Annotated in this window: 56 protein-coding genes and 1 tRNA gene (2 of these 57 only partly in view); 24 read left to right on the top strand and 33 right to left on the bottom strand. The window is 66.1% G+C overall.

From position 1 onward, the window contains the following. The 3 genes in view from ACTPOI_RS14725 to ACTPOI_RS14715 are tightly spaced (each overlapping or abutting the next) and all read right to left on the bottom strand, a layout consistent with a single transcriptional unit that may run on beyond the window. Positions 1-772, bottom strand: partial view of a COX15/CtaA family protein gene (locus ACTPOI_RS14725; protein WP_440110062.1) — the 5' portion only. The gene continues 410 nt to the left of window position 1, outside the view; only the first 772 of its 1182 coding nucleotides appear in the window; the start codon lies at positions 770-772; its stop codon lies beyond the left edge, outside the window. After that, complete coding sequence (locus ACTPOI_RS14720) at positions 769-1512, bottom strand: hypothetical protein (protein ID WP_440110060.1); 744 nt, start codon at positions 1510-1512, stop codon at positions 769-771. The genes ACTPOI_RS14725 and ACTPOI_RS14720 overlap by 4 nt, the downstream gene beginning before the upstream one ends. Further along, positions 1454-2278, bottom strand: coding sequence for an SURF1 family protein (locus tag ACTPOI_RS14715; RefSeq protein ID WP_440110058.1), 825 nt, complete (start codon positions 2276-2278; stop codon positions 1454-1456). The genes ACTPOI_RS14720 and ACTPOI_RS14715 overlap by 59 nt, the downstream gene beginning before the upstream one ends. Positions 2279-2293: 15 nt before the next feature. Here ACTPOI_RS14715 and ACTPOI_RS14710 point away from each other — a divergent pair, with 15 nt between their 5' ends. Next, positions 2294-2515, top strand: a complete 222-nt coding sequence (locus ACTPOI_RS14710) for a twin transmembrane helix small protein (RefSeq protein WP_069104958.1) — start codon at positions 2294-2296, stop codon at positions 2513-2515. Positions 2516-2613: 98 nt separating this feature from the next. Here the strand turns inward: ACTPOI_RS14710 and ACTPOI_RS14705 are convergent, their stop codons facing one another. The 8 genes from ACTPOI_RS14705 to ACTPOI_RS14670 form a co-directional block, all read right to left on the bottom strand. Further along, entirely contained in the window at positions 2614-3495 is an 882-nt protein-coding gene (locus tag ACTPOI_RS14705; protein ID WP_291517742.1) for a cytochrome c oxidase subunit 3, read from the bottom strand. A 73-nt stretch (positions 3496-3568) separates the two neighbouring features. Then, on the bottom strand, positions 3569-3793 hold the full coding sequence (locus tag ACTPOI_RS14700; protein ID WP_440110055.1) for a DUF2970 domain-containing protein: 225 nt from the start codon (positions 3791-3793) through the stop codon (positions 3569-3571). Then, positions 3790-4449 carry a cytochrome c oxidase assembly protein gene (locus ACTPOI_RS14695; RefSeq protein ID WP_440110052.1) on the bottom strand — a complete coding sequence of 220 codons (660 nt, stop codon included), beginning with the start codon at positions 4447-4449 and terminating at the stop codon, positions 3790-3792. Before ACTPOI_RS14695 ends, ACTPOI_RS14700 begins: the two co-directional genes overlap by 4 nt. Before the next feature lie 16 nt (positions 4450-4465). Beyond that, complete coding sequence (locus ACTPOI_RS14690) at positions 4466-4576, bottom strand: cytochrome oxidase small assembly protein (protein ID WP_231940594.1); 111 nt, start codon at positions 4574-4576, stop codon at positions 4466-4468. Between the two features lie 15 nt (positions 4577-4591). Continuing rightward, positions 4592-6226, bottom strand: coding sequence for a cytochrome c oxidase subunit I (ctaD, locus tag ACTPOI_RS14685; RefSeq protein WP_440110050.1), 1635 nt, complete (start codon positions 6224-6226; stop codon positions 4592-4594). Positions 6227-6256: 30 nt separating this feature from the next. After that, on the bottom strand, positions 6257-7426 hold the full coding sequence (gene coxB / locus ACTPOI_RS14680) for a cytochrome c oxidase subunit II (RefSeq protein WP_440110048.1): 1170 nt from the start codon (positions 7424-7426) through the stop codon (positions 6257-6259). Between the two features lie 58 nt (positions 7427-7484). Continuing rightward, positions 7485-7961 (bottom strand): DUF2244 domain-containing protein, encoded by a 477-nt coding sequence (locus ACTPOI_RS14675; RefSeq protein ID WP_440110046.1) that lies wholly within the window; start codon positions 7959-7961, stop codon positions 7485-7487. Between the two features lie 425 nt (positions 7962-8386). Continuing rightward, positions 8387-9289 (bottom strand): class I SAM-dependent methyltransferase, encoded by a 903-nt coding sequence (locus ACTPOI_RS14670; RefSeq protein WP_440110044.1) that lies wholly within the window; start codon positions 9287-9289, stop codon positions 8387-8389. 37 nt (positions 9290-9326) lie between these two features. On the opposite strand from ACTPOI_RS14670, the gene ACTPOI_RS14665 reads away from it, so the two are divergent. Together ACTPOI_RS14665 and ACTPOI_RS14660 are read left to right on the top strand one after the other, a co-directional pair. Further along, complete coding sequence (locus ACTPOI_RS14665) at positions 9327-10049, top strand: phosphoribosyltransferase family protein (RefSeq protein ID WP_440110042.1); 723 nt, start codon at positions 9327-9329, stop codon at positions 10047-10049. Positions 10050-10188: 139 nt separating this feature from the next. Then, a complete protein-coding gene (locus ACTPOI_RS14660; RefSeq protein WP_440110040.1) occupies positions 10189-10716 on the top strand; it encodes a tRNA (cytidine(34)-2'-O)-methyltransferase in 528 nt (175 codons plus the stop codon). Positions 10717-10730: 14 nt separating this feature from the next. On the opposite strand, the gene ACTPOI_RS14655 is transcribed toward ACTPOI_RS14660, so the two are convergent. From ACTPOI_RS14655 to ACTPOI_RS14640, 4 genes are all read right to left on the bottom strand, one after another. Beyond that, positions 10731-11666: a LysR family transcriptional regulator gene (locus ACTPOI_RS14655; RefSeq protein WP_440110038.1), complete on the bottom strand. Its 936-nt coding sequence runs from the start codon at positions 11664-11666 to the stop codon at positions 10731-10733. A gap of 35 nt (positions 11667-11701) precedes the next feature. Continuing rightward, the gene (locus ACTPOI_RS14650) at positions 11702-12166 is read right to left on the bottom strand and encodes a MaoC family dehydratase (protein WP_440110036.1); all 465 of its coding nucleotides are present in this window, start codon (positions 12164-12166) and stop codon (positions 11702-11704) included. Between the two features lie 110 nt (positions 12167-12276). Then, complete coding sequence (locus ACTPOI_RS14645; RefSeq protein ID WP_440110034.1) at positions 12277-12894, bottom strand: nucleotide-binding protein; 618 nt, start codon at positions 12892-12894, stop codon at positions 12277-12279. A gap of 103 nt (positions 12895-12997) precedes the next feature. Next, positions 12998-13636, bottom strand: a complete 639-nt coding sequence (locus ACTPOI_RS14640) for a LysE family translocator (protein ID WP_440110032.1) — start codon at positions 13634-13636, stop codon at positions 12998-13000. A gap of 154 nt (positions 13637-13790) precedes the next feature. Here ACTPOI_RS14640 and kefC point away from each other — a divergent pair, with 154 nt between their 5' ends. The 7 genes from kefC (at position 13791) to ACTPOI_RS14605 (ending at position 19987) form a co-directional block, all read left to right on the top strand. Next, positions 13791-15749 carry a glutathione-regulated potassium-efflux system protein KefC gene (gene kefC, locus ACTPOI_RS14635; RefSeq protein WP_440110030.1) on the top strand — a complete coding sequence of 653 codons (1959 nt, stop codon included), beginning with the start codon at positions 13791-13793 and terminating at the stop codon, positions 15747-15749. A gap of 98 nt (positions 15750-15847) precedes the next feature. Beyond that, complete coding sequence (locus ACTPOI_RS14630) at positions 15848-16492, top strand: trimeric intracellular cation channel family protein (RefSeq protein ID WP_440110028.1); 645 nt, start codon at positions 15848-15850, stop codon at positions 16490-16492. A gap of 141 nt (positions 16493-16633) precedes the next feature. Continuing rightward, the gene (locus ACTPOI_RS14625) at positions 16634-17326 is read left to right on the top strand and encodes a transglutaminase-like domain-containing protein (RefSeq protein ID WP_440110026.1); all 693 of its coding nucleotides are present in this window, start codon (positions 16634-16636) and stop codon (positions 17324-17326) included. Then, on the top strand, positions 17326-17793 hold the full coding sequence (locus ACTPOI_RS14620) for a PaaI family thioesterase (protein ID WP_440110024.1): 468 nt from the start codon (positions 17326-17328) through the stop codon (positions 17791-17793). Before ACTPOI_RS14625 ends, ACTPOI_RS14620 begins: the two co-directional genes overlap by 1 nt. Before the next feature lie 202 nt (positions 17794-17995). Then, positions 17996-18655, top strand: coding sequence for a helix-turn-helix transcriptional regulator (locus tag ACTPOI_RS14615; RefSeq protein ID WP_440110022.1), 660 nt, complete (start codon positions 17996-17998; stop codon positions 18653-18655). Continuing rightward, complete coding sequence (locus ACTPOI_RS14610) at positions 18652-18885, top strand: hypothetical protein (RefSeq protein WP_440110020.1); 234 nt, start codon at positions 18652-18654, stop codon at positions 18883-18885. Before ACTPOI_RS14615 ends, ACTPOI_RS14610 begins: the two co-directional genes overlap by 4 nt. 145 nt (positions 18886-19030) lie before the next feature. Further along, positions 19031-19987 carry a type II toxin-antitoxin system HipA family toxin gene (locus tag ACTPOI_RS14605; protein ID WP_440110018.1) on the top strand — a complete coding sequence of 319 codons (957 nt, stop codon included), beginning with the start codon at positions 19031-19033 and terminating at the stop codon, positions 19985-19987. A 41-nt stretch (positions 19988-20028) separates the two neighbouring features. Here ACTPOI_RS14605 and ACTPOI_RS14600 read toward each other — a convergent pair whose 3' ends face one another. Continuing rightward, positions 20029-20916: a LysR family transcriptional regulator gene (locus ACTPOI_RS14600; protein WP_440110016.1), complete on the bottom strand. Its 888-nt coding sequence runs from the start codon at positions 20914-20916 to the stop codon at positions 20029-20031. Positions 20917-21030: 114 nt separating this feature from the next. On the opposite strand from ACTPOI_RS14600, the gene ACTPOI_RS14595 reads away from it, so the two are divergent. Then, positions 21031-21633 carry a short chain dehydrogenase gene (locus tag ACTPOI_RS14595; protein ID WP_440110014.1) on the top strand — a complete coding sequence of 201 codons (603 nt, stop codon included), beginning with the start codon at positions 21031-21033 and terminating at the stop codon, positions 21631-21633. A gap of 86 nt (positions 21634-21719) precedes the next feature. Here ACTPOI_RS14595 and ACTPOI_RS14590 read toward each other — a convergent pair whose 3' ends face one another. The 4 genes from ACTPOI_RS14590 to ACTPOI_RS14575 all read right to left on the bottom strand — a co-directional run bounded on the left by ACTPOI_RS14590 (position 21720) and on the right by ACTPOI_RS14575 (position 25663). Further along, complete coding sequence (locus tag ACTPOI_RS14590) at positions 21720-22721, bottom strand: Bug family tripartite tricarboxylate transporter substrate binding protein (RefSeq protein ID WP_440110012.1); 1002 nt, start codon at positions 22719-22721, stop codon at positions 21720-21722. Positions 22722-23023: 302 nt separating this feature from the next. Next, positions 23024-24232: a 3-oxoadipyl-CoA thiolase gene (gene pcaF, locus ACTPOI_RS14585; RefSeq protein WP_440110010.1), complete on the bottom strand. Its 1209-nt coding sequence runs from the start codon at positions 24230-24232 to the stop codon at positions 23024-23026. A gap of 34 nt (positions 24233-24266) precedes the next feature. Beyond that, positions 24267-24917, bottom strand: coding sequence for a 3-oxoacid CoA-transferase subunit B (locus tag ACTPOI_RS14580; protein ID WP_440110008.1), 651 nt, complete (start codon positions 24915-24917; stop codon positions 24267-24269). A gap of 29 nt (positions 24918-24946) precedes the next feature. Further along, positions 24947-25663 carry a 3-oxoacid CoA-transferase subunit A gene (locus ACTPOI_RS14575; protein ID WP_440110006.1) on the bottom strand — a complete coding sequence of 239 codons (717 nt, stop codon included), beginning with the start codon at positions 25661-25663 and terminating at the stop codon, positions 24947-24949. Between the two features lie 141 nt (positions 25664-25804). Between ACTPOI_RS14575 and ACTPOI_RS14570 the strand changes: the two genes are divergently transcribed. Beyond that, entirely contained in the window at positions 25805-26605 is an 801-nt protein-coding gene (locus ACTPOI_RS14570; protein WP_440110004.1) for an IclR family transcriptional regulator domain-containing protein, read from the top strand. Between the two features lie 178 nt (positions 26606-26783). On the opposite strand, the gene ACTPOI_RS14565 is transcribed toward ACTPOI_RS14570, so the two are convergent. After that, on the bottom strand, positions 26784-27005 hold the full coding sequence (locus ACTPOI_RS14565; protein WP_440110002.1) for a hypothetical protein: 222 nt from the start codon (positions 27003-27005) through the stop codon (positions 26784-26786). Positions 27006-27201: 196 nt separating this feature from the next. Between ACTPOI_RS14565 and ACTPOI_RS14560 the strand changes: the two genes are divergently transcribed. The 3 genes from ACTPOI_RS14560 (at position 27202) to ACTPOI_RS14550 (ending at position 29652) form a co-directional block, all read left to right on the top strand. Beyond that, a complete protein-coding gene (locus ACTPOI_RS14560; RefSeq protein ID WP_440110000.1) occupies positions 27202-27636 on the top strand; it encodes a DUF1841 family protein in 435 nt (144 codons plus the stop codon). A gap of 154 nt (positions 27637-27790) precedes the next feature. Further along, positions 27791-28252, top strand: coding sequence for a DUF3429 domain-containing protein (locus ACTPOI_RS14555; protein ID WP_440109998.1), 462 nt, complete (start codon positions 27791-27793; stop codon positions 28250-28252). Between the two features lie 8 nt (positions 28253-28260). After that, positions 28261-29652, top strand: a complete 1392-nt coding sequence (locus ACTPOI_RS14550) for an ABC1 kinase family protein (protein WP_440109996.1) — start codon at positions 28261-28263, stop codon at positions 29650-29652. Positions 29653-29782: 130 nt separating this feature from the next. Here ACTPOI_RS14550 and ACTPOI_RS14545 read toward each other — a convergent pair whose 3' ends face one another. Beyond that, complete coding sequence (locus tag ACTPOI_RS14545) at positions 29783-30448, bottom strand: c-type cytochrome (protein WP_440109994.1); 666 nt, start codon at positions 30446-30448, stop codon at positions 29783-29785. Positions 30449-30555: 107 nt separating this feature from the next. Here ACTPOI_RS14545 and ACTPOI_RS14540 point away from each other — a divergent pair, with 107 nt between their 5' ends. From ACTPOI_RS14540 to ACTPOI_RS14510, 7 genes are all read left to right on the top strand, one after another. Beyond that, the gene (locus tag ACTPOI_RS14540) at positions 30556-31410 is read left to right on the top strand and encodes an AAA family ATPase (RefSeq protein WP_440109992.1); all 855 of its coding nucleotides are present in this window, start codon (positions 30556-30558) and stop codon (positions 31408-31410) included. Beyond that, positions 31411-31650, top strand: coding sequence for a hypothetical protein (locus ACTPOI_RS14535; protein ID WP_440109990.1), 240 nt, complete (start codon positions 31411-31413; stop codon positions 31648-31650). A gap of 5 nt (positions 31651-31655) precedes the next feature. Beyond that, positions 31656-32252, top strand: a complete 597-nt coding sequence (locus tag ACTPOI_RS14530; RefSeq protein WP_440109988.1) for a GNAT family N-acetyltransferase — start codon at positions 31656-31658, stop codon at positions 32250-32252. 24 nt (positions 32253-32276) lie between these two features. Continuing rightward, positions 32277-33464, top strand: coding sequence for a vWA domain-containing protein (locus ACTPOI_RS14525; protein WP_440109986.1), 1188 nt, complete (start codon positions 32277-32279; stop codon positions 33462-33464). 219 nt (positions 33465-33683) lie between these two features. Beyond that, the gene (locus ACTPOI_RS14520; RefSeq protein ID WP_440112630.1) at positions 33684-35576 is read left to right on the top strand and encodes an autotransporter assembly complex protein TamA; all 1893 of its coding nucleotides are present in this window, start codon (positions 33684-33686) and stop codon (positions 35574-35576) included. 41 nt (positions 35577-35617) lie between these two features. After that, a complete protein-coding gene (locus ACTPOI_RS14515) occupies positions 35618-40084 on the top strand; it encodes a translocation/assembly module TamB domain-containing protein (RefSeq protein ID WP_440109984.1) in 4467 nt (1488 codons plus the stop codon). A 66-nt stretch (positions 40085-40150) separates the two neighbouring features. Next, a tRNA-Arg gene (locus ACTPOI_RS14510) sits at positions 40151-40225 on the top strand. Between the two features lie 271 nt (positions 40226-40496). Here ACTPOI_RS14510 and ACTPOI_RS14505 read toward each other — a convergent pair. Together ACTPOI_RS14505 and ACTPOI_RS14500 are read right to left on the bottom strand one after the other, a co-directional pair. After that, a complete protein-coding gene (locus ACTPOI_RS14505) occupies positions 40497-41378 on the bottom strand; it encodes an EamA family transporter (protein ID WP_440109982.1) in 882 nt (293 codons plus the stop codon). 56 nt (positions 41379-41434) lie between these two features. Then, positions 41435-42427, bottom strand: a complete 993-nt coding sequence (locus ACTPOI_RS14500; RefSeq protein WP_440109980.1) for a 2-dehydropantoate 2-reductase — start codon at positions 42425-42427, stop codon at positions 41435-41437. Between the two features lie 369 nt (positions 42428-42796). Here ACTPOI_RS14500 and ACTPOI_RS14495 point away from each other — a divergent pair, with 369 nt between their 5' ends. Beyond that, positions 42797-44551 (top strand): sensor histidine kinase, encoded by a 1755-nt coding sequence (locus ACTPOI_RS14495; protein WP_440109978.1) that lies wholly within the window; start codon positions 42797-42799, stop codon positions 44549-44551. A gap of 91 nt (positions 44552-44642) precedes the next feature. Here the strand turns inward: ACTPOI_RS14495 and ACTPOI_RS14490 are convergent, their stop codons facing one another. From ACTPOI_RS14490 to ACTPOI_RS14455, 8 genes are all read right to left on the bottom strand, one after another. Then, positions 44643-45764, bottom strand: coding sequence for an aldose epimerase family protein (locus tag ACTPOI_RS14490; protein ID WP_440109976.1), 1122 nt, complete (start codon positions 45762-45764; stop codon positions 44643-44645). Between the two features lie 279 nt (positions 45765-46043). Further along, a complete protein-coding gene (locus ACTPOI_RS14485; RefSeq protein WP_440109974.1) occupies positions 46044-47006 on the bottom strand; it encodes a DMT family transporter in 963 nt (320 codons plus the stop codon). An 83-nt stretch (positions 47007-47089) separates the two neighbouring features. Beyond that, on the bottom strand, positions 47090-48664 hold the full coding sequence (gene garD, locus ACTPOI_RS14480; protein ID WP_440109972.1) for a galactarate dehydratase: 1575 nt from the start codon (positions 48662-48664) through the stop codon (positions 47090-47092). Continuing rightward, a complete protein-coding gene (locus ACTPOI_RS14475; RefSeq protein ID WP_440109969.1) occupies positions 48661-49944 on the bottom strand; it encodes a TRAP transporter large permease in 1284 nt (427 codons plus the stop codon). The genes garD and ACTPOI_RS14475 overlap by 4 nt, the downstream gene beginning before the upstream one ends. Before the next feature lie 216 nt (positions 49945-50160). Next, positions 50161-50649 (bottom strand): TRAP transporter small permease, encoded by a 489-nt coding sequence (locus tag ACTPOI_RS14470; protein WP_440109967.1) that lies wholly within the window; start codon positions 50647-50649, stop codon positions 50161-50163. A 71-nt stretch (positions 50650-50720) separates the two neighbouring features. After that, positions 50721-51698, bottom strand: a complete 978-nt coding sequence (locus ACTPOI_RS14465) for a TRAP transporter substrate-binding protein (protein ID WP_440109965.1) — start codon at positions 51696-51698, stop codon at positions 50721-50723. 56 nt (positions 51699-51754) lie between these two features. Next, a complete protein-coding gene (locus ACTPOI_RS14460) occupies positions 51755-52669 on the bottom strand; it encodes an SMP-30/gluconolactonase/LRE family protein (RefSeq protein WP_440109963.1) in 915 nt (304 codons plus the stop codon). An 8-nt stretch (positions 52670-52677) separates the two neighbouring features. Next, positions 52678-53496: an NAD-dependent epimerase/dehydratase family protein gene (locus ACTPOI_RS14455; protein WP_440109961.1), complete on the bottom strand. Its 819-nt coding sequence runs from the start codon at positions 53494-53496 to the stop codon at positions 52678-52680. A gap of 954 nt (positions 53497-54450) precedes the next feature. On the opposite strand from ACTPOI_RS14455, the gene ACTPOI_RS14450 reads away from it, so the two are divergent. Continuing rightward, positions 54451-54768 carry a hypothetical protein gene (locus ACTPOI_RS14450; protein ID WP_440109959.1) on the top strand — a complete coding sequence of 106 codons (318 nt, stop codon included), beginning with the start codon at positions 54451-54453 and terminating at the stop codon, positions 54766-54768. A 157-nt stretch (positions 54769-54925) separates the two neighbouring features. Here the strand turns inward: ACTPOI_RS14450 and ACTPOI_RS14445 are convergent, their stop codons facing one another. Beyond that, positions 54926-55266, bottom strand: partial view of an ABC transporter permease gene (locus tag ACTPOI_RS14445; RefSeq protein ID WP_440109957.1) — the final stretch only. The gene runs 1282 nt beyond the window's last position; 341 of the gene's 1623 nt are visible here — the last part of the coding sequence; its start codon lies off the right edge, out of view; the stop codon is at positions 54926-54928.

Raw genomic sequence — 55266 nt, 5'->3', positions numbered from 1 at the left:
CCTGGCAGGTGGGAAAAGTGGTGCAGGCCAGCACAGCATAGTTGGTGCTCACCCAGCCACCCAGCACGATCTGCACGCCCACCAGCGCCGTGGCAGCCACCAACGCAAGGCGCAGCGGGCTGGTCAGACTCACAGGCTGGCGCCCCTGCGCCCAGTGCGTGTGGCGCACTGCCTGCACGCACAACAGCGCCAGCAGCACCACGCCACCCATCAGGTGGAGCGTGACGATGGCGGGAAAGAGCTTCATGGTCACCGTCAGCGCACCAAACGCCCCCTGCAGACACACCCAAAACAGTGTGAAGGTGGGCCACCACGGGCTGAGCGGTGGTTGCTGCGCGCCATTGCGCAGCGCCTGGCGCCGCTGAACCCAGGCCGAGGCCGTCATCGCGATGATCAGCACGCCAACGCCCGTTGCCAGGTAGCGGTGGATCATCTCCACCCATGCCTTGCCGTGGGTGACAGGCCCGGTGGGCATGGCCTCTTGAGCGGCAGCGATCTCCTGGCGCGCGCCGACAGGGCTTGCGCTGCCGTAGCAGCCGGGCCAGTCCGGGCATCCCAGGCCCGAGTCCGTCAGGCGGGTGAATGCACCGAAGAGCACCAGATCAAACGTCAGGAAAAGCGTCAGCACGGTCAGTGCTTGCAGGCGGCGCACCGGCGAGCTGCCGCGGTTGCGCAGGGCAATCCAGGCCAGCGGGCCCACGGCGATAAGGATGCCAACAAGCATCAGCCGCGCCAGCGGCGCCAAATCGTACAGCGGCTGCGTGTCCATCATGGCTTTACGGGGCGACCGGCGTCATCCCACGATGAAGAGGCGCGCAGCAAGCGCTCCAGGTCGCGTTTGGCCTTGGCAGCGCCGGTCGTGTCCATCGCGGCCGGGAAACGCATCATCCAGTTGCCCATGGGGTCCACCACGTACAGGTGATCCGCCAGCACGTGACCCTGCGCAGGGGCTAGCCAGCTGCCCAATGCTGCGGCGTCCAACCGCAGTACGGTGGCCTTTTGCAGGGCTGTGCCCAGCTCTGCCGGCAGCGGTGCGGAATCGTTGACCAGCCACACCCAGTCGAGCCGGTCTTTTTCCTTGCCCAGGCTTTCGCGCATCTGGCGCTGCAAGTACAGGTGGTTCTGGCAGGCTGCGTCGCAGGCGCCACCCGCCACACTCACCAGCAACCACTGGCCCTTGAGCGAACGCAGGTCCATTGTCTGCCCGTCCAGGGTTGTCGCTTTCAGGTCCGGGAAGGTGCGCTGCGGGTCGATCAGCTCGCCATAGCTGCGGCGGCCTTCGGGCCGCACCACGTAGTACGTGAAGTACGAGGCAATCACGGGCGCCGCACAGATGAGCAGCACCCCGAGCATCTTGAGCCGGCCGTAGCGGCCGCGCTGCGCGTCGGCCACCGCAGCGCCAGCCGCTGGCAGCGTGTGCACCGTGAGCCCCAGTGGATGCTCCCCGGCCTCCTCAGGCGGCTGGCTGGCGGCGCGGGCGAATGAACCGTCGGAAGATGTTGAACCAGACATAAAGCGTTGCAATCAGGCCGCAGAGCCCGAACCATTGAAATGCGTAACCGTAGTGTTTGTCGATGCCAGCGCTGACGATGGGCCAGTTGCGCAGCAGGCCGTCGGCTGCCTCGCCGGTCTGCAACACCGTGAGCGGCAGGATGGGCAGACGCGACTCGGTGCGGAAGGCCGCAAGATCGAGATTTTGCCGGATGGGCGAAGACCTTTGGATTGCCGGGCCGTCGTCGAACTCATACAGGCGCGAGGGGGGCGAAGCGATCCGGCCTTGTACGCTGACTTCGGCGTCCCGCGGTGTCTCGACCTGCGGGAGCTGGGTGCGGTCCTGGAAATTGCGGGGCACCCACCCGCGCTGGACCATGACCACTTTGCCGGCTCCTTCCGGGCCCGTGAGCTGCAGCGGGGTCACCACAAAGAAGCCCGGGCGGCCGTTCATCTGGCGATTGTCCAGAAAAACCGTAAATTCGGGGACCCAGCGCCCACGCAACGCTACCGTTCGGTGGACCAGGCCATGGGCAAGAGCGTCATCGGCGCCCGCTTTGTCGGCGTGTCCGGTAGTCGACGCTGACGGCTCCTGTGCCTGCACGAAGGCTCGCACGTCTACCGGACCCAACTGCCGGCGCTCGTCAATGGCCGACTGCAGCGCCTGCTTCTGCGACGCGCGAGAAAGCTGCCACCGCCCCAGCGATGCCGTAACCAGCATGGCCACAATGGCAGCGAGGGTGATCAGCCAGAAACGCAGGTCCGCAGCGCGGGTCAGGGCAGTCACGGGATAATGGCTTCCATGAAATATCTGGTGTTGGTGGCTTTCATCGCCATTCTCGCAAGCCTCGCGTCGGCGCTTGTCTTCATGATGCGCAACGGGCGGGACGACAAGGCCAAGGGTAACCATATGGCCAAGGCGCTGGCGCTGCGGGTGGGTTTTTCCATTCTGCTTTTTGTGTGCATCCTGCTGGCCTGGCAGTTGGGGTACATCCAGCCCACAGGCCTACCGGCAACCCGTTGACCAGGTTCGCTGGCTGATCGGCACTTTCGCCGGACTCATACCGCCAGCACAACAAAAAAGCGCCGCGAGGCGCTTTTTTGTTGGGGTCGCTTTTGGGCTTACATCCAGTAAACCAGCACGTAGAGACCCAGCCAGACCACGTCCACAAAGTGCCAATACCAGGCAGCGCCTTCAAAGCCAAAGTGCTTGTCGGCGGTGAAGTGCCCCTTTTGCAGGCGCAGCGTGATCACCAGCAGCATCAGCATGCCCAGGAACACGTGGAAGCCGTGGAAGCCGGTCAGCATGAAGAAGGTCGAGCCAAAAATGCCGGAATTGAGCTTGAGGTTCAGGTCGGTGTACAGGTGGTAGTACTCGTAGCCCTGAACAATCAGGAACACGAAACCCAGCAACACGGTGGCCCACATGAAGCCGATGGTCTTGCCACGCTGGTTCTCGCGCAGCGCATGGTGAGCGATGGTGAGGGTAACGCCCGACGTCAGCAGCAAGGCGGTGTTGATGGTCGGCAGCCAGAAGGGGCCCACCGTCTGGAAGGGCTCCACGATGCCTGCTGGCGAGGCGGTAGCACCGGCAGCAATGCTGGGCCATACCGCCTTGAAATCAGGCCAGAGCAGTGCGTTTTCGAGGCTGCCCAAGGCCGGCACCGAGTGCGAACGTGCCCACCACAGAGCCGTGAAGAACGCGCCGAAGAACATGACTTCGGAGAAGATGAACCAGCTCATGCTCCAGCGGTAAGACAGGTCGATCTTGTGACCGTACAGGCCACCTTCGCTCTCGCGGACCGCATCACCGAACCACTGGTACAAAACAAAGAGCCACCACACCAGACCGAAGGCCAGCGAATACTTGCCCCAGTCGTGACCGTTGATCCACTGCCCTGCGCCCAGGATCACGAAGAACAGACCGACTGCCGCCATGAAAGGATGGCGCGATTCGGCCGGCACGTAGTAGTACGGGGTTCCGCCGTGGGTTGTTGCACTCATTTCAGCTCCTGAATCTCAAAATCTCAAAACTTATGGTGGCCTGCCCCAAGGACAAACGGGCCACATATTCTTTTCAAACTATCCAGTTCACAAGACCAATCAGCCCGAGGACCAGCAGAAACACAGCTACCAGCCCCACCACAATGATGTGCAACGGGTTCAGTCGCTGCACATCCTGCTCATATTCACTGCCCTTGCGCAGCCCGATCAGCGACCAAGCCACCGCGCGTATTGTCCGGCCTAGGGAGCCCTTGCGTTCATGCGGACGGACGCTACGCTCGCCCCCCTCGTCACTCACGAACCAGCCTCTGCCCTGCCTGTCACCACCGGCGCAGCCATAGCTGCAACCGGCGCAGCCAGCACCGCAGCAGCGGCCGAAGAACCGGGCGCTGCAGGCGTCTTTCCGCCCACCTCAAAAAACGTGTAGGACAAAGTGATGGTCGTCACGTCCTTCGAAAGGCGCGGATCAATGACGAAAGCCACCGGCCACTCTTTCTTTTCACCGGGCTCCAGGATGTACTGGTTGAAGCAGAAACATTCGAGCTTGTTGAAGTGTGCGGCTGCCTGGCGCGGTGCATAGCTCGGGATAGCCTGGGCGGCCATCCGGCGGTTCTGCACATTCTGGAACTCGTACATCACCGTCGTCAGCTCGCCGGGATGCACCTGAACGGAACGTTGCGCAGGCTTGAAGTCCCACGGGCCGCGCGCGTTGGCATCGAATTCCACCGTGATGGTGCGGGTACGGTCCACCTGCGTGTTGGAAGGGACTTTTACGTCCTTGCCTGCTACGCCGTTACCGGGCACCTGGCGCTCAGAGAGCGACAGGATGTTGATACCCGTCATCTCGCAGATGTGCTTGTAGATGGGGATCAGCACGTAGCCGAACGCAAACATGCCCGCCGCTACGACGACCAGCTTCCCGACCATCTTCGCGTTTTCGTGGCGCAGGCTCATGAGAATGTTTGCTCGTTCAGCGGGAAAGGAAGGTGACCTTGACCATGAACCCGACAAAGAAAACGGCGGCCACCGATGCAAGGATCAAAGCCATGCGCAGGTTGCTCTTCTTTTGTTCGGGCTTCATGGATCAGACCTGGTCTTAGCCAATCACGCGGGTCGCGGTGGCGTCCAGCTTGGGTGGGTTTTCAAACGTGTGGAAGGGTGCAGGCGATGGAACTTCCCATTCGAGGCCTTCAGCGCCATCCCAGGGCTTGGCAGCAGCCTTCTCGCCCTTGCCGCGCATGGCGGGCACGACCACGGCCAGGAAGAAGTACACCTGAGCCAAGCCGAAGCCAAAGGCGCCCACCGAAGCGATCGCATTGAAGTCGGCGAACTGCATCGGGTAGTCCGCATAGCGGCGTGGCATGCCGGCCAGGCCCAGGAAGTGCATCGGGAAGAACGTGATGTTGAAGAAAATCAGCGAGCTCCAGAAGTGGATCTGGCCGCGGGTTTCGGAATACATCACACCGGTCCACTTGGGCAGCCAGTAGTACACGCCGGCAAACATCGAGAACAGCGAGCCCGCCACCAGCACATAGTGGAAGTGGGCGACCACGTAGTACGTGTCCTGGAGCTGGATGTCGATGGGCGCCATGGCCAGGATCAGGCCTGTGAACCCGCCCATGGTGAACACGAAAATGAAACCCACTGCGAACAGCATGGGGGTTTCAAACGTCATGGAGCCGCGCCACATGGTGGCGATCCAGTTGAAGATCTTCACAGCCGTAGGCACCGAGATCAGCATCGTGGCGTACATGAAGAACAGCTGGCCGGTCACGGGCATGCCGGTCGTGAACATGTGGTGGGCCCACACGATGAACGACAGGATGGCAATCGACGACGTGGCGTACACCATGGAGGCATAGCCGAACAGCTTCTTGCGCGAGAAGGCGGGCACGATCTGGCTGATGATGCCGAAGGCCGGCAAGATCATGATGTACACCTCGGGGTGACCGAAGAACCAGAAAATGTGCTGGTACATGACCGGGTCACCGCCACCAGCGGGGTTGAAGAAGCTGGTGCCGAAGTGACGGTCAGTCAGCGTCATGGTGATGGCACCGGCCAGCACGGGCATCACGGCGATCAGCAGATAGGCGGTGATGAGCCAGGTCCAGGCAAACATGGGCATCTTCATCAGCGTCATGCCGGGGGCGCGCATGTTCAGGATCGTCACGATGATGTTGATCGACCCCATGATCGAGCTGGCACCCAGGATGTGCATCGCAAAGATGCCGGCATCCATGGACGGGCCCATCTGCAGCGTCAGGGGCGCGTACAGCGTCCAGCCGGCAGCCGGAGCGCCGCCAGGCATCAGGAACGAGCCCACCAGCATCAGCGCCGCAGGAATCATCAGCCAGAAGCTGAAGTTGTTCATGCGTGCGAAGGCCATGTCGGATGCACCGATTTGCAACGGGATCATCCAGTTCGCAAAACCCACGAAGGCGGGCATGATGGCGCCAAACACCATGATCAGGCCGTGCATCGTGGTGAGCTGGTTGAACAGCTCGGGGTTGACCAGTTGCAGACCTGGCTGGAACAGCTCGGCGCGAATCAGCAGGGCCAGAATGCCACCCACCATCAGCATGGTGAACGAGAACAGCAGGTAGAGCGTACCGATGTCCTTGTGGTTGGTGGCAAACACCCAGCGGCGCCAGCCTGTAGGTGCGTGGTGGTGATCGTGGCCGTCGTGTGCGTGATCGCCAGCGTGCCCGTGGTTGTCGAGAACTGCGCTCATTTTGGATTCCTCAATACGATGGGGCGTTGATTACTTGCCACGCTGGGCCACGATTTCCGACGGCTGCACCAGCTGGCCAGTCTTGTTGGACCAGCTGTTCTTGGTGTACGTGATCACTGCTGCAATGTCGGTATCGCTCAGCTGGGGCCATGCGGGCATCGCGCCGTTGGCAGCGCCCTTGAGCAGGATCTGGATCTGCTTGGCATGGTCAGCGTCGAGGACGACCGCAGAAGCGTCCAGGGCCTTGATCGGACCTGCGCCCTTGCCGTTGGCCTGGTGACAGGCTGCGCAATTGGCTGCGTAGACCTTCTCGCCACGCTTGGCCAGATCGTCCATGGCCCAGACCTTGGTGGGGTCGTCCAGCTTGGCAGCAGCGAGCTTGCGCTGGGCCGCCACCCAGGCCGTGTAATCCTCAGCCGACACGACCTTCACATGGATGGGCATGTAGGCGTGTTCCTTGCCGCACAGCTCGGCGCACTGACCGTAGTAATCGCCAATTTTTTCAGCACGGAACCACGTGTCGCGCACGAAGCCGGGGATCGCGTCCTGCTTGATACCGAAGGCAGGCACCATGAAGGCGTGGATCACGTCGTTGGCTGTCGTGATGATGCGCACCTTCTTGTTGACAGGGACCACCATCGGGTTGTCCACCTTCAGCAGATAGTTGGCGGGCGCTTCCTTGACGTTGCCGCTGTCGGACATGGCACGGTGGCTGCTGTCCAGCGTCGAGATGAAGCCAATACCCTCGCCTTCACCGGCCAGATAGTCGTAGCCCCACTTCCACTGATAACCCGTAGTCTTGATGGTGAGATCGGCGTTGGTCGTATCCTTTTGGGCAACCAGAACCTTGGTGGCCGGCAGGGCCATCAGGATCACGATGATGAAAGGAACAATGGTCCAGACCACCTCGACAGTCACCGACTCGTGGAAGTTGGCCGATTTCGCGCCCTTGGAGCGGCGGTGTTTCCAGATCGAATAGAACATCACCGAGAACACGGCCACGAAGATTACCGTGCAGATGATCAGCATCATCCAGTGAAGGAAGTGCTGCTCTTCGGCGATCTTGGTGACGGGGGGTGCCAGGTTCAGCTGATTGACCGCCGGCCCGCCTGGCAGGTCCTGGACCGCGTGGGCAGCGGACCCCACCCATGCACCGGCGATCAGCAGCAGAGAAGCCAGCTTGTTGGAAATGCTCTTCATAGTTCTCACTTACTTCTAAGCCTCAATTTAACCAATCCCCTGGCGCGCCTGCGTGGGGTCAGGCGGCGCGCAGAGCCATGCGGATCTCCGATGCCAAGACCGGCCTCAGCTCGGGACGCACAAAGCGCCCCACCTCCACCGAACGACCTTGCGCAGACAGCATGATGAGCGAACGGTTACCCGTCTTGGGCTCTACGCGAACCCGGCTTCGGTCGAACTCTGCCCGCTCCAGCTTGCCTGCCGTTTCCAGCTCTACCACAAGGCGTGAGCCCTGCAATGAGATTCTTTCGCCATCGGCCGCATGGCGGCCATAGATGACAAACGCTATTCCAACCGCGAGGATTTCGAGCCATGCGAAAGGCATGACAAGCCGTGCTCCCAGCATCCAGAACGCCGATGCGATCGTCAGGATCACCACGCACAGGGCCAGATACAGCCACCCGAGTTGTGCTGGCGTCACCGAGCAGTTGCGGGCGAGGCGCCAGTCGACGCGCTGACCAGAAACCGTGGCAAAACGATAAACCAAGCCCGTCACAGCAGATGCTCACAAGACTACCGGACTGCACATTCACGGCATGAAACCGTCTCGCTGCAGCCAGCAAATTTGCGCGGGAAGATGCCCGAAATCTCAATAACCCTGAATTGTAGCGCGGCTTGTTCCATGTCATTGACATAAGGACACACCCGCATCCTGTCCGGCAAGCAATCAGATGGAAAGCCGGACAACGCGTTACGACATGACAGTCTGCACCGGTATGGACACCTTTGCACTCCGCCTGGGTAACCGCTGTTGGTACGGTGCAACCGCAAGCCCTGGGAGCCTGCATTGGCGACGGTTGTGCTTGACACCCCGCGCCCTCCCGCGCGGGGTGTAGAGGGCTCCCGCCTTTGGTTCGCTGGAGCATGCAAGAGCAGCGATGGCGATGGACAAGCCATCCCAGAGCAGTTCGGCAGCCCTCCTCAGGTCCGCTCGCCGCCCTTGCGCAGCATGGCCCGCATGTCCTGCAGGGAGACAGCGCTTGACTCGCTGACGCGAACCCGGGGTGCCGGCTTGAACGCGTGGCCGTAGATGATCTCGAAAGTAAGTGCAAGCTGACCGTCATTCTGCGGATCAGCCAGGCGCTGGGACAGCGCCGCATACAGCTGCGCCCGCCAATGCCGCCCACGCAGCGACGCGTGCCGGCCCGGGTGCAGGTTGCAGCCCAGTTCGCGCAATTCCTGCACGAGCCGCTCGGGCGTGGCAAAGGTGAGCGTAATGCGCTCCATGTCCATCACAGGCTCCGCAAAGCCGGCCTCCACCAGCATGTCGCCCCAGTCGTGCATGTCCGTAAAAGCATGCCCGGCCGGGGGCCAGCCTATGGCCGCATACACCGCGTGCAGCTCCCGCAGGGTATCTGGCCCCAGGCACGAGAACATCAGATAGCCGTCGACCGCAAGCGCCCGATGCCATTGCGCGATCAGTGCTTGCGGGTCTGCTGCGGTGTGCAGGCCCATGTTGGCCCAGAGCATCTGCACGCTGGCGGGCTCCGGATTCACAAATTCGGGGTTGGCCGCGCTCCATCGTCCCGGACTCCACCACGGCTTGGCAAACGCTTCACGCGCCACCCTGGCGTGCGCGGCAGAGGTCTCGTGGATGACGCTCCGCGCCTTGGGGTAGCGGGCACTGACCAGCGCATGCGCCTTCAGCCCCCCGCGCACGGCCTCCCAGTCGCACCACGAATCCGGAGCCTGCACGATCCATTGGAGGCGGTCCTGCATGCGCCGACCCACCTCCTCATGCAACCACGGCGAGACGGCGGGTGCCGCGGCGTGCCAGCGCGCAGCCGCGACGGGGTCAATGGTGGGGGGGCGCTGGGATGACATGGGCCGTGCAGGAAGGGAGGCGCGAGTATATTGACTCATGCTGTTCACTCGCCTGGGAGGGATTTCCAGCGGCCTTGACCAACTGGCTGACCGGGTGCCAAGCGTATGCGCGGTCTGCCATGCCTGGCCATCCCGACGGGTCTGCGATGCCTGCGTGGCGCGGTTTGCACAGCCGGCCACGCGCTGCGCACGCTGCGCCCTGCGGGTGCCTGAGGGCGTGGAGGTGTGCGGTGCCTGCCTGAGCGGACCGCCGCTTCAGGATGCCTGCCTGGCGGCGCTGGACTACGCCTACCCCTGGGCGGACGCACTGGCCGCGTTCAAATTCCGGGGAGACCCCGGCTGGGCCCGGACGATGGCCTCCCTGATGCGCAGCACGCCGTGGGTAGAGCCGGCGCTGGAGGCGGCCCACAAGGTGCTGCCCGTTCCCTTGTCGGCCGAACGGCTGCGGGCGCGGGGATTCAACCAGGCGGCGCTGCTGGCGCGCAAGCTGGCGCCACACAAGGCCGACATGCACAGCCTGCTGCGCCTGCAATCGACCGAGGCCCAGAGCGGCCTGGCCCGGGCCGAACGCCTGCGCAATCTGCGCGGCGCATTTGCGGTGGAGCCTGCTCGCGCCAGCGACCTGCGCGGCCTTCGGGTGGTGCTGCTGGACGATGTGATGACTACAGGTGCCACCGTGCACGCCGCCACGCAGGCACTGCGTGACGTTGGCGTGGCCCATGTGACGGCCGTTGTGCTGATGCGTACCGGCATCGATTGACGAGGTGCAAAAGACCAACCATGCCACGCATTCCGGTGACAGCACGCAGCTGGCAAATGGGCAACTGCGATGTATCGCCGCCGATACCCCGCTTACCATCCGTTGCGCCACGATCACTCTGGCGGCGCACAATGCAGGGATGTTCCATATCGTTCTTGTCGAGCCGGAAATCCCGCCCAACACCGGCAACGTGATCCGCCTCGCAGCCAATACGGGGTGCTCGCTGCACCTCATCGAGCCGCTCGGGTTTTCGATGGAAGACCGGCTGATGCGCCGCGCCGGGCTCGATTACCACGAGTACGCCACCGTGCACCGCCACCCCGGCTGGACGGCATTTTTGCGCGACGCTCAGCCCGACCCGGCACGCATGTTTGCCATGACCACCCACGCGTCACAACCTGTGCATTCAACCTGTTTCCTGCCTGGTGACTGGCTGGTGTTTGGTGCCGAAACGCGCGGCCTGCCGCCCGAGCTGCGCGAAACCTTTCCGCCCGCACAACGGCTGCGGCTGCCCATGGTGGCGGGGCAGCGCAGCCTGAACCTGTCCAACGCGGTGGCGGTGACGGTGTTTGAAGCCTGGCGCCAAAACAGCTTTGCCATGCCCGACGGCGAAATTGAGGTGGAGCCCGAGGGCACCATCATCAGCGGCTTTGCGCAGCTGGGCTGATGGCGCAGATCTGACTACAGGCCCTGCTGCTCTGCCATCGCGGCCTGCGCCTGCTGGCTCAAAAAGTCGAGAAACACCTTGGTCCGCGCGGGCAGCATGCGGCCCGATGGCAAGGCCGCATAAATCGTGTAGCGCGAAAAAATCCAGCCCGGCAGGATATGCACCAGCTCGCCGCGGGCCAGGTGCTCGGCTGCCAGCAGGCGCGACGTGACTGCCACCCCCGCGCCATCCACGGCAGCCCGCAATAAAAGCTCGGTACTCACGCTCTGCAATACGGCGGGCACGTCCACTTCCTGGACAGGCAGGCCCGGGGACACAGGCTGCAGGCGCAGCTTGCGGCCCGGGCCCATCTGCGAACGTGCCGCAGCACCGGAATCGCGCAGGTAGTCGTGCTGGAGCAGATCGTGCGGCTCCAGGGGGGTGCCGCGGCGCTGCAGGTACTGCGGCGATGCGACCACGATCGCTTCGCCCTGCAGCATTGGCCGGGCCACGATATTGGCGTCGAAATCTTCGCCCGCCACCATGATGGTCACGTCGTATTCGTCCACCCTGGCCGAGGCAAAGGCGTCGATGCTGATGTCGAGCACCAGCTTGGGGTATTCCGCGCGCCACAGCGCCACCACCGGCGCCAGAAAATTGGTGGCCAGCACCGGGGCCGCCACGATGCGGATCGTGCCGCGCAGGTCGCGCGTGTTGGCAGCGGCAGCAGCTTCGGCGTCGTCGATTTCGTGCAGGATGGTGCGCACGCGCTGCAGGTACGACTCGCCCGCGTCTGTCAGCGCCAGCTTGCGCGTGGTGCGCTGCAAGAGCCGCGTTCCGAGGTGGTGCTCCAGCTCGGCCACCATGCGGGTGACGACGGGGGGCGACATGTCCATGGCGCGTGCGGCAGCGGCAAAGCCGCCTTCGTCGACCACGCGCTCAAACACCTTCATGGCTTGCAGGCGGTCCATCGGTCAGGCCTCCTGCGCTGCCAAAGCCAACGGCGTCAGGCCGGTGCCCCGAAGTTGCGCGACAGTGATTCGGCCACGCACGCAGGCTTGTCGCTGCCCTCGCGCTCCACGGTGACCAGCCAGGTCATCTGCATGCCGTCCGGCGCAATCGCCTCGGCAGCCTGCAGCGTCAGGCGCGCACGCAGGCGGCTGCCCACCGGCACGGGCGACGTGAAGCGTACGCGGTTCAAACCGTAGTTCACGCCCATGCGGGCTCCCTCGATGTGGATGCCTGTCTCGAAAAATCGTGGAATCAGCGACAGTGTGAGGAACCCGTGCGCAATGGGCGCGCCAAACGGCCCAGCCTTGGCGCGCTCGGGGTCCACATGGATCCACTGGTGGTCGCCCGTGGCTTCGGCAAACAGGTTGACCTGTTCCTGGGTGATGGTGATCCATTCGGTCACGGCGACCTCCTGGCCCACGCAGGCACTGATTTCGGAGTAGGAGCGGAAGGTTTTCATGCGGGCAATGTAGCGCCCGGCGCGGGGCTGCGATGTCTGCCGGGTGACAGGTGTCATCGCCTGGTATGTGCGGCTTCACGGCGTCCTTCAGGTCAGTCTTGTGCAGGACATCAGGTGTCGAGCCAGGTGCAGATGTCCTGCCACTGCTCCAGGTCGCGCGCCACGCGGCCGGGGGCCACGTCGAACAACGTGAGGCCATGGGCGGCCAGATGGATGTAGTTCTGCGTGTCGCGCAGGTAGCCCAGCACGGGAAACCCGAGCGTGTCAACAAAGTGGTGCAGCTGCTCGGCCGCCTTGGTGCGGGCATCGACCCGCATGCCCACGATGCCAATCTGCGCGCCGGCTGCATGGCGGTGTTCTGCCAGCTTGTCGAGAAAACTGCGGGTGGCAAAGATGTCGAACACGCTGGGCTGCAGCGGCACGATGATCTTGTCGGCCAGCTTGAACACATCGCTCATGCGCCAGCCCTGCAGGCCCGCGGGGGTGTCGAGCACCGCATGGGTGGTGCCGCGGGGCGGGCGGGTGATAACGTCTGCCGACGCGTCCCATGTGCCGATGGCACGCGCCGCAGGCGGGCGCAGACCCAGCCACAGGCGGGCCGACTGCTGCGGATCGGTATCGCCCAGGATGACGGGATGCCCGCGGCTGGCGTAGTAGCCCGCAATGTTGGTAGACAGCGTGGACTTGCCCACGCCTCCCTTCGGATTGGCGACAACAACAACTGGCATCACAAGCTCCCTGGAATCAGCGCACCCACAAAAAACAAGCCAAATCAGCCATAGGTCCAGGTTTTATTTGCACCTGTAGCTATGCTTTTAATAGCAAATGAACTCAGGCGTGCTGTCCCCCGCGCTTGACGAAAAACAGCCCCGCCCCCACAGCCATCAACAGGCCGCCGAACACACGGTTTTGCACGCGCACGGCGCGGGCGCTGCGCATCAGGCGGCGCAATGCACTGGCCCCTGCAGCGTAGCCGTGCATCACCACCACGTCTACCGCCACGGTGGTGGCAGCCATCACGGCCAGCTGCGTCCACAGGGGGCGCGTGTCGGTCATGAATTGGGGCAGCACCGCCACCATGAAGATGATGCCTTTCGGATTGGTGGCATTGGTCAGGAACCCGGTCAGGCAGCGCTTTTGCCAAGGTCCGGCGGGCGCGGCCTCGTCGCCCTGGATGGGCGAGGCATCGCCTGCGCGCCACTGGCAAAAACCCACATAGATAAGGTAACAGGCGCCCAGCACCTTGACCACGCTGAACGCCACCTCCGACGCCAGCAGCAGCGAGCCCACGCCCGCCCCGGCGATCACCAGGATCAGCAGCAGCCCCAGCTGCAGGCCGAAGATGGTGGCGGTGGTCTTGCGGACCCCGTAAGAGAGGCCGTGACTCATCGACAGCACGGCGCCCGAGCCCGGCGACACCGCAATCAGGCACGACGCCGCGAAAAAAGCCAGCCAGGTCTGCACATCCATGAATCACACCACCACAATTTCAGAAGGGCCCGCATCTTAGCAACGGGGGCCTGCTCAAGGACGGGTACAGGTCAAAACTCGGCGATGCGCATGATAATCATGGCTCAATAGCTATCAAAAGCGGAGCACCCTGCCGTGTCCGCCCTCCTCCGCCATGGAACACGCGCCCACCTGGCTCACCTACGGTTTCCTCTACCTCTCGGCTGCCGTGGTGGCCGTACCGCTGGCGCAGGCGCTGGGCCTGGGCGCCATCATTGGCTACCTTGCGGCGGGCATTGCCATCGGACCGTGGGGGCTGGGCCTGGTCAGCAATGTGCAGGACATCCTGCACTTCGCGGAATTCGGCGTGGTGCTGATGCTGTTTCTGGTGGGCCTGGAGCTGCAGCCCAGCCGCCTGTGGGCCCTGCGCCGCCCCATCTTCGGCACGGGCACAGCCCAGGTGCTGGGCTGCGCGGCGGTGCTGTTTGCGCTGGGCGCGCTGGCCGGGCTGCCCTGGCGCGTGAGCCTGGTGGGCGCGCTGGGGCTGGCGCTGTCGTCCACGGCAATAGCCTTGCAGTCGCTGGCCGAGCGCAACCTCATGCGCACGCAAAGCGGGCAGGCGGGCTTTTCGATCCTGCTGTTCCAGGATGTGGCCGCCATTCCCATCCTGGCGCTGCTGCCCCTGCTGGGCGCCGCGGCGGGTGCGGGCGATGCCCATACGCCGGGCGACCTGGCGCTGGAGGTGCTCAAGATCGTGGGCGTGATCGGCGCCATCATCCTGGGCGGCCGGCTGCTGCTGCGCCCGGTGCTGCGCTGGATCGCCAGGAGCCGCACGCCCGAAGTCTTTACGGCCGCTGCGCTGCTGCTGGTGGTGGGCATTGCCTACCTGATGGTGATGGTGGGGCTGTCGATGGCCTTGGGGGCCTTTTTGGCCGGGGTGCTGCTGGCCGACAGCGAATACCGGCGCGAGCTGGAGGCCGACATCGAGCCCTTCAAGGGCCTGCTGCTGGGCCTGTTCTTCATTGCCGTGGGCATGAGCATCGACTTTGGCGTGATCCTGCGCTCGCCCTGGCTGATGGCCGCCATCCTCGTCGGCTTTCTGACGGCCAAGGCGGTGGTGATCTATGCGCTGGCCAAGGCGGTGGGCATTCCGTACCAGGAGCGCCCGGTGTTCACGCTGCTGCTGGCGCAGGGCGGCGAGTTCGCGTTCGTGGTGTTCCAGGCTGCGGCCGGGGCCAGCGTGTTCTCGGCCGAAACCGCGTCGCTGCTGATTGGCGCCGTGGCGCTTTCGATGCTGATCAGCCCGCTGCTGCTGGTGCTGCTCGACCGGGTGCTTCTGCGCCGCTACGCGCGGGTGAAGGCGCCCGCTGCCGAAGAAATATCGGAGCCGCAGGAGGCCCCGGTCATCATCGCGGGCTTCGGCCGCTACGGGCAGATCGTCTCGCGCGTGCTGCTGGCCCAGGGTATCCCCACCACGGTGCTGGACCACAGCGTGGAGATGCTGGAGGTGGCACGCACGTTTGGCTACCGCGTGTTCTACGGCGACGCCACGCGGCTCGACTTGCTGCGCATTGCGGGTGCCGAACATGCCCGCATCCTGGTGGTGGCGGTGGACGACGCCGACCAGTCGGTACAGATCGCCCGACTGGCGCGCGAGCATTTCCCGCACCTGCAGGTGGTGGCCCGTGCGCGCGACATCACGCACTGGAACCGTCTGCGCGACATCGGCGTGACGCTGGTTCAGCGCGAACTGTTCGAGTCGAGCCTGCAAAGCGCGCACACGGTGTTGGGGCTGATGGGGCTGACGCCCGAGCAGGCCACCGCCATCACCCAGCGGTTTCGCACGCACAACATTGCGCTGGCCGACCGCATGTACCCGCACCACAAGGACCGCGCCAAGTTCATCGCCGTGGCCCGCGAGGGCCGCAGCCAGCTGGCCGAGCAGATGGCAAAGGAGCGGCAGGAGACGGCAGCGGGCAACGCCGATGGCGGTGCGTACCCGGGGTATGAAACGCCGGGCAACGTGGGTGCTGGCACTATGAGCGGCAGCGACAGCCCGCACCACGCCAGCGATGGCGATCACGGCGCGCCCGCAAGGCCAGACGACCAAAAAACGGGGCAAAACACGCTGTAGCGCACGCTTTATTTGCACCTATTGCTATTTATTTAATAGCAATTCCATCGATCCTGCCAAGCCGTGGCACGCCAAGCCCCAAGGGCACAATCTGCGCCATGGACCCGTTCATCACCTCCGGCTGGCTCAATACCTTCCGCACCCTGCTTGAAGTGGCGGCCACCATCGCGTTCGCGCTGTCGGGCGTGATCGTGGCGGCGCACAAGCGGCTGGATGCCGTGGGCGTGTGCGTGGTGGCGTTTGTGGCGGCCTTTGGCGGCGGCACCCTGCGCGACCTGCTGCTGGACCAGCGTCCCTTTTTCTGGATACGGCACACCGAATTCGTGTGGGGCATCCTGGCGCTGTGCGTGGCGGCCATGCTGTTCATGCGGCAGCGGCACTTTCAGCCTACCGAGCGCGCCATGCTGCTGCCCGACGCGATTGGCCTGGGGTTGTTCGCTGCAGTGGGCGTCGACATCTCGATCGCCATCGGCATGCCGCCCCTCATTGCCGTGGTGATGGGCGTGATCACCGGCGTGTTTGGCGGCGTGCTGCGCGACGTGCTGTGCAACGAGGTGCCGCAGGCCTTCAGCGACCACCGGCCCTACGCACTGTGCGCGTTTGCCGGCGGCTGGGCCGACATCGCCCTGCGCCAGCTGGATGCACCCGCGTGGTCGACGCTGGTCACCTGCGTGGTGGTCACCGCCGGGCTGCGCGGGCTGGCGCTTTGGCGCAACTGGGAACTGCCGGCCTGGCGGGTGTAGGGCGCCAAGCCAGCGCAAACCTGCCGCCCGCCCAGGGTGGCACGCTGGCGACAGTTTTCACGCCCGGCGAGTCCCACACTTTGGCTGCACGGTGTTCCGATTGCCGGGCACCCGACCTGCCCTTGCTCCGAGGACGCCGCCATGACCACCCCACCCAGCCCCGCCACGCTCTCCGCCACGGCACTCATCGACAGCGATGCGCCGTCCGTACAGGCCTTTGCCGCGCAGCACGCGCAGGGCAGCACCGACCGCGAACGCGCGGCAGCCCTGTACCTGGCCGTGCGCGACGGCTTTCGGTACGACCCGTACAGCATCGACCTCTCGCCCGCAGGCATGGCCGCCAGCAGCGTGCTGGCCCACGGCCACGGCTGGTGCGTGCCCAAGGCCGCCCTGCTGACCGCCGCCTGCCGCGCCGCAGGCATACCGGCCCGCATGGGATTTGCCGACGTGCGCAACCACCTGAGCACCGCCCGCATGCGCGAGACGATGAAGACCGACCTCTTCATCTGGCATGGCTACACCGACATCTGGATCGACGGCCAGTGGCGCAAGGCCACGCCCGCCTTCAACATCGAGCTGTGCGACAAATTCGGCTTGCTGCCGCTGGAGTTCGACGGGCACGCCGACTCGATCTACCACCCGTTCGACAAGACCGGCCAGCGCCACATGGAGTACGTGCACCAGCGCGGCACGTTTGATGACCTACCGCTGGAGGAGATCGTGCGCGACTTTCAGGATGTGTATGGCGGCTGGCTGGAAGGCAACGCCACCCGCAGCAGCTTGCAGAGCGCCAGCTTCGACCGCGACATTGACAACGAAAAGGAAGCCCGCTGATGCCGAGGCAAGCCCACAGCCCTGCCGCCACGCACCCAGACATTCCGGAAGGCTTTGCGCCGCTGGTGGCCGGAGGCCCGTTCATCCAGCACAACGGCCCGCTGTACCTGGCGCACCAGGGCAGCGTGGTGAAGTTCGGCTTTCGGGTGCTGCCCCACCATGTGAACCCCATGAACAACCTGCACGGCGGCATGATGGCCAGCTTTTGCGACATGCTGCTGCCGCTGTCGGTGCACCGCAAAAGCGAGCAGGTGCACAACCGGTTCTTGCCGACCATCAGCCTGCAGATCGACTACCTGGCCCCCGCCGCGCTGGGCGCCTGGGTGGAAGGCGAGGCCGAACCGCTGCGCGTGACGCGGTCACTGGTGTTTGCGCAGGGGCTGGTGTCTGCCGATGGCGTGCCGTGCGCGCGAGTCAGCGGGGTGTTCAAGATCGGGCCTGAGGTGCCTGCAGAGGCCTCGGAGTAGCCGCTGCGGCTGCTTGTGCCACGGGTGGGCAGCACGGCGCGAACACGGAGGCACCCGTGCTGAAGGCGTACAGATATTCATAGACTTCCGATAAAACAGATTTTTCTTATATTTGTGAATACTCTTTCGGGTAACGGCAGTCGAAAAAGTCGCTTTAAAATTCATAGATGTTTATTTTTCTGTTCTGAACTAATATCTATGAATGCCATTTCAAAACACCAGCCCTGCTGACTACCCCCACGCCGTGCGCCAGCAGATTGCGCTGCTTGCGCAAAACATCGTGACCGCGCGCAAGCGCCGCCGCGAAACTCAGGCCCAGTGGGCGCAGCGGCTAGGTGTATCGCAGCCCACCATGGCCCGCATCGAACGGGGCGATCCGTCCGTGTCCATGGCGTCTTATGTGATGTGCATGTGGCTCATCAACCAGGCCCAGGGGCTGGCCGACCTGATTGCGCCGCAGAACGACATGGCATCACTGGAGCGCGAAGTGGCGCGCACGCGTGCACCGGCCCGAGCAGCGGCCCGCGCGCAGCCCCCCGCAGAGACGGCAGAAGGCGCTCTCACCAAGCCCTTGAGCCAAGATACCCCCCCAATTCCTGGAGCGTCCCGCTCTCGCGCTGGTCGCAAGGCCACGGCAGCCGCCAGGCATCCAGGGGCAGGCGTCATGCCCATACCAGGGCACGCCATCCACAGGGTGGCCGAGGCAGAGGCAAAGCCATTCGCCAGCCCGGGCCAACCCCTTGCGCCCGCCGCTGACCACGCCCCGCCTGACGCGGCGACCAACCTGCCCGCCCGCGCACCCAACAGTACGGCGGCTGGTCTGGCGGCCCTGGTGTCGGGCCGCAAGAAGGCGCGTCCATGACCAGGCGGCCCGCTGCAACACCCCGTGCAGCGCACCAGCGCGCGCCTGGAGCATCGCCACACCGCGCGCCCCAAGTCATACCGCGTGACTACATCCCGCAAGACACCCTCTACGTCTGGGCCTTGGTCAACCCCGCCCACCCGGTGCTCGTCGGCTCGGTCAGCCTGTCGCAACTGGTACCCAACTGCGCCACGTTCACCTACGCGCCAGACTGGTGGGACCCTGAGTGAAGACCTGCCCCTCATAGCCGGTCAGCTGTTCAGCACGGGCCACAAGGACAGCGCCCCCGGCGCCATCGACGATGCGCGGCCCGACCGCTGGGGCGAGCGCATCATCCGCCACGTCGACCGGCCTGCCCGGCTGTCCATCCTCGAGATGCTGCTGTTTGCCGGCGACGACCGCTTCGGCGCACTGGGCATCTCCACATCGGCCGAGCGCTACATCCCCCGACGCATCGGCCCCTACCCGCAACTGCGCGACCTTGATGCACTGGTGCGCGCCGTGGAAGACGTTCAGGCGCAAGCCCCCGTCACCACCGAAATCCAGAGGCTGGTGCAGCCCGGCGTCACCCTGGGCGGCGCGCGGCCCAAGGCGCTGCTGCAAACCGAACGCGGCCCCTATGTCATCAAGTTCAGCGAGCTGGACGACGCGGTGGACACACCGCTGATCGAACACGCCACCATGACGCTGGCCGCGCAGGCAGGAATTCAGGTCGCCACGACGGGCGTACTGCCCCTTGCTCGCGTACAGGCGGGGCGAAGGGCACGCCATGCGCTGACCATCGAGCGCTTTGACAGGGTACAGATCCACCAGATGGATCTGCGCGTGCACTGCATTTCCGCCCGCACCGCACTGGCCGCCGCAGGGCTGCCCGAAAGCTACGGCGCGCTGGCCACCGTGCTGCTGCGCCAGGCCCACCCCGACCGGCAAAAGGCGCTGCGCGAGGAGCTGTTTCGCCGCATGGTGTTCAACATCCTGATGGACAACACCGACGACCACGAACGCAACCATTGCCTGCGCCTGGGGTTTGATGGCTACTACGACCTGGCGCCGGCCTTCGATGTGGTGCCCACGCTGCAGAACATGGGCTACCAGGCCATGGTGGTGGGCCGGCATGGCGCCGAGTCCACGCTGGACAACGCGCTGACAGAGCTGAGCGAATTCGGAATCACCCGCGCCCGCGCCATTGCGCTCGTACAGGACGTTGCGCGCGTGGTGGACCGCTGGCCCGCGCACTTTGGCCAGATGGGCGTGTGCAACGCAGACATGGAAGCACTGGTAGCCAGCATCGACCGTCCGGCGCTAAAAATGCAGCGGGACGCGTACTGCTGAACGGGCGAAACGCCCAGGGACCATCTGCCGCCGGCACGCGCTCAAGGCGTCCCGAGCGCCTGCACCATGTGCTCCACAAACCGCGCCAGCTTGGGCAGCTGCCGCCGGTCGGGCGGGTAGACAAGGTGCACCGGACGCGGCGCGGGCAGGCAGTGCTGCAGCACCTCCACCAGCGCGCCGCTGGCGAGGTCCTGGGCCAGCAGTACTTCGGGCTGCATGACCAGGCCCAGCCCCCGCAGCGCGGCTTGCCGCAGCCCGTCGCCCTGGTTGCATACCATGCGCGCGTACTCGGGCCAGAAGTAGTCCGTACCATCCTCGCGCAGCGTCCACTCCACCCGGCGCTGCCACACCGAATGGCTCAGGCACTGGTGGCGCGCCAGGTCGGCCGCGTGCAGCGGTGCGCCGTGGCGCTCCAAGTACGCGGGCGCCGCGGCAATCACCATGCGATAGGGCGCCAGGGGCCGCGCCACCAGGCCCTCGTCGGCCACGCGGCCAATGCGCACGGCCACGTCAAAGCCGTCCCCGGTCAGGTCCACCACGCTGTCTGACAGCTGCAAATCCACCCGCACCTGCTCGTTGCGCAGCAGAAAGTCGGCCACCGCGGGCGCAATCACATGGTTGCCTAGTGTGAACGGCGCGCTCACCCGTAGCAGGCCCTGCGGCACGGCGCGGCTGCGCTCCACGGCCGATTCGGCCCAGCGCACCTGCTCCAGCACGCGCCGGCAGTCTTCGTAAAAGGCGGCACCCACTTCCGTCAAAGAGTTCTGACGCGTGCTGCGCTGAAACAGCCGCGCGCCCAGGTGCGCCTCCAGCTGATGCACGTGCTTGCCCACCATCACGGCGGACACGTCAAGCTGGCGCGCTGCGGACGCGAAGCTGCCCGACTCCACCACGGCCACCATCACTTCCATGCTGCGCAGCTTGTCCATGGCTATTCCTAATCATCCGTTAATTCTTGGTGAACTCAAGCGTACTTTATGCGCTATTTGATTCACAAAACAATCAGGGCTGTGCTTCACCAACCCTTCTCAAAGGAAAACACCATGTCCCGAATTCTTCTCATCGGCGCCAGCGGCACCATCGGTCAGGCCGTGCATGCCAACCTGGCCGCGCGCCACAGCGTGGTCACTGCCGGCCGCAGCAGCGGCGACCACCGGGCCGATCTTTCGCAACCCGATTCGCTCGAGCAGCTGTTGGCCCAAGTCGGCAAGGTCGATGCCATCGTCTGCACGGCGGGCAACCTGCATTTCGGCCCGCTGGCCAGCATGACCGCCGCGCAGTTCAACCTGGGCCTGCAAGACAAGCTGCTGGGCCAGGTGCAACTGGCACTGCTTGCGCAGCACACGCTGGCTGACGGGGGTTCCATCACGCTCACCAGCGGCATCCTGGCGGTGGAACCCATCCGCAACGGCGCCAACGCCACCGCCGTGAACGCTGCCATCGAGGCCTTTGTGGCCGCGGCCGCCATCGAGCTGCCGCGCGGCCTGCGCATCAACGCCGTGAGCCCCACCATCCTCACGGAATCGGTGCCCGCGTATGGTCCGTTCTTCCCCGGCTTTGACACGGTGCCCGCCGACCGCGTGGCCCGCGCCTACCAGCGCAGCGTGGAGGGCGGGCAGACGGGGCGCGTGTACCGCGTGCAGTAAGGGATTTTCAAGCCAAATCGGCTGCTAGTGCTTTTGATGATTGCACTTATTGCTATGTTTTAAGTAGCAAATGGACTACCCAGTCATCAATCCACGCTGGCACCCGATTCCTTGACGACCTTGCTCCACTTGGTGCTTTCAGCCTTGATAAAGGCCGCAAACTGCTCCGGCGTCTCGGCCACCACGTCGCCGCCCTGCTCGGCAATCTTCTTTTTCACATCGGGCTGGTTCAGCACCTTGACGATGGCCTTGTTGAGCTGCGCCACCACGGGCGCGGGCGTCGCGGCCGGGGAAAACATGCCGAACCACGACGTGGCCTCATAACCTGGCACGCCGGACTCGGCGATGGTGGGCACGTTGGGCAGCTCGGGCGAGCGCTTGGCCGTGGTGACGGCAATGGGCACCAGCTTGCCGCTGCGCACATGCTGGATGGCCGAGGGCATGTTGTCGAACATGATCGAGATCTGACCGCCAAGCAGGTCCGTCATGGCCGGGGCGCTGCCCTTGTAGGGCACATGCAGCAGGTCGGTGCCGGTCATGCTGCGAAACAGCTCGCCCGACACATGGGGCGATGCACCGCTGCCGGGCGAGCCAAACGTGAGCTTGCCGGGGTTGGCCTTGGCGTAGGCAATCATGTCCTTGACGGTCTTGAACGGCTGGCTGGGGTGCGCCACCAGCAGGTTGGGCACCGTGGCCACGCGGGTCAGGGGCGCAAAGTCCTTGACCGGGTCGAACGGCATCTTCTTGTACAGGCTGGCGTTGATGGCGTGCGTGCCCACCGTGCCCATGAAGAGGGTGTAGCCGTCGGACGCGGCCTTGGCAGCGGCTGCACCACCAATGTTGCCGCCCGCGCCCGCGCGGTTGTCCACCACCACGGGCTGACCCAGCTCGGTCGTCAGCGCCTGGCCCACGATGCGCGCCAGGATGTCGGTGGTGCCCCCGGCTGCGAACGGCACGATGATGGTGATGGGCTTGCTGGGGTACGCCTGCGCCAGCGCAGCCGGGCTGGTGGCCAGCAGGGCGGCAGACAGCACTGCGCCCAGGGCGAAGCCGCGGCGGGTGGTGATCGTCGTGCGGGATGAAGACATGTGCATTGCTCCTGAGGGTGAGGATGGGTGAACGTGGGGCTGGTCTGCGGCCATGGGTGGGCCACGCCAGCGCCTGGGCCGGCGGGATGGAACCGGCCAAGACTTGGTAGTCAAAGCGCCACCGCGCGGGTGGGCCCGGGGTGGCAACGCCGCACGGCGTGCGCGCAATGCCGCCGCGGCAGTTGCAATCGACACGCAGTCGCGTGGGGCTACGGGCTGCAAGCTGTGGGCGTCCCAGCACATCAGGCCACCGAGCTGGTGGCGTCTGCGCCGTTCGGCTGAGCCCTGCAGCCCGCCAGCGGTCAGACGCGTTCGATGATCAACGCAATGCCCTGGCCCACGCCAATGCACATGGTGCACAGCGCGTACTTGCCGGCGTGCTCATGCAGGCGGTTGACGGCCGTGGTGACCAGGCGCGCGCCGCTGGCGCCCAGCGGGTGGCCCAGGGCAATGGCGCCACCCCAGGCGTTCACACGGGCGTCGTCGTCCTTCAGGCCCAGTGCGCGCAGCACGGCCAAGCCCTGGGCGGCAAAGGCTTCGTTCAGCTCGATCACGTCCATGTGGTCGATGGTCAGGCCCGTCTGCGCCAGCACCTTCAGCGTGGCGGGCGTGGGGCCAAAGCCCATGATGCGCGGGGCCACGCCGGCCGTGGCCATGCCCACCACGCGGGCGCGGGGTTTGAGGCCATAGTTGGCCGCGTGGGCTTCATCGGCCAGCAGCAGCGCGCAGGCGCCGTCGTTCACGCCGCTGGCGTTGCCAGCCGTCACCGAGCCATCCGGCCGCACCACGCCCTTGAGCTTGGCCAGCGCTTCGATGCTGGTCTCGCGGGGGTGTTCGTCCTGGCTGACGATGATCGCATCGCCCTTTTTCTGAGGGATGTGCACGGGCACGATCTCGCGTGCCAGGTGGCCAGCCTTGATGGCAGCCACGGCATTGAGCTGGCTGCGCAGGGCCATCTGGTCCTGAGCTTCGCGCTCGATCTTGAAGTCCACGGCCACGTTCTCGGCGGTTTCGGGCATGGAATCCACGCCGTATTTTTCTTTCATCAGCTTGTTGATGAAGCGCCAGCCGATGGTGGTGTCGTACACCGCGTTGTTGCGGCTGAAGGCCGACTCGGCCTTGGGCATCACAAACGGCGCGCGGCTCATGCTCTCCACCCCGCCGGCAATCATCAGCCCGGCTTCGCCGGACTTGATGGCGCGGGCGGCGGTGCCCACGGCGTCCAGGCCCGAACCGCACAGGCGGTTGATGGTGGCGCCGGGCACGTCGATCGGCAGGCCCGCCAGCAGGCTGCTCATGTGGGCCACGTTGCGGTTGTCTTCGCCGGCCTGGTTGGCGCAGCCGTAGATCACGTCGGTCACTGCCGCCCAGTCCACGCCGGGGTTGCGCTCCATCAGCGCCTTGAGGGGGATGGCGCCGAGGTCATCGGTGCGCACGCTGGACAAGGCTCCACCGTAGCGGCCGAAGGGCGTGCGGATGGCGTCGCAGATGAAGGCTTGGGGTGTCGTCATGAATGTGTCTCCTGAAATCTGAAAATGTGTCGCGTCAGGCTGCCGGACGGATGGGCAGGCCCACCAGTTGCTCCAGCTCGGCCAGCGATAGGCCGGGCACCAAGTCGATCAGCTGCAGCCCGGTGGGCGTACAGGCCAGTGTGCACAGATCGGTGTAGATACGCTTCACGCAGGCGACACCGGTGAGCGGGTAGGTGCACTGCGTGACGATCTTGCTGGCGCCCTGCTTGGTCAGAAGGTCCATCATTACCCAGGTCTGCTTGGCACCGATGGCCAGGTCCATCGCACCGCCCACGGCGGGGATAGCGCCGGCCTCGCCCGTGCTCCAGTTGGCGAGGTCACCCGTGGCCGACACCTGGAACGCGCCCAGCACGCAGATGTCGAGGTGGCCGCCGCGCATCATGGCAAAGCTGTCGGCGTGGTGGAAGTACGCGCCGCCGGGCAGCAGCGTCACAGGCTGCTTGCCGGCGTTGATGAGGTCGTAGTCTTCGCTGCCTGCGGCCGGTGCCGGGCCCATGCCCAGGATGCCGTTTTCGCTTTGGAGGATGACTTCGCGCCCCTCAGGGATGTGGTTGGCCACCAGGGTGGGCTGGCCGATGCCGAGGTTGACGTAGGCGCCGTCGTGGATGTCCTGCGCCACGCGCTTGGCCAGCTCTTCTTTACTACGCTTTTGATAGCTGCTCATGGATGTTCTTTCTGGGCTTCAGGCCGTTTTCATGCCGATTTCTTGAATCCGCCGGCCTGGGTGGCAGTGCGTTCGATCTTCACGACCTGGCTCACGAAGATGCCGGGGGTCACGATGGCCTCGGGGTCCAGCGCGCCCAGTTCCACCACCTCGTGCACGGTGGCAATCGTGGTCTTCGCGGCGGTGGCCATTACGGGGCCGAAATTGCGCGCCGACATGCGGTAGGTGAGGTTGCCCCAGCGGTCACCCTTCTCGGCCTTGATGAGCGCCACGTCGCCGTGGATCGGGTGCTCCAGCACGTAGTGCTTTCCGTTGATCTCGCGCGTTTCCTTAGGCGTGCCATCGGCATTGCGGGCCAGCTCGGTGGCGTAGCCCGTGGGGCAAAAGAATGCGCCGATGCCCGCCCCGGCAGCACGCAGGCGCTCGGCCAGGTTGCCCTGGGGCACCAGTTCCAGCTCCAGCTTGCCGCTGCGGTAGAGCTCGTCAAACACGTAGCTGTCGGCCTGGCGCGGAAAGCTGCAGATGATCTTGCGCACTTGCCCCGCCTTGAGCAGCGCTGCCAGGCCCTGGTCGCCATTTCCGGCGTTGTTGTTCACCACCGTCAGATCGCGCGCGCCCTGGGCAATGAGCCCGTCGATCAGCTCACCGGGGATGCCCGCTGTGCCAAAACCGCCAATCAGGACCGTGGCACCATCCTTCACGCCCGCCAGGGCCTGCGCCACCGAATCCGCCAATTTGTTGATCATCGAAAACCGCCTTTTCCGTGAAGTGATGCACCGAAAGCCCCCGGCCCAGTACCGCGCCGCGAAAACTGAACGGCAACTGCACCGATCATTTTGTTCGCTATACGAACATTTGTTCGCTAAAAGAATTATAGTCGGCCACTTATGAATTCCCAAGCCCCAGAAACGCAAGACCCAAAGCCGGGCGATAGCTATGTGCAATCGTTCGCGCGCGGGCTCGAAGTAATCCGCTCGTTCAGCGCCACCACGCCGCAGCAGACGCTGAGCGAAGTCGCGGCGCAGACGGGTCTTACCCGCGCCGGCGCGCGCCGCATCCTGCTCACGCTGCAGACGCTGGGTTATGTGGAGAGTGATGGCCGGCTGTTCCGCCTGACGCCGCGCATCCTGGACCTGGGGTTTGCGTACCTGTCGTCGCTGCCCATCTGGAACCTGGCCGAGCCCGTGATGGAGGACTTGGTGGAAGAGGTGCGCGAGTCGTCATCGGCTGCCGTGCTCGACGGGCTGGACATCGTGTACGTGTTGCGCGTGCCCACGCACAAGATCATGCGCACCAGCCTGGGCGTGGGTTCGCGCCTGCCAGCCTGCTGGACGTCAATGGGCCGCATGCTGCTGGCAGGGCTGCCCGATGACGCCCTGCGCGAGCGGCTGCAACACCACCCCATGGAACGATTTACCGAACACACCACCACCGAGGTGGATGCGCTGATGGCCCATATCCGCCAGGCACGCCAGCAAGGGTGGTGCCTGGTGAATCAGGAGCTGGAAGAAGGCCTGATCTCGGTCGCGGCGCCGCTCACCAACCGCTCGAGGCAAACGGTGGCCGCGCTGAACATCAGCGGGCAGGCGAACCGCACCAGCGCCGCGGTGATGCAGGAAAGCCTGCTGCCGGCGCTGCTGCGCGCGGCCAAGACGATATCCAGGATGATGGGGACGCCCCGGGGGTGAGGTCCGAGCGCGGTGGCGACGCCACAGTGCGCCACGATGGCCCATGGCAGAAAGGGCGGCGGGAAATGCGCCTTGCGGACGGGATGGAGGACCGGGGCGACATCAACGGCGGCTCAGCGCGATCAACGGCGTGCCCGTTGAATCACCCGCTACACGCCTCATCAGCGGTCGCCGGATATCACTTGCGACGGAACCCCAATACCAGCGCCGCGCCCCCCAGCACCATGGCGCCCAGGCTCAGCCACTCCGGAATATTCACCGATTCCTTTTCCTTGACCGTGAGCTCCAGCGGACCGAGCTTGGCCTGCGTGGTGTCCCTGGTGAAGCTGAAGCCCCCCGTCAGAAACCCGGCCAGGCCCAGCATCAACAACAGCACACCGACGATTCGCATTGCATTCATGAAATTTCCTCCCGTTGCCGGGATTGATGGTTGGGGCAAAGCGGACCCGGCTTCCGGTCTTTGCGCTCGCCAAATGTAGGGGAGCACACCTCACGCGCGCGTAGGACGCAGCGCCGACCGCACGTGGCAGCACGGCCAAGGGTCGCGCCGCCGGGCGGCGCAACGGCATTCACCCTGCGTGCTACGCTCTGCGCCCATGTTCAATCCCACGCAAGCCGACGTGCGCCGCTTCATGTGCGGCGTGCACGCCAAAACGCAAATCGGCGCTCCCATGGAGGCCATCGAGACGCTGGCCAGCCTGTGGATTGCCGAGCATCCCGAATACCACACCGACCTGGCCGACAGCGACGCCGCCGTAGGGCGCAACTACGACGAAACGCCGGCACAGACCAACCCCTTTTTGCACCTGTCGATGCACCTGTCGATCAGCGAGCAGTGCAGCATCGACCAGCCGCGCGGCATTCGCCAGGCGGTAGAGCTGCTGGCCAAGCGGCTCGATTCACTGCACGACGCCCACCACGCCGCCATGGAATGCCTGGGCCAGATGCTGTGGGACAGCCAGCGCTCGGGTCGCCCGCCCGATGGCGATGCCTACGTGGCTGCCGTGCAGCGGCGCGCCACGCGCGACTGACTGACACCATGGCCGCCGGCACCACTGCGCACTGCCCCAACGGCGTGACACGGGTGAGCGCACCCTCCCGACCCTGAAGGTCTTGTGGCCGCGCCCCGGCGTTCGGTGGGCATTGTTTGCACAATGCGTGCAGTCCGGCTTTCACGACTCCACCATGCCCGTCACGATTCCCGTCCAGCGCCCCGTATCGGTCACGTGGCTTGGCTATGGCGGCCTCATTCCGTTTCTGGCGCTGGCCACCGCATGCCTGGCTTGGCCCGCGCTGCGCAGCACCTGGTGGGTGCCCGCGCTGATCGGCTACGGCGCCGTCATCCTGAGCTTTGTGGGTGCCCTGCATTGGGGATTCGCCATGACGCTGCCCGACCTCACGCTTCGCCAGCGGCACGCCAGTTTTGCCTGGAGCGTGGTGCCATCGCTGCTGGCCTGGCCCGCCCTGCTGGTGCCGCCTGCGGCCGGCGCCGCCCTGCTCATCGCCGGATTCGCCGCGCACCTCGCGCAGGATTTCCGCCTGCAACGCAGCGCCATGCTGGCCCCCTGGTACCTGCGCCTGCGCGTGCAGCTCACCAGCGTAGCCTGTACCTGCCTGGCGCTGGGCGCCTGGGCCAGCACGCGCTGAAGAACACCATGGCCGCGCCGTCGCCCCCTTCCCCCGCCGCTGCACACGACTACGGCACCAGCCCCGGGCAGGCCACGTCTGCCGTTCCGCAAGGCCGCATCGGGCGCTTGGCACGCATGGGAGGCCTGGCCACCGGGCTGGCGTCGGGCATGGTGGCCGAAGGCGTGCGGCGCTGGTCCCAGGGCGAGCGGCCCAGCGTGCGCGACCTGCTGCTCACGCCCGCCAACGCCCGCCGCGTGGCCGACCAGCTTGCGCAGCTGCGCGGCGCCGCCATGAAGGTCGGCCAATTGCTGTCCATGGACGCGGGCGATCTGCTGCCGCCTGAGCTGACCGAAATTCTTTCGCGCCTGCGTGCGGATGCACGCCCCATGCCGTTGGGCCAGGTGGACGAGGTATTGACCGCTGCCTGGGGTACAGGCTGGGACCAGGGCTTCGCGCAGTTTGGCTTCACCCCCATCGCAGCGGCCTCTATCGGCCAGGTGCACCGTGCGCGCACGAAGGATGGCCGCGAGCTGGCCATCAAGATCCAGTACCCCGGCATCGCCCAGAGCATCGACAGCGATGTCGACAATGTCGCCATGCTGCTGCGCGTATCGGGCCTGCTGCCCCGCGGGCTGGACATTGCACCGCTGCTCGCCGAAGCGCGCCGCCAGCTGCACGAGGAAGCCGACTACGTGCGCGAAGCCGAGTGCCTGGAGCGGTTCGGCACGCTGCTGGAAGGCGACACGGCCTTTGTGCTGCCGCGCACCGACGCCCGCTTCTGCGCCCCCACGGTGCTCGCCATGGATTTCGTGGCCGGGGAACCCGTGGAATCCCTGGTGCATGCACCTGCCGCGCGGCGCGATGCGGCCGCCACCGAACTCATGCGCCTGCTGTTTCGCGAGCTGTTCGAGTTCGGCTGGGTACAGACTGACCCCAACCTCGCCAACTTCCGGGTGCAGCCCGACGGCCGCATCGTGCTGCTGGACTTTGGCGCCACGCGCGCCTACGGACCGGACATCGTGCGCGGCTACCGACACCTGATGTGTGCGGCGCGCGATGGAGACCGCGCGGGCGTTGCCGCAGCGGCCGAAGCCATCGGCTACTTCGGCGCCGCCATCGTGCCAGCGCAGCGCGACGCAGTGGTGGACCTGTTCCTCACCGCCTGTGAGCCGCTGCGTGCGCCGGGGCTGTACGACTTCGGCACTTCAGACCTGGCCGCGCGCATCCGCGATGCGGGCATGGCCCTGAGCATGGAGCGCGACTTCTGGCACACACCGCCGGCCGACGCGATCTTTCTGCACCGCAAGCTGGGCGGCCTGTACCTGCTGGCCGCACGCCTGGGCGCGCAGGTGCCGGTGCAGGCACTGGTTTCGCCGTGGCTGGATGGGCCTGAAAACCCGACGATGGCCGCGAGGTAACCCCGGGCGCAGACGGCCGCGCCCTGCGGCCTGCGGCGGCGCTCTCAAAGCGTTCGGCGCGGCCAGAAACAACAAAGCCCGCACGCAGCGGGCTTTGCAGGCCGGTCAACACTGACCGGTGTAGGGCTGATCAGCGAAAGCGCGACTGGGGCACCACGTGCAGGTCGCCTTCGACCGAGCCGATGTAGTTGGCCAGGGCCTTCAGCTCCGCGTTGGTGAACTGCTTGGAGACGCCGCCCATGATGGCGTTGCTGCGGCCCAGGTTGGCGTTACGTGCGTCGGCCTTGTAGGCCTTGAGGGCCACAAACAGGTAGTCGGAATGCTGGCCGGCGATCTTCGGGTACGAAGGATCGATGGGCTTGGCGAAGTTGTCGCCGTGGCACGAAACGCAGGCGCCCTTCTTCAGGAGTTCGGCCACTTGCACGCTCGGCTCACGCGATGGCTTGGCGGGCAATTCGGCGCCCGTCTTGCCATGCTGCTCGTAGTAGGCCGCCATGTCGGCGATGTCCTGGTCGGTCAGCGAAGTGGCCACGCCACGCATCGTGGGGTGCTTGCGCTCGCCCTTCTGATATGCAACGAGCGCCGCCGCAATGTACTTGGCGTTCTGGCCCGAGATCATGGGCACCCGGTGCACTTCCGGGAAGCTCGCCTGGTAGCCCGGAATGCCGTGGCAGCCGATGCACATGGCGATCTTTTGCTTGCCCGCTTCCACGTTGCCTTTGGCTTCCTGGGCATGGGAGAAAGCGGTCACGGAAGCGACAGCCAGGGCGAATAGCGTGGTCAGCGTTTTGTTCATTTTGCGCGCACAATCTCGTGGAAGTTCAGCTCTGGGCTCTGATCAGCCGTCGATTATAGCCAGCGCCTGTCAAGCCCATTCATCAACTAATTCGGTGATCCGCTCCCATGAAATTTCAAGGCTCCGAGAACTACGTCGCCACACAGGACTTGATGCTTGCCGTGAACGCGGCCATCACCCTGCAACGCCCGCTGCTCATCAAGGGCGAGCCCGGAACCGGCAAGACGATGCTGGCCGAGGAAGTGGCCCAGTCGCTGAATATGCCGCTGTTGCAATGGCACATCAAATCGACCACCAAGGCGCAGCAGGGCCTGTATGAATATGACGCCGTGAGCCGCCTGCGCGACAGCCAGCTCAACGATGGCGACAGCGCCGAACGCGTCAAGAACATCCGCAACTACATCATCCAGGGCGTGCTGTGGCAGGCGTTCACCGCCGACGAGCCCGTCGCGCTGCTGATCGACGAGATCGACAAGGCCGACATCGAGTTCCCGAACGACCTGCTGCGCGAGATCGACCGCATGGAGTTCTACTGCTACGAAACGCGCGAACTCATCAAGGCCAAGCACCGCCCGCTGGTGTTCATCACCTCCAACAATGAAAAGGAGCTGCCCGACGCCTTCCTGCGCCGCTGCTTCTTCCACTTCATCAAGTTCCCGGAAGCCGACACGATGCGCCAAATCGTCAACGTGCACTTCCCCACGCTCAAGAGCGAGCTGCTCACCGTGGCGATGAAGACGTTCTATGACGTGCGCAACCTGCCAGGCCTGAAAAAGAAGCCCTCGACCAGCGAGCTGATCGACTGGCTCAAGCTGCTGGTGGCCGAAGACATCCCGCTGTCGGCCCTGCAAAGCGCCGACAACAAGGTGTCAGTGCCGCCGCTGGTGGGCGCGCTGCTCAAGAACGAGCAGGACGTGAGTCTGTTTGAAAAGCTGGTCTTCATGAACCAGAGGAACCGCTAAGTGAGCGACAACGACACCGGGAAACTGCTGGCCAGCGGCATTGCTGACGCCGTGGGCTTTGTGGGCGGCGCCCTGCTGGGCTACTGGATCGGGCAGCTGCTGGGCCTGGACATATTTGCAGACGGCTACGGCGCGGGCAGCCTGCTCGGGATTGCCCTGGTGGGCCTGGGCGGCGGGCTGGGCCTGCATTTGTCCAAGCGCTGGCAGACCAGCCAGGCAAAGGCCAGCCGCAAGGAGTAGGCGGGATGGCGTTTGTGGAACCTGTGACCCTGTGCGCGCGCGGCGTGCGGCTGGAGCCGCTGGCGCTTTCGCACGAAGACGGGCTGTGCGCAGCCGCCGCCGACGGCCAGCTGTGGAAGCTGCGCATCACCTCGGTGCCTGAACCGCAGGACACCCGCGCCTACATCGAAGCCGCCCTGACGATGCGCGAAGACGGCAACCGCTTTGCCTTTGCCGTGGTGGACGAGGCCACCGACACCGTGCTGGGCACCACCAGCTACCACGACATCCTGCCCGCCGTGAAGCGGGTGGAAATTGGCTACACCTGGTACCGCCAGAGCGTGCAGCGCACCCACGTCAACACCACCGCCAAGCTCTTGATGATGGGCCACGCCTTCGACACGCTGGGCTGCCACGTGGTGGGCTGGCGCACCGACAACTTCAACTTTGCCTCGCAACGCGCCATCGAGCGCCTGGGCGCGAAGAAGGACGGCGTGATCCGCGGCCATGCGCTGCGCCGCGACGGCACCATCCGCGACACGGTGATGTACAGCATGCGATCGGGCGAGTGGCCCGAAGCCCGGGCGCAATTGCTATACCTTTTAGAGCAGCGAGCGCAATAGATACGTCCGCTGGAGGCCAAAAACATGCTAGTTGACTTCTTCTACACCCTGCGCGCAGCCAAGCTGCCCGTGTCCGTGAAGGAATACCTCACCCTGCTCGAAGCGTTGCAGGCCGGCGTGGTGGGCCCCAAGTCTGACGACGCATGGGCGCTGGACGACTTCTACAACCTCTCGCGCCTCACCCTCGTCAAGGACGAGAAGCACTACGACAAGTTCGACCGTGCCTTCGGCGCCTACTTCAAGGGCGTGGAGATGGTGGCCGACTTCACCAAGGAGATCCCGGCCGACTGGCTGCGCAAGATCCTGGAGAACGAACTCACGCCCGAGCAAAAAGCTGCCATCGAGAAGATGGGCTGGGACGAGCTGATGGAGACGCTCAAGAAGCGCCTCGAAGAACAGAAAGAGCGCCACGAAGGCGGCAACAAGTGGATCGGCACCGGCGGCACCAGCCCCTTTGGCCACGGCGGCTACAACCCGCAGGGTGTGCGCATTGGCGGCGCAGGCAAGAACAAGAGCGCGGTGAAGGTGTGGGAGCAGCGCGCCTACAAGGACTACGACGACCAGCAAGAGCTGGGCACGCGCAACATCAAGGTGGCGCTGCGCCGCCTGCGCAAATTCGCGCGCGAGGGGCATGAGCTGGAGCTCGATCTGCCCGACACCATCCGCAGCACCGCGGCCAACGCGGGCTACCTCGACATCAAGATGGTGCCCGAGCGGCACAACAACGTGAAGGTGCTGCTGCTGATGGACGTGGGCGGCACCATGGACGAGCACATCCAGCGGGTTGAAGAACTGTTCAGCGCCGTGAAGACCGAGTTCAAGCACCTGGAGTTCTATTACTTCCACAACTGCGTGTACGACTTCATGTGGAAGAACAACCGCCGCCGCTTTGCCGAGAAGTTTCCGACCTGGGACATCATCCGCAAGTACAACAAGGACTACAAGCTGATCTTCGTGGGCGACGCCACCATGAGCCCGTACGAGATCCTGCAGCCCGGCGGCAGCGTGGAGTACAACAACGAGGAACCGGGCGCGGAATGGATTCAGCGCCTGACGCACGCGTTCCCCAAGTTCGCGTGGATCAACCCCGAACCGCAGGGCGTGTGGCAGTACCGCCAGAGCATCAGCATCATCCAGCAGCTCACTGGCAACCGCATGTTCCCGCTCTCGCTCAAGGGTCTGGAAGAAACCATGCGCCTGCTGTCCAAGTAAGCTTGGCGGCCCGGTAGCAGGCCCGGTGCCCTGCCGGTATCGGGCGAAACTGTCTGACACGGGGGCCGCCCGTTTCTGGGCATAGTGGCGCTGGCGTGCGGTGTGCGATGTGCGGGGCTTCCGTTGCCGCCCGCGGCCGCATACGCAGCCCTTCTGTCGCTCCCTCGCACCCGGCCTGCTCCACTGACCCGTTCCTCCTCCATCCCCGTGCATTCCTGCATCCTTCGCCGATCCGTGCTGCTGCCAACGCAGGCCCTCGGGTCTGCGCTGCTGCTGTGCGGCGCGGTGCTGCTGCAGGGCTGCAGCCTGCTGCCGCTGAGCCGTGACAGCAACGCTGCCGATGCAGCCGGCACCGGCCCCGTGATCGTCGAATCCGGCGCGCCGTCGTTTGCCGTGGACGTGCGTGCCCCCGACACCGTGCGCGACACGCTGGAACGCCATCTGGAACTGCAGCGCTTTCGCCGCATGCCTGACCTGCAGGCCAACGAACTGCAGCGTCTGCTGGGCGCGGCAGACGCCAACGCGCGCGAGCTGCTGGGCACCATGGGCTACTTTGCGCCCACCATCACGGTCGAGCTGACCGACACGCCCGGAAGCCGCGAGGCCCCGCGCACGGTGGTGGTGACGGTGGAGCCTGGGCCACAGACGCGCATTGCCAGCGCAGATATCGGCTTTGCCGAAACCGCTGGCGACGATGCCCGCGGCACGCGGCGCCAGCAGCAGCGCGTGCAGCGCGACTGGTCGCTGGCGCCCGGCCAGCCCTTCACCCAGTCGGCCTGGGACGCCGCCAAGACCGGCGGCCTGCGTCAGCTGCAGGCGCGGCGCCACCCGGCAGCACGCATTGCCAACAGCCGCGCCGAGATCGATGCCGACACCCACGAGGCCAAGCTGGGCGTGACGTACGACACCGGCCCGGCCTACCGCTTCGGCCCGCTGCGCGTGCAGGGCAACGAGCGCTACGACCCCGACGGCACCCGGCGCCTGGCACGCCTGCCCACCGGCGCCACCTACGACGAGGCCGAGATGCTGGATGCCCAGCTGCGGCTGGCCAGCAGCGGCTACTACGACGCCGTGTTCCTCACCCTGGACACCGAAGGCACCGACCCCGCGGCCGCGCCCGTGGTGGCCCAGGTCCGCGAGGCACCGCTGCAAAAGCTGGTGTTCGGCCCCGGCTTTTCGACCGACAGCGGTGCCCGGCTGTCGCTGGAGCACATCCACAACCGGCTGCCCGGCATTGGCTGGCGTGCGGTGACCAAACTCTCGCTGGACCGCGAAACCCAGCGCATCGAAAGCGAAGCCACTGCACTGCCCGACGAAAACGGCTGGCGCTGGTTTGCCGGCGCCCAGCTGCAGCGAGAAAACACCGGCGACTACGACGTGAACAGCGGCCGCGTGCGCTCGGGCCGCAGCAAAAGTACGCGCAACATCGACCGCAACTACTTTGTGCAGTACGACTACGCCTTGAGCCAGGGCCTGAACGCGCCGCCATCGGGCAGCGCCATCAGCATCAACTACGGCTGGACAGGCCGGTACTTCAACAACCAGACCGCCCCCACCAGCGGCCACGGCCTTGCCACCGAGCTGGGCGTGGGCACCACCCTGCGGCCCGAGCGCGACCCCTTTGTGCGGGCGCTGCTCCGCTGGCAAACCTTCATCCCGGCGGGGCGGGTGGTGGACGAGGCAGGCACTGGCCGCAACGCCCGCATTGCGCTGCGGGCCGAAGGCGGCGCGGTGCTGGCGCGCGACGGGGCCGAGATTCCGGTCACGCAGCTCTTCATCACGGGCGGCGACACCACCGTGCGCGGCTACGGCTACCGCAGCATTGGCGCGCGCACCGACAACGGCCAGCTCTACGGCGGCCGCTACCTGGCCGTGGCCAGTGCCGAATGGCAACGCCCCATCGTCTACCGCGGGGCCATGACCGACTGGGAAAGCACCGTGTTCATTGATGCCGGTGCGGTGGCCGACCGTGTGGGCGACCTCTCGCCGCGCGTGGGCGTGGGTGCGGGCGTGCGCTGGCGCAGCCCCGTGGGGCCGCTGCAGGCCGACCTGGCCTACGGCGTGAAGTCCAAGGACGTGCGGCTCCACCTGCGGCTGGGCTTCAGCTTCTGACCGCCCCACCGAGCGCCCTGCCCGCCTGACCTGATCCACGGATGCCGCCCAGCCCGCCCCCTCCGACCAGCACGTCCCGCGCCACGGATTTCAGCGCGGGTGCGTCTGCGCCCCGCCCCGCCGCACCGCGACGCAGGCGTCCGCTGCGCCTGCTGGGCTGGGTGCTGGCCGCCCTGGTGGCTCTGCTGATGGTGCTGGGCGCCGGGCTCTGGTGGTGGACAGGCAGCAGTACATCGCTGGCCACCGCGCTGGCGCGCGCGGCGCGCTACCTGCCAGCCGACCAGCAGCTGGAAAGCCGCGAAGTGAGCGGTGCACTGCGCAGCGGCGGGCGCATCGGCTGGCTGCGCTGGAGCAGCCCCGGCATGGCGGTGGAGGTGACCGACATCACCATCGGCTGGCAGCTGGCCCCGCTGCTGCAGCGCCGGCTGGAGCTGGGCGACGTCCATGCGGCCCGTGTGCAGATCACCCGCCGCGATGCGCCAACCCGAGACCCGACACCCCCACCAGAGCGACTGGTGCTGCCGCTCCAGCTGGGGCTGGCGTTCCGCGTGGACCAGATCGACTGGGCGGGCCCGCCCGCCGTACAGGTGCTGGGCCTGGCGGGCGACTACCGCTTTGACGGTAGCGAACACCGGCTGAACATTGCCAATGTGGACCTGGCCCAGGGCCGCTACAGCGCCAGCGCCACGCTGCAAGCCCAAGCGCCGATGGCATTGCAGGCCACGGTCGATGGCACGCTGCGCACACAGGTGCCCGGGGGCGGCGCAGCATTGCAGGCGGCGGCCCATGCCACGCTGGAGGGCACGCTGGCCACGGCCGCGGCGCAACTGCAGGTGCAGGCACGCATCCGCCCCGAGGCGGCAGCACCCGCTTCGGCCGCGCCTGCCTCTGGCGCCACCCGGTCATCCGCCCCGCCTGCGGCTGCTGCTCCCGGTAGCAAGGCCGCCGCGCCCGGCGCAGAACCCATGCAGGCCGACCTGCAGGCCACGCTGCGCCCCTGGGCGCCCCAGCCGGTGGAATCCGCCACCGCCACGTTGCGGGCGCTCAACCTTGCAGCCCTGTGGCCCCAGGCCCCTGCCACGCTGCTCAGCGGTAGCTTGCAGGTCGGCCCCACGGGGGCTACCGCTCCTGCCGCGGGTGAGAGCACCGCGCCGGCCGAGGGCTGGTCGGTACAGGCCCGTCTGCGCAATGACCTGGCCGGCCCCTGGGATGCCGCCCGCCTGCCCCTGACGGCGCTGGAGGCCGATGCCCGCCTTGCCAGCGGGCGCTGGACGGTGCCTTCCGCCACGCTCACCGTGGGCAGCGGCAGCGCGGGGGTGCAGGGCCAGTTCACCCCCGCCACCGGCGCCGTCAGCGGCCAGGCCGAGCTGCGCAACCTGCCGCCCGCGGCATTGCACACGGCGCTGGAAGCCGCCCCGCTGTCGGGCCGCATCCGAGCCGATATGCAGGGCGATGCGGTGCGGTTCAACGCCGACATCCGTGCTGCTGCTGGCCGGTCCGCGGCAACTGCGCCGAAGACTGCACGCTCCGCGCCCCTGCGCATACAGACCTTGCAGGCACAGGGCACCTGGCAGCCCGGGCGTGTGCCAGCCTCTGGTCCGGTGGGCACCGCCCCGGCCATGCCTGATGCGGGCGGAACCTTGCTGCTGGAACGCCTGCTGATCGACGCCCTGCAGGCCCGGGTCGAGGCTACGAAACTCCGTATCGCGCCCGCCGAAAAATCGGCACAGGGGCAACTGGCGCTGACGCTGCCAGGCGCCACGGCGCGTGCCAACGGCTCCGTGGCTGCGCGCAGCGGCGCAGGCGAGGCGCAGCTGCAATGGACCGACGCCGACCAGACCCTGCGCTGGCTCGCCACCCTGCCTGTGGTGGGCGCCCATCTGCAGCCCATGCTGGCCGGTGCCAGCGCCAAAGGTGCGGCCCAGATCGGCGTGCGCTGGAAGGGTGGATGGGAAGCGGCACTGCAGCAATGGCAGCGCGCCTCCGGCATCAACGCCGCATCCACTACCCCCGGGTTTGAGGTGCAGGCCAGCGCATCCACCCAGCAACTCGACCTGCAATTACCGTCATCTGCGGATGCCGGTGGCAACACGGGCACCGCCGTGCAGCTGCGCGGGGTCAAGGCCACGCTGTTGGGCAGCATGGCGCAGGCCCAGCTTTCGCTGGAAGGCGAGGCGCGCCTGAACGCAGCCGCACCACAGCAGACCCAGCGCATTGCGTTGCAGACCCGGGCGAGTGGCGGCCTGGTGGGCAGCGGGCAGTGGCGCGTGGTGATCGATGCGTTGCGTGCTCAGGTGCAGGACGCACAGCGGCCAGGGCCGTGGCTGCTGCAACTGGCAGAGCCATTGACGGTGACTGCGCGCACGCCAGCGCCGGGCACTGCGCCCGCAGCGGCTGCCGCACCGTCGAATGCACCCGGTGGCACGGGCAGTGCCGCAGGTTCGCCCAGCGCAGCAGCGCGCGCGACCACGGCTGGCCTGGCCGTCGAGACATCTGCCGGGCGTGCGCGCATCACCGGCCCGGCGCCCGGCACGGTAGTGCTGCAGTGGCAGCCCGTGCGCGTTTCCACAGCGGCAGGCCTGCAGGTTCAAAGCCAGGGCACGCTGCAGGGCCTGCCCATGGCATGGGTCGATGCCCTGGGCCTGGGCGCCACACCGGGCGCCGCAGGACAGGCTACAGAGCCTCTGCTCGCGCGCATCGGACTGGCCAGCAGCCTGGTGCTGGACGGACAATGGAACATCAACACGATGCAGGGCCTGCGCGGCAGTGCCAGCCTGCGGCGCGCCAGTGGCGACCTGCGCATCCTGGCGGGCGACGCCACCGCCGTCACGGCGGTGCAAAGCAGCGGCCAGGGCAAGGTTGCTGGCAAGGTTGCAGCTATTGCCACCGAGGCGTCGGCCACGACGCCTGCCGCAGGCACGCCGGCCGGTGTGCGGCAGGCCGAGGTGTCCCTGGAGCTCGACGGCGAAGCCCTGCGCGCCCGCCTGCAGTGGGCCAGCGACCGCGCCGGAGAGATTGACGCCAGCGCCAGCACGCGCCTGGTGCCGGGCAGCGGCACGGCCGACCTGTCGGCCATCACCTGGGCGGCTGACGCGCCCTTGGCCGGCACCCTGCGCGCCAGTCTGCCCGACATGGGCGTGTGGTCGGCCCTGGCCCCGCCGGGCTGGCGCGTGCGCGGCACGCTGCAGGCCAACGCCACGCTGTCGGGCACGCGCGATGCGCCGCGCTGGGCCGGCACGCTGGGGGCTGATGACCTGGCCGTGCGCTCGGTGGTCGATGGCGTGGACCTGCAAGGCGGCCGGCTGCGGGCCAACCTGCGTGGCAACGAACTGCAGATCACCGAATTCCGCCTGCAGGGCGGGCGCGGCAGTGGCGCGCGCATTGCCGGTTTCAGCGGCAACCGCACGGCCGCACCGGCTGATGGGGGCACGCTCACGGCCAGCGGCCGTATCCGCTGGGGAGACGCACCAGCTGGGTCGGGGGGCATGTCGGGCATCTCGATGGATGTCGAGGCCGAGGCACGCGCGCTGCAGGTGCTGGTGCGGGCAGACCGCCAGCTCAGCGTGTCGGGCCCGCTGCAGGTGCGGCTGCAGCAGGGGCAGATTACTGTGCGCGGCACCATCACCGCCGACCGCGCCACGATCATCCTGCCCGACGAATCAGCGCCCAGCCTGGGCAGTGACGTGGTGGTGCGCTCGGCCTCCAAGGACCGCGAGGATCAGGCCAAGGCACAGGCAGCGGGCAAGGCAGCACAGGCTGCCGCGTCCACGGAGCCCGACACCCTCAAGCCGCCGGATGTGGCGGTCACCGTCAACCTGGGCAACGACTTTGCGCTGCATGGCCACGGCATCACCACGCGCCTGACCGGCGAGGTGCAGGTGCGCAGCGCCAGCGTGCCCGGCGGCCCGCCGCGCGTGACCGGCGAGGTGCGCACCGAGGCGGGCCGCTACCGCGCCTGGGGGCAGATGCTGGACGTGGAAACCGGCCTCATCCGCTTCAACGGCCCGTACAACAACCCGTCGCTCGACATCCTGGCGCTGCGGCCCAACATTGCGGTGCGCGCGGGCGTGCAGGTGACTGGCAGCGCCCAGGCCCCGCGCGTACGGCTGTATTCCGACCCCGAGCTGCCGGATGCCGAAAAGCTGTCGTGGGTGGTGCTGGGCCGCGATGCCGCCGCCGGCGGTGCCGAGGCCGCCGTGCTGCAGCAGGCGGCGCTGGCACTGCTGGGCCGCGGCGGCAACAACAACACCGCGGGCAACATCGCCAGCCGTGTGGGGCTCGATGAAATCGGATTCAAGGGGCCGGGAACGGGCCAGGACGCCACCGGCGCGGCCCTCACCTTCGGCAAACGGCTATCCAAGGACCTGTACGTGACGTACGAGCGCAGCCTGTCGGGCACGCTGGGCACGCTGTACATCTTCTATGACCTGACCCGGCGCCTCACGCTGCGCGGCCAGACCGGTGAAAAGAGCGCGGTGGACATCATCTACACCGTGAAGTACGACTGACCAGCCAGGTCGAGAGAGCGTGCCTGCAGCCCCTACAATGCGCGGCTGCCCAGCCTCTTCATATTGCTCCTCATAGTTCAATGGATAGAACGAGTGCCTCCTAAGCGCTAGATGCAGGTTCGATTCCTGCTGAGGGGACCAGGTTTTGGGTCAAAACGGCCACTGGCGCACGTTCCATAATGCCTGATAGCTATATTTTTCATAGCAAATCACTGATGTGACGATGTCACTGCAAGATCTCTTCAGCCTGCTCGTGGTGCAGGCCCACCGGCTGGCAACCTACGCACTGCTGAACCTCTCGGAAGACGTGGCCCTGATGGCGCTGCTGTTCTGCTGACGAAGCGCCCGCTCCCTTCTCCGTTCGCCGGGCGTGTCGCCTACCCAGCCCCGCGCGACCTGCGGGCTGACGGCGTCATGCCGCTGCGACTGCCTGTGGCTGCCTGGGCCGTGCCGTCATCGCACTGCCCATCGACGCGGCCACCACGCAGCCGATGGCCAGCCACTGCAGCGCCGTCAGATGCTCGCCCAGCAGCGCCATGGCCAGCACGGCCGCCACGGCGGGCTCCATGCTGATCATGATGCCGAAGGCCTCCTTGGGCAGGCGCTTCAAGGCCATCATCTCCAGCGAGATGGGGATGGCGCTCGATACCGCCGCCACCGCCACGCCGATGAGCAGCACGGTGGGCGACAGCAGCGCCGCGCCCGCATGCGCCACCCCCACAGGCACTACCACCAGCGCCGCCACCAGCAGGCCGAGCGAGACGGTATGCCCCGCGTGCAGATGCCCCGCCCGCTTGCCGAATACGATGTACAGCGCCCAGAACACCGCGGCGGCCAGCGCATAGAGCACCCCGACGGGGTCCAGCGTGCTGCCATTGAGCCCCAACGGCAGCAGCATGCCCAGCCCGGCCATGGCCAGCGCCACCCACACAAAATCCACCGCACGGCGCGATGACCAGATGGCCACGGCCAGCGGACCCGAGAACTCGATGGCCACCGCCAGGCCAAACGGCAGCGTGCGCAGCGACATGTAGAACATCAGGTTCATGCCGCCCAGTGCCGCGCCGTACAGCGCTATCGCCTGCGCATCGGCACGCGACAGCCGCCAGCGCCAGGGCCGCCACAGCAGCAGCATCAAGACGGCTGACAGGCCCACGCGGATGGCGGTAGTGCCCTGCGCACCCACCGCCGGAAACAGCCACTGCTTGGCCCACGACGTGCCAATGCCGAGCGCGGTGACGGAGCCGAGCACGGCCAGGAAAGGGATGAAACGGTGGAGCGATGCAGCAGACATGCCGACACTGTAGTGGGCGCTGCACAGCCGGTGCAGCCCGGCATATTCGGTGGCGCTCAGATTCCGAGAAGCTGCCGCATTTGAGCGCCGGCAAGGCGCTGACGCGGCCCGGCCAGCAGTTCGCACATGCGGGCGTTGAGCGGTGCGGTCCGGCCCTGCTGCGCCGCCAGCCGCACCACCGCGCCGCAGATGGCATCGATCTCGGTCACGCGGCCGGCTTCGAGGTCGTCCCACATCGACGAGCGGGCCGAGGCGTCGATCTGCAGCATGCGCCGTGCGATGCGGGTGAAAAGCCAGTTGGGCAGGCGCAGCAGGCGCGGCAGCACGGTGGGCGACACGGCCGCGACCTGGGCGGGCGCAATGCCTGCAGCCGCCATGGCCTGCAGTGCCTCGGCCTGCAGGGCGGCCAGCACGCGGCGGCAGTCGCGGTCGAGCAGCTCGTCGCGCAGCGGCAGGTCTGACAGCGCGTTGACCGGGTTGTTCAGGTTGAGCAGCAGCTTGCCCCACTGCACTGCGCGGATACCTTCCGGCAGCCCGGTGGCCAGGCCTGCAGCGTTGAACACCAGCGCGATCTGGCTGGTGACGGGGTCTCGCTCCAGCTGCAGCACACCGGCCGTGGCCCGGTGCACATGGTTCCCGCGCAGCACGACGTTGTAAGGCACCATGCCCGCCAGCGCATGCAAACCAGGCGCGCCTGCCGAGATGGCAGCCACGTTGTCCACGCCGTTTTGCAGCGACACCACCGTAGTGCCGGGGGCACAGGCAGCGGCGATTTCGCGTGCGGCGCCTTGCGTGGCCCCGCTCTTGACGCACAGCAGCACCACGCTGCCAGGGCCGGGGGCAGCGTCGGCCAGCGTGTGCGCCAGCTGCAGACCGCCCGCGGGCACCCGGGTATCAAATCCATCGAGGTCGGTCACGCGCAGGCCCTGGTCGGCCATGGGCGCCAGCGCATGCGGCCTGCCCACCAGGCAGACCTGCTGGCCATGTGCAGCCAGGCGGCCGCCCACATAACAACCCACGGCACCCGCGCCCAGAACGATGAACTTCATTGGCTACCTTGTGATGTTTGCCCGCAGTGTCGCGCACATCGCCGCGACGGAATGAAACGGCAAAGCAAGCGAACTTGATCCAATCGGAAAACATTTTGTTGCATTTGCCTATACTGGCCCTTTCGCACTGTCGTCACCCCACTTAGCCGTTTCCTCCGACGGGCTGAGAGGGGCCAGCCCCGCCGTGCCGATTTGCCTGTATTTTTATCCACTGCCCGTGACCACTACTGCGCATAGTCATCCACGCCCGGCCATTGCACCGCCGTACACTGGCGCCTGCCGGCCGATCGTGCGTGGCTGCGTCACGGTGTTGGCGCCTGCGCCTGCGCCTGCCCCTGTGCCAGCCAGCCAACTACAGTGGGTGAACCCATGAACACGCCCGGCCTTCGCCAGCCTGCAGTGCATCCTCCGCAAGGTGTGCCGCCGCTGCGCACCATGGTGATAGTCGGGACCGCGCTGGGCCTGCTGCTGGCATGGGCGGCCGTGGTGACCGTGCTGCGCGTGACGTGGCAGGACGCGATGAATTCCCAGGTGCGGCAAAACAGCAATCTGGCGCTGATCCTGGCAGAGCAGACCGTGCGCGTGCTGGCCACGGTAGACCAGGCCACGCTGCGCATGCGCGACGCCATGTTGGCCAAGGACTTCGACGAGGCTGATTTCAGGCGGCTGGCCAACGAGACCGGCCTGGCCCCCGACATCCTGACCCAGCTGTCGCTCGTCGACCCCAAAGGCCGGTTTGTGGGCAGCAACATCGACCCCACGGGTGAGAAGACCGGCCAGCTGGACCTGACCGAGCGAGAGCACATCAGGGTACACCTGCGCGCAAAGCCGCTGCCTGCCGAAAAGGAACAGACCACCGCCGGCGGCCTGTTTGTGGGCAAGGCGGTGGTCGGCAAGGTATCGGGCAAGGCGACCATCCAGCTATCGCGCCGCATCCCCGAAGGCGCGGGCCCGCTGACCGGCATGGTGGTCGCTTCGGTAAACCCAGGCTATTTTGAGGATGTGTACCGGGGCGTGCAGCTTGGCAGTTCGGGCATCGTGACTCTGGTCGGCGACGACCGCGCGGTGCGGGCCCGCGTGGTGGGCGGGCAGAGCATAGGGATGGGCACCGTACTCGCCAGCAGCCACGGTTCGGGCGGCGGCGACGAGTGGGGCGAAAGCGGCCATTACGTGCGCGCCAGCCGCGTAGATGGCGTGGAGCGAATTTCGGCCTATCGGCGCGTAGGGGCCTATCCGCTGGTCATCGTTGTTGCGACCGGCACCGAGGAGGCCATGAGCGAATGGCGAGGAAGCCGCAACGTGGCGCTGTTCACCACGGCGCTTTTCAGCCTGTCCGTCATCGGCGCCGCCATTGTCTTCCTGCGCAGTGTGGGCAAGCTCGAACGGACCAACGCAGCCCTGCGCTTGAGCGAGGCCCAGGCCCACTCAGCCAGCCAGGCCAAGACCGAGTTCCTGGCCGCCATCTCGCACGAGCTGCGCACGCCGCTCACAAGCATTCGCGGGTTCTCGGAGCTGATGGAGATGCGCCTGGAGCAGCCACGCTTCAAGGAGCAGGCCGGGCTCATCCGCAAGGCGGCTGATCACCTCAACAGCCTGCTCACCGAGATCCTGGACCTGGCCAAGGTGGAGGCGGGGGCCATGCCGCACACACCCACTTTGCAAAACGTGGCCGAGGCCGTGCAGTCCACCGCCGATTTCTTTGCCATCACCGCGGCCAACAAGCAGCTGGCGCTGACCGTACACATCGACCCCGCCGTGCCCCAGATGCTGCTGTGCGATGGCCTTCGGCTCAAGCAGGTGCTCAACAACCTACTGTCCAACGCGATGAAGTTCACCGACAGCGGCACGGTTCGCATCGAGGTAGATGCCACGCCCGACGCGGTGCGCTTTCATGTGGTGGATTCGGGCCCGGGCATCCCGGCGCACCTGCACGAAACCATCTTCGAAAAATTCCGCCAGGGCAACGACCGCGTGAGCTACCAGCACGGCGGCACCGGTCTGGGCCTGGCGCTGTCCCGCGCGCTGGCGGCGCTGATGGGCGGCACCCTCACCGTGCAGTCGCAGGTGGGCGCAGGGGCGCGATTCACACTCAGCCTACCTGTGGCGCCGGCCACGCTGGCCTGACGCCCGCGCACCGCGGGCCCGCGGTGGGGCAGCACGTTGGCCGCAGGGCTTTCACACTCCGCCCTTGCCCTGGGCAGTTGCGCACTCTCTGTCAGCCGGTGAACCGGTACACGATGGCACCACGGACGACCTCGCCCGGCTTCCACCACCGCGCGCCGAACGCCGGGTGGTTGGGCGCGTCGGGGTATTCCATGGGCTCCAGGCAGATCCCATCGCCCGCTTGCCAGAGCCAGCCGTCACCGGCACCGCCCCACGCGTTGCGCCCCCGATCGCGAACGGCATCGCCCTTGAGGCCATGGCCCGCGTACACCTGTACGCCCGGTGCCGTGCTCCACACCTCCATGGCACGGCCGCTGAGGGGATCGACCAGCTGCGCGGCAAGGCGCAGGCCGGGCGGCGTGCAGTGCGCCCGCGGAGCGCGTGCCAGCGGAGGCTCTTGCCCGCTCAGCACCAGGTAATGGTCGAGTCCGCCTGCGCGCGCCAGCTGGTCATGGGGGTCCGCCAGCGCACTGGCCACGCTGCGCGGCTCCAGAAAATTGAAGGGGGTGCCCACCACCGACGCCGCTGAGCCGCCAGGGCAGACGTCGGCCTCCAGCGGAACGTAGGCGCCTGCGCCAATCTGCAACCGGTGCCCGCGCGTACTGCCCGTCCCGGCCAGGTTGAAAAACGCATGCCCCGTGGGGTTGAACACCGTGGGCGCGTCGGCCACCTCGGCTGTCCAGGTCATGTGCAGCGCGTTGTCGGGGGCCGTGTGCAAGGTCAGCTGCAGCCGTACGGTGCCCGGCACGCCATCGTCTTGCGTGCGAAAGGTGTGGCCCAGCACCAGCGTGTCCGGTTGCACCGCATCGACCGAGAACACCTGGAAACGGCTGCCACGGGGCCCGCCGTGGTGATGGTGCGGGCCGCTGTTGGTGGGCAGCTGCAGGCGGGTTCCATCGGGCAAGGCCAGGTGCCCGTTGCGAAGGCGGCCGGCCCAGCGGCCGATGAAAGCGCCCATCGAAAGCTGCCCGTCCAGATAGCCCTGCAGGTCGCCATAGCCCAGCGCCACATCCACCCGGCCGCCCTGGCCATCGGGTACTGCCACCTGCACCAGGCGGGCGCCATAGTTGCTCACCGCCACCTGCAGGCCGCCTGCGCCATGCAAGGTGAACAGGTCGGTACGCTGGCCGTGCAGCGCCTGCTGGAACGCTTCGCGTGAAAGGGTGTGTGCCATGGGCTGAAAGACTAGGGCCTGTTCACACTATTTTCGCCAGTGCGAAGGCCATGCAAACGGCGCCAATCTAGGCGCGTGACGACGCCAAGGCCGGGGCCTTGGCTAGGAACGCAACAACGAGTGGCGCCGTTTGCATGGCCTTCCCTTAGGGTTGCAACCCAAAAGAGCCATCCGCGTCGTTGCCAAGCCTCGCTGGGGCCGCACCCCAGCTTCGTTTGGCGCCTAGCGCCTGGCTCTTTTGGATTGCAACGCATCTGACAAAAATAGTGTAAACAGGCCCTAGGGGGCTGCGGTGGGCGGACGCGCACGCAGGGCGGGTGCAGGAGCAGGTGCATCGCGCGTCACCAGCCAGATGCCGGCGCACACCAGCACCAGGGCCAGCAGGTTCTTCCACTCGAGCAACGCCTCGCCCAGGAACAGCGCCGACAGCGCGGCGCCAAACACCGGCACGGTGAAGTTGAACACCGTGACCTGGCTCACCCGGTTGTGCTTGAGCAGAATGCTCCACAGCGAGAACGCTGCAGACGACAGCAGCGCCAGGTACACCAGCAGCGCTACCGAAGGCATGGTGAAGCCGGTGAGCGAGCCACCCAGCGCCCAGCCGATGGCCAGCAGCGCCACCCCGCCAATGCCCAGCTGCCAGCCGGTCATCACCACCGAGTCCATCTGCTGCGAAACCTGCTTGCCGTAGATGCTGGCCGCCGCCAGAACAAAGGCGGCGATCACCACAAATCCTTCGCCCAGCAGCGTGACATCCAGGTCCAGCGAACCCCGGCCCAGATTGACCACCATCACACCTGCAAAGCCGACCGCACAGCCCCAGACCTTTGGGTGGCTCAGGCGGTCGTTGTGATATGCCCAGTGCGCCAGCAGCACGCTGAAGAACGTACCCGTGGCATTCATGATGGAGCCCTTGACACCCGTTGTGTAGGCCAGCCCGACATAGAAGAACATGTACTGCAGCGTGGTCTGCGCCAGGCCCAGCACCACGAGCTGTCGCCCTGCCGCAAAGCCAAGGCCCCAGATGGCCTTGCGAGCAGCCAGCGCCCACACCAGCAGGATCAGCCCCGCGCCCAGGAAGCGCCAGCCTGCAAACACCAGCTGGGTGGGAATGTCGCTCTTGGCGATGCCAAACCAGGCGTAGCCGGTCTTGATGGCGGGGTACGAGCTGCCCCAGAGCAAACAGCACAGCAGCGCCAGCGCCACCACGACCTTGCGGTCGGAAAATCGGGAAAGCCCCATGGGAAACGGTCTTTCAAGGACCACAGCCCTTGCAGGCAAGGGCTGTGAAGAAGAAGGCTTTGGGGCCCGTGGCCCCGAAAAAGTCAGGTCACGGGGGCTGGGTTGAACAGCACCAGGGCGTTGTGCAGCTTCCAGTGCTCGGCCCAGGTCTTCTTGCGGCCGCTGGCCACGTCGAGCAGCAGGTGGAACATTTCCCAGCCCAGGTCCTCGATGCTGGCTTGTCCGTCTGCAATCTTGCCCGCGTTGATGTCCATCAGGTCGTGCCAGCGGCGCGCCAGGTCGGTGCGGGTCGCCACCTTCACCACCGGGCATTCGGCCAGGCCATAGGGCGTTCCCCGGCCGGTGGTGAACACATGCAGGTTCATGCCGGCGGCCAGCTGCAGCGTGCCGCAGATGAAGTCGCTGGCGGGCGTGGCGGCATACACGAGGCCGCGCTGGTCACGGCGCAGTTTTTCGCCGGGGGCCAGCACGTGCGCGATGGGTGCGGTGCCACTCTTGATGATGGAACCCATGGCCTTCTCGGCGATGTTGGACAGGCCACCTGCCTTGTTGCCCGGCGTGGTGTTGGCCGCACGGTCCACACGGCCGCGGTCCAGATAGCGGTCGTACCAGCCGAGCTCACGGACGATGGCTGCAGCCACTTCGGGCGTGGCCGCGCGGCTGGTGAGCTGCTCTACGGCATCGCGCACCTCGGTGTTCTCGCTGAACATCACCGTGGCACCGGCCCGTACCAACAGGTCGGCGCAAAAACCTACGGCAGGGTTGGCGGTGACGCCCGAGAACGCGTCGCTGCCGCCACACTGCACGCCCAGCACCAGTTCGCTGGCGGGGATGGTCTCGCGGCGGCGGGCGTTCAGGCGCTCCAGATGGGGCTTTGCGCTCTGCACGATGTGGTCGAGCATGGACATGAAGCCCACGTGTTGATCAGCCTGCAGGCACACCGTCTCTGGCCCCAACGCAGCGTCGCGCTCGTCGGTGATGGGGAAGCTGCCCGGGGGCAGCAGCCGGTCGGGCTGGAGCTTTTCGCAGCCCAGGCTGACAACCATGACCTCACCGCCAAAGTTGGGGTTCAGGCTGATGTTGCGCAGGGTGCGAATGGGGATGATCGCGTCTGGCGCGTCAATGGCGACGCCGCAGCCGTACGTGTGCTCCAGGCCGATCACATCGTCCACGTGCGGGTACTGGGGCAGCAGCTCGTCCTTGATACGTCGTACAGCCAATGCAACCACCCCCGCCACGCACTGCACGGTGGTGGTGATGGCCAGGATGTTGCGCGTGCCCACCGAGCCGTCAGCATTGCGATAACCCTCAAAGGTGTAGCCCGTGAGCGGTTCCAGCACAGGCGGCTTCACTGTTGCCATGGGCAGCCCCTCCAGGGCGCGGGCAGAGGGCATCTGTAGCAGGCGCTCGTGCACCCAGCTGCCTGCCGGAATGGCTTGGAGCGCGTAGCCGATGGGCACGTTGTAGCGGCGCACCACAGCCCCCTCGGGGATGTCCTGCAGCGCCACCTTGTGGCCCTGGGGCACCTTGTCGCGCAGCACGATGCCCGCGCCCGGAACGCCCGGCGGCAGCAGCGTGCCAGCGGGCAGCCCACCGTCGTTGGCGACGATGGCGACGTTGTCCTGGGCATGCATGCGGATGGTCAAGGGTTTGCTCATTTCAGCACCAGATCAGGCAACCACATCGAAAACTGGGGCACATAGGTCACCAGCATCAGCGCGACGATGAGCGCGCTGTAGAACGGCCAGATGGTCCTCATCACCTCGCCCACGCTGATGCCCCCGATGGTGCAGCCGATGAACTGCGTGGTACCCACTGGCGGCGTGTTCAGCCCGAGCGCACAGTTGATGAGGATCACGATGCCGAACTGCTCGGTGCTCATGCCAAACTGCTGGCAGATGGGCAGGAAGATGGGCGTGCAGATCAGGATGGTCGCCGCCATGTCGAGGAACGTACCCAGGATGAACAGGATGATGTTCACGCACAGGAAGATCACCCACGGCGAGGTGCTCATGGACTTGAGCGCATCGCCCGTCAGCTCGGCGACGCCATAAAGGCCGATAAGGTAGCCGAACATGGACGAGATGCCGATCAGCAGCAGCACGGTGCCCGTGGTCTTGACCGCCTTGGACGCAGCCTTGAGGAACTGTTCGCGCGTGAGCTTCTTGTAGACGAACACCGAGAGCAACAGCGCCCATATCACCGCCACCGAAGCAGATTCCGTGGCCGTGAACGCACCGGACAGGATGCCGGCAATGATGATGACCACCACCGCCAGGCCGGGCACCGAGGCCCGAAACGAGATCCACACGATTTCCCAGCCGGGGAAGGTGCCGGCGGGGTAGCCACGCTTGACCGCCACAAGGTAGGCCGCCAGCAGGTTGCAAATGGTGAGCAGCAGCGCCGGCACGATGCCCGCCAGGATCAGCGCCGCGATGCTGACCTTGCCGCCAGCGGCCAGCGTGAAGATGATGAGGTTGTGCGAGGTGGGCATCAGCGCACCCACCAGCGAGGCGTGCGTGGTCACGTTGACCGCGTAGTCGGCGTGGTAGCCCTCTTTCTTCATCTGCGGGATGAGCACTGCGCCCATGGCCGACACGTCGGCCACAGGGGAGCCCGACACCCCGCCAAAAAGCGTGCAGGCCAGCACATTGCTCATGCCCAGACCGCCGCGCACATGGCCGGCCACGCTCTTGGCGAACACCACGATCCGGTCGGCAATGCCGCCGTACATCATGATCTCGCCCGCGAAGATGAAGAACGGGATCGCCAGGAACGAGAACGGGTTCATGCCCGAGATCATTTGCTGGAACCCCACCGCCAGAGGCAGGCCTTCATACAGGATAGTGGCCAGCGACGACAGGCCGATGGAAAACGCCACGGGCACGCCCAGCAGCAGCAGGAGCGTGAAAGTCACGCAGAGGATGGTCAACGCCATGATGGTGGAATCTTTACTGGAACATTTGGGTGCGGAGAGACGCATGCAGGGACCGCTTGGGTCATCTCCGCACGGCGCATGAAGCGGGCGTGACCCCTGCCAGGGCAGCCGAGCAAGGGCCGCCCCGCCGCGAGGGCTGCGTTCCCCTGCCCGCATGGCGCAGCCATGCGAGAGCGGGGGGAAGCGCCGCAGGCGCTCAGGGGGGTGTCGTTCATCTCAATGCCAGGCAGGCTCGACCTCGGTGCCACGCACCAGGGCGATGATGTGTTCGAGCGAGAACATGGCTACCAGCACACCAGCAAGCGCTGGGGGCACGTACTTGAATGCCTCGGAAATCCCGAGCGTGGGGATCTTGTAGGGCGCCACGGACTCGGCCAGCACCCCGCAGTTCCAGGCCATGACCACACCGAAGACGAGCACGAGCACGTGGATCACGATCTCCAGCTTGTGCCGCAACCAGTCGGGGGCAAGCACCAGGAAGGACTCCAGGCCGATGTGGCCCGCATCGCGCACACCCACCGCCATGCCCAGCATGGTCACGTACAGCACCAGCAGCACCGCGCCGCTCTCGGCCCAGGTGGGCGTGTTGTTGAAGATGTAGCGGCCGACGACCTGGTAGAGCACGGCGCACACCAGCAGCACCAGCCCTGCCACACCCAGCTGCAGGCAGGAGCGCGCAATGAAGGCGCAGAGACGCGTGTACATAGGGAACATTCAGAAGACAGAAAAAAGGACCTGCCGCAGGGCACGCAGCCCTGCGGGAAGAAGGAGCAGGATTACTGCACTGCGTCGATGCGCCTGACCATGTCCTGGAGCTTGGGGTCCTTGAGGAACTTGTCGTAGACCGGCTTCATGGCGGTCTTGAACGCCGCCTTGTCGATCTCCACGATCTGCGCGCCACCGGCCTTGACGGTGGCCAGCGATTTTTCTTCACGCTCGTCCCAGATCTTGCGCATGAAGCCCACCGATTCTTTCGCGGCAGCGCGGATGGCCTTCTGGTCGTCAGCGCTCAGGGTGTCCCACACGCGCTTGGAGAACAGCAGGATCTCGGGCGCCATCGAATGCTCGGTCTTGTTGAAGTACTTGGCCACCTCGAAGTGGCGCGAACTTTCGTAGCTGGGATAGTTGTTTTCGGCAGCGTCGACCAGCCCGGTCTTGAGCGCGGTGTAGACCTCGCCGAACGGCATGGGTGTGGCGTTGGCGCCCATGGCTTCCAGCAGGGACACCCACAGGTCGCTCTGCTGCACGCGCACCTTCAGGCCCTTGACGTCGGCCAGGGTCTTGATGGGCTTCTTGACGGTGTAGATCGATCGGGCGCCGGAGTCATAGAACGCCAGGCCCACGAAACCTTGCGACTCGCAGTCCTTGAGGATCTCGTCGCCAATGGCGCCGTCGAGCACCTTGCGCATGTGTTCCTTGTCGCGGAACAGGAAGGGCATGGTGGGCACCATGGTGGCGGGGCAGATGTTGTTCATCGGCGCCACATTCACGCGCGTCATGGCGATGGCGCCCAGCTTTGTCTGCTCGATGGTGTCCTTCTCGATGCCGAGCGAGCCTTTGGCATACACCCTGATGCTGTGCTTGCCACCCGTGGCCTTGGAGAGCGTCTCGCCCATGTGGCGCACAGCCAGCACGGTAGGGTAGTCCTCGGGGTGGATGTCGGAGGAGCGGAACTCCGTGGCCTGTGCAGTCAGGCTGCCGAGCACGATGCTCGCAGCCAAAGCGACGCGGCCAAACAGATGGGGGATTTTCATGGTTGTCTCCTGGCTGGAAGTGTTGTGAGTAAGAGAGGAATCCGGTCCGCTTGTCTTCAGACGCTTCGATAGGGTGCTTCCGCCAGCCCTGCCACGCCGGGCCGGGTGGCAAAGAGGGCGCCGCCGAGCGCAACATCGTCGCCCTGCGGCTGCGCAGGGCGGATCGAGGTGATGAAAAGCACGTCCAGCCCCGGCCCGCCAAAGCTGCACATGGAAGGCTTGCTGACCGGCACCCGGATCGACCGGTCCAGCCGGCCGCGCGGTGTGAAGCGGTGCACCATCCCGGCGTCGTTGCCACAGATCCAGTAGCAACCCTCGGCATCTACCGCTGCGCCATCGGGGCGACCGGGAAGCTCGCGCATGTCCACGAACAGGGAGCGCTGGCCCAGCGAGCCGTCCTCGCGCAGCGGGAACTGCCAGATCTGCTGCGCGGCCGGGTGGCTGTCGCTCAGGTACATGGTCTTGCCGTCCGGGCTGAAGCCCAGACCGTTGGGCGTGATGAGGCCCGCCACCTGCGGCCCCGACAGGCCATGCCGTACATCCATGCAGTGAAGATTGCCGGCGGCTTTTGCCAGCGACATGTCGCGCACCATGGTCCCGGCCCAGAACCGGCCCTGGCGGTCGCAGCGCCCGTCGTTGAACCGCATGTCGGGCTGGCGGTGTTCCACACTGGCCAGCAGCGTGGCCGCCAGGGGGGCTGCCGCAAACGGCCCATCGTCAGCCGCGGGCTGCAGGTGGAACACACCGGTGTCCATGCCGGCGATCAGCCCGCCTGCAGCGTGCAGGGCGATGCATGCTGGCCGCTCTGCGGTGTCCCAGCTTTGCACGCGCTGATCAGCGCTTGTCCAGCGGTGCAGGCGGCGGCCTTCGATGTCCACCCAGTAAAGCGCCTGCTCTGCCGGGCTCCAGAGCGGGCTCTCGCCGACCTGATCACGGTGGTCGGGCAGCAGCGGGTCGACCGGGTACGTCATCTGCACGCTCATTCAAATGGGCCGGTGCGCACAAACGGGCCGCCTTGGTACACCACGGCGGGGTCGGTCAGGTCAGGGTGGGGGTCGGCAGCCTCCACCTTGGCGCGAAAGCGCTCGGAGCTGTCTTGCGGGTGGTAGCCGATGTGCCGGGCCTTGGTGTTGTCCCACCAGATGGTGGTGTTGTCGCCCATGCCGTAGATGATGCTGTGGCCGACTACTGGCGCTGTCAGGCTGGCAACCACCAGGCGTTCGAGGTCGTCATAACTCATCCAGGTGGCCAGCATGCGGCGGTTGCGGGGCTCGGGGAACGACGATCCGATGCGCAGGCACACCGTCTCGATCGCGTAGCGGTCGAAGTAAAACCGCGACAGGTCTTCTCCGAAGGCTTTGGAGACGCCGTACAGCCCATCCGGGCGGGCCGGGTCATCGATGCCCACCACTTCGTCCTGTCGGTAAAAGCCCGTGACGTGGTTGGAACTGGCAAACACCACGCGCTTGACGCCGTGCTTGCGCGCCGCCTCGTACAGGTTGTACACGCCCACGATATTGGCCTGCAGGATGGGGCCCCACGGCTGCTCGGTGGAGACGCCGCCCAGGTGCACCACCGCATCAACGCCCTCCAGCAGGGCGTGCATGGCAGCGGCATCTTCCAGGCGTACCGGGCGAACTTCTTCTCCGGCCGATTCGGACCCCAGGTCGGCAATGTCGGAAAGACGCAGTGTTGCGCAATACGCCTTCAGCCGCGCGCGCAGTTCCTGGCCCAGCCCCCCGGCAGCACCCGTCAGCAGCAGGCGTTGAAAGCGGATCGGCGTTGGGTGGCAAGGCATGGCGGCGGTACAAGAGCGATTGGGTTCGAAGCACACCGGGTAGCTATTTTTGCCACCCGTCATCAGTTGTCGTACAACATTGAAGGACGAATGTAGCGTTCCTCATCCCAAGCCCACATAGGGATAACACTGAGACAGCGACCGGTGGAGGACGCCGCGATGGCAAGGGGGCCTCGTCCCATGGCTTGGGCTTCGCCTGGCCTGCCCATCCCGCACGGCAACCTTGCCAGCGGAGCCTGCGCCTTTACGGTCATGCCAATGGGTTCCCACTATCTCGCGCTTGTAAGGGATTTGTGGCGCTGCCAAGCCTCGGTGACCACAACACCGCCAAGCCGTTACCCCCGGATGCCCTCCGTGCATGGCGCGCGCAAGCGTTATCTCCAGACTGCCCGCGTCGCTGGGCTGCAGCGGCAGGCCAGGAGCGACAGGGGCAGCAGGCAAGGTTGCCCGTCTGCTTGAGGTGACCGGATCGTCACTCCGGGTGATCCAGCGGTACCGCTATCGGATAACGTTCGCCCACGCACAACGCGTGCCCGCGCACATCGCCCGGACCGTCCCAACGTAAAGCACTGCGGCCATTCCGTCTTCACCCCGGAAGCGAGAGCGCCCGCGACTCCACGCCGCAGGCAACGGCAACGGCAACGGCAACGGCAACGGTAAGCTTTCGCGAGCGCGTGGCGCAACTGGGCGCGCCGTACTCAGCCCCCCCTCGCAAAGTGACAATCCAGCTGAGTGAACAGCGAATCTTGTTGTACGATGACCTACAACAAGCTCGTCAGTAGTCACGCCCCTGAGGCTGATCCTGCAATTCATCGATCGCCACTTGCGTTGCGTATCGTTACACTGTTTTCGCTCGGGCGTTCATGGCCCGGCCTGCTGCGCCCCTTCCCCGCGAAGTCCGTTGCAGCCCACCCTGCCCTCGTACAAGCCACCGCCCCTTTCGGGATTCCCCTTATGAAGAAAATTCCTGCCCTTGCAGCCGCTGTACTCGCACTCACCGGCGCCGCCGCCGCGTTTGCCCAAGGCGGCTACAACCGCCCGCCCATGGGCGACATGCAATACGCGCAGTGCCTGGTGTATGCAGACCGCCTGTACGAAGGCGGCAACGAACCCAGCCCGGTGCGCGGTCAGACCAAGGCACAGGCATGGTGCACCTGCATGTGGAACGAAACACCCGACGATTTCAAGGGCAACCTGGTGCGTTTTGCGGAAACACGCAAAGGCAAGGAGACCAACAAGGTCTGCGAAAAGCACTCCGACTGGAGCGAGTAAGCCGACCGGGCCCACCCTCAAGCCGCCGCAAGGCGGCTTTTTCTTTGCAGGACCGTTCCCACGGTGCCCGCCGCATCATGCTACGTTATTGATAGCTATACAGGCAAAAGATACGTGCGCTTGAAGCGCTTTTTGCCTTGAATTCAGCGCAGACGCATCACCGGCTGCGCAAGGTACGACTCAGCAGGATCACCGGCACCAGCCCCACCGCCACCAATGCCAGTGATGGCAGGGCAGCCTCGCCCAGGCGCTCGTCGCGCGCCAGCTGGTAGGCCACCACCGCCAGGGTGTCGCTGTTGAAGGGGCGCAGCACCATGGTGGCGGGCAGCTCCTTCATCACATCCACAAACACCAGCAGGGCAGCCGCGGCCGTGGACCGTTTGAGCAGCGGCCAGTGCACGCGCGACATCAGGCCCACGCTGCCCACGCCCAGCATGCGGGCCGAATCATCGAGGCTGGCGGGAATACGCGCGTAACCGCTGTTGACCGACTGCAGCG

Source organism: Acidovorax sp. BL-A-41-H1 (genome assembly GCF_051942715.1).
This window is presented reverse-complemented; position numbering and strand designations above follow the sequence as displayed.

Bases quoted from the DNA above. Each gene is read 5' to 3' on its own strand.
- ACTPOI_RS14550 (WP_440109996.1), top strand. From the start codon at position 28,261: ATGGCCGCGCCGTCGCCCCCTTCCCCCGCCGCTGCACACGACTACGGC.
- ACTPOI_RS14515 (WP_440109984.1), top strand. From the start codon at position 35,618: ATGCCGCCCAGCCCGCCCCCTCCGACCAGCACGTCCCGCGCCACGGAT.
- ACTPOI_RS14465 (WP_440109965.1), bottom strand. From the start codon at position 51,698: ATGAAAATCCCCCATCTGTTTGGCCGCGTCGCTTTGGCTGCGAGCATC.
- kefC (WP_440110030.1), top strand. From the start codon at position 13,791: ATGGAACACGCGCCCACCTGGCTCACCTACGGTTTCCTCTACCTCTCG.
- ACTPOI_RS14565 (WP_440110002.1), bottom strand. From the start codon at position 27,005: ATGAATGCAATGCGAATCGTCGGTGTGCTGTTGTTGATGCTGGGCCTG.
- ctaD (WP_440110050.1), bottom strand. From the start codon at position 6,226: ATGAGCGCAGTTCTCGACAACCACGGGCACGCTGGCGATCACGCACAC.
- ACTPOI_RS14695 (WP_440110052.1), bottom strand. From the start codon at position 4,449: ATGAGCCTGCGCCACGAAAACGCGAAGATGGTCGGGAAGCTGGTCGTC.
- ACTPOI_RS14615 (WP_440110022.1), top strand. From the start codon at position 17,996: ATGCCATTTCAAAACACCAGCCCTGCTGACTACCCCCACGCCGTGCGC.
- ACTPOI_RS14525 (WP_440109986.1), top strand. From the start codon at position 32,277: ATGCTAGTTGACTTCTTCTACACCCTGCGCGCAGCCAAGCTGCCCGTG.
- ACTPOI_RS14575 (WP_440110006.1), bottom strand. From the start codon at position 25,663: ATGATCAACAAATTGGCGGATTCGGTGGCGCAGGCCCTGGCGGGCGTG.
- ACTPOI_RS14570 (WP_440110004.1), top strand. From the start codon at position 25,805: ATGAATTCCCAAGCCCCAGAAACGCAAGACCCAAAGCCGGGCGATAGC.
- ACTPOI_RS14495 (WP_440109978.1), top strand. From the start codon at position 42,797: ATGAACACGCCCGGCCTTCGCCAGCCTGCAGTGCATCCTCCGCAAGGT.
- ACTPOI_RS14500 (WP_440109980.1), bottom strand. From the start codon at position 42,427: ATGAAGTTCATCGTTCTGGGCGCGGGTGCCGTGGGTTGTTATGTGGGC.
- ACTPOI_RS14610 (WP_440110020.1), top strand. From the start codon at position 18,652: ATGACCAGGCGGCCCGCTGCAACACCCCGTGCAGCGCACCAGCGCGCG.
- ACTPOI_RS14655 (WP_440110038.1), bottom strand. From the start codon at position 11,666: ATGGACCGCCTGCAAGCCATGAAGGTGTTTGAGCGCGTGGTCGACGAA.
- ACTPOI_RS14455 (WP_440109961.1), bottom strand. From the start codon at position 53,496: ATGCCTTGCCACCCAACGCCGATCCGCTTTCAACGCCTGCTGCTGACG.
- ACTPOI_RS14710 (WP_069104958.1), top strand. From the start codon at position 2,294: ATGAAATATCTGGTGTTGGTGGCTTTCATCGCCATTCTCGCAAGCCTC.
- ACTPOI_RS14625 (WP_440110026.1), top strand. From the start codon at position 16,634: ATGACCACCCCACCCAGCCCCGCCACGCTCTCCGCCACGGCACTCATC.
- ACTPOI_RS14640 (WP_440110032.1), bottom strand. From the start codon at position 13,636: ATGGATGTGCAGACCTGGCTGGCTTTTTTCGCGGCGTCGTGCCTGATT.
- ACTPOI_RS14545 (WP_440109994.1), bottom strand. From the start codon at position 30,448: ATGAACAAAACGCTGACCACGCTATTCGCCCTGGCTGTCGCTTCCGTG.
- ACTPOI_RS14560 (WP_440110000.1), top strand. From the start codon at position 27,202: ATGTTCAATCCCACGCAAGCCGACGTGCGCCGCTTCATGTGCGGCGTG.
- ACTPOI_RS14460 (WP_440109963.1), bottom strand. From the start codon at position 52,669: ATGACGTACCCGGTCGACCCGCTGCTGCCCGACCACCGTGATCAGGTC.
- ACTPOI_RS14485 (WP_440109974.1), bottom strand. From the start codon at position 47,006: ATGGGGCTTTCCCGATTTTCCGACCGCAAGGTCGTGGTGGCGCTGGCG.
- coxB (WP_440110048.1), bottom strand. From the start codon at position 7,426: ATGAAGAGCATTTCCAACAAGCTGGCTTCTCTGCTGCTGATCGCCGGT.
- ACTPOI_RS14620 (WP_440110024.1), top strand. From the start codon at position 17,326: ATGCCGAGGCAAGCCCACAGCCCTGCCGCCACGCACCCAGACATTCCG.
- ACTPOI_RS14705 (WP_291517742.1), bottom strand. From the start codon at position 3,495: ATGAGTGCAACAACCCACGGCGGAACCCCGTACTACTACGTGCCGGCC.
- ACTPOI_RS14720 (WP_440110060.1), bottom strand. From the start codon at position 1,512: ATGTCTGGTTCAACATCTTCCGACGGTTCATTCGCCCGCGCCGCCAGC.
- ACTPOI_RS14475 (WP_440109969.1), bottom strand. From the start codon at position 49,944: ATGGCGTTGACCATCCTCTGCGTGACTTTCACGCTCCTGCTGCTGCTG.
- ACTPOI_RS14605 (WP_440110018.1), top strand. From the start codon at position 19,031: ATGCTGCTGTTTGCCGGCGACGACCGCTTCGGCGCACTGGGCATCTCC.
- ACTPOI_RS14670 (WP_440110044.1), bottom strand. From the start codon at position 9,289: ATGTCATCCCAGCGCCCCCCCACCATTGACCCCGTCGCGGCTGCGCGC.
- ACTPOI_RS14660 (WP_440110040.1), top strand. From the start codon at position 10,189: ATGTTCCATATCGTTCTTGTCGAGCCGGAAATCCCGCCCAACACCGGC.
- ACTPOI_RS14645 (WP_440110034.1), bottom strand. From the start codon at position 12,894: ATGCCAGTTGTTGTTGTCGCCAATCCGAAGGGAGGCGTGGGCAAGTCC.
- ACTPOI_RS14540 (WP_440109992.1), top strand. From the start codon at position 30,556: ATGAAATTTCAAGGCTCCGAGAACTACGTCGCCACACAGGACTTGATG.
- ACTPOI_RS14490 (WP_440109976.1), bottom strand. From the start codon at position 45,764: ATGGCACACACCCTTTCACGCGAAGCGTTCCAGCAGGCGCTGCACGGC.
- ACTPOI_RS14450 (WP_440109959.1), top strand. From the start codon at position 54,451: ATGAAGAAAATTCCTGCCCTTGCAGCCGCTGTACTCGCACTCACCGGC.
- garD (WP_440109972.1), bottom strand. From the start codon at position 48,664: ATGAGCAAACCCTTGACCATCCGCATGCATGCCCAGGACAACGTCGCC.
- ACTPOI_RS14650 (WP_440110036.1), bottom strand. From the start codon at position 12,166: ATGAAAACCTTCCGCTCCTACTCCGAAATCAGTGCCTGCGTGGGCCAG.
- ACTPOI_RS14590 (WP_440110012.1), bottom strand. From the start codon at position 22,721: ATGTCTTCATCCCGCACGACGATCACCACCCGCCGCGGCTTCGCCCTG.
- ACTPOI_RS14530 (WP_440109988.1), top strand. From the start codon at position 31,656: ATGGCGTTTGTGGAACCTGTGACCCTGTGCGCGCGCGGCGTGCGGCTG.
- ACTPOI_RS14595 (WP_440110014.1), top strand. From the start codon at position 21,031: ATGTCCCGAATTCTTCTCATCGGCGCCAGCGGCACCATCGGTCAGGCC.
- ACTPOI_RS14580 (WP_440110008.1), bottom strand. From the start codon at position 24,917: ATGAGCAGCTATCAAAAGCGTAGTAAAGAAGAGCTGGCCAAGCGCGTG.
- ACTPOI_RS14690 (WP_231940594.1), bottom strand. From the start codon at position 4,576: ATGAAGCCCGAACAAAAGAAGAGCAACCTGCGCATGGCTTTGATCCTT.
- ACTPOI_RS14555 (WP_440109998.1), top strand. From the start codon at position 27,791: ATGCCCGTCACGATTCCCGTCCAGCGCCCCGTATCGGTCACGTGGCTT.
- ACTPOI_RS14630 (WP_440110028.1), top strand. From the start codon at position 15,848: ATGGACCCGTTCATCACCTCCGGCTGGCTCAATACCTTCCGCACCCTG.
- ACTPOI_RS14600 (WP_440110016.1), bottom strand. From the start codon at position 20,916: ATGGACAAGCTGCGCAGCATGGAAGTGATGGTGGCCGTGGTGGAGTCG.
- ACTPOI_RS14470 (WP_440109967.1), bottom strand. From the start codon at position 50,649: ATGTACACGCGTCTCTGCGCCTTCATTGCGCGCTCCTGCCTGCAGCTG.
- ACTPOI_RS14665 (WP_440110042.1), top strand. From the start codon at position 9,327: ATGCTGTTCACTCGCCTGGGAGGGATTTCCAGCGGCCTTGACCAACTG.
- pcaF (WP_440110010.1), bottom strand. From the start codon at position 24,232: ATGACGACACCCCAAGCCTTCATCTGCGACGCCATCCGCACGCCCTTC.
- ACTPOI_RS14505 (WP_440109982.1), bottom strand. From the start codon at position 41,378: ATGTCTGCTGCATCGCTCCACCGTTTCATCCCTTTCCTGGCCGTGCTC.